The sequence below is a fragment of the Rhizobium altiplani genome, from assembly GCF_001542405.1.
GTDB lineage: Bacteria > Pseudomonadota > Alphaproteobacteria > Rhizobiales > Rhizobiaceae > Rhizobium > Rhizobium altiplani.
This window is the reverse complement of the sequence record NZ_LNCD01000082.1, coordinates 113980-168907: the sequence shown is the minus strand read 5'-3', so window position 1 is coordinate 168907 and position 54928 is coordinate 113980. Positions and strand designations below refer to the sequence as shown.

Below are 54928 nucleotides of genomic sequence, written 5' to 3'. Positions count from 1 at the left end.
GCGAAGGCATCGTGCTCGGCGTCGCTTATTGGATCGCCGGTGTCCCCTCGCCCGTCACGCTCGGCGTCCTGACCGGTATCATGGCCCTGATACCCGGTGGTGCCCCGCTGTCCTTTACCCTGGTGTCTGTCTACCTGCTCGCCAGTGGCTCACATATCGCAGGCATCGGCCTTTTCGTTTGGGGAACGGTCGAGCTGTTCATTGTCGACAAGACACTTCGTCCGAAGCTTGTTGGCGGTCCCATCAAGCTTCCATTCCTGCCGACCTTCTTCGGCCTTGTCGGCGGCGTGAAAACCATGGGCTTTCTCGGCCTCTTCATCGGGCCGGTGCTGATGGCCCTCATTGTGGCGATCTGGCGCGAATGGATGCACGAGGTCCGGAGTGCCGAAACCGGCCCGAACGTCATGACCGACGAGCAGGCCCCGCCGGCGTCTCGCGCGGCCGAATGATCAGGGCAGCCGCTTTTCCATGAACAGGCTAAGTGGGTCTGGCAGGTAGCTGCCAAACGCTTCGATTTCGCCATAGCCGTACTTGCGGTAGAGAGCGATCGCTTCTGGCTGGTAAATGCCGGTTTCAAGACGGACGGCTTGGAGCTTCTTTTCAGCGGCCGTCGTTTCGAGTGCGTCTATCAGCTTGCTTGCCACTTTCAAGCCGCGAGCGTCCGGGTCGACGAACATCCGCTTGATCTCCGCTGTTCCGTCGCCAGCCTCGACCAGTGCACAGCAGCCAACGATCGCACCCTCGTTGCGGGCGACGAAGAAGCTGACGGTCGGCTTCTCCAAGGTCGATACATCGACGAGGTGATTGCTCTCTGGCGGATACAGAGACTGGGCATATGCGTCGGACATGTCGAGCAAGCGGAGCACGCCGTCTTGGCGCGGTGTTTCCAAAGCAATCGTAACGGACACGGGACTTTTCCTATCTTGCGGCGCCCGCGTAAAAAATGTTGGGGCGCCTTCATTCTGTTGGAATTTCAGCATCTAAGAGGCGAAGGTTCAATATTCAAAAGGCGATATTATGCAAGCGGTGCTGGTTGCAATGACGATCCTAGGCTGCAACGACTCGGTCACACAATGCAACTATCTCGCCACGGTTGAGCAGAAATGGCAGACCGTCGCCATGTGCGACGCCGATTCGGAAAGGCAGCTGAAGCGCTATACGAATGTCAGCTACCCAACGGTAATTGCTGTCTGTGAGCCACCGAAGCCTGCTTCCCCGGAAGCGCCGAAGGCGGTCGTGGAAAACGCGCCGACGCCGCCCGTTCCAGCCGGAACGCAGGGTCGGTTGTCGGCCCTCGCTGACCGGGTGGCGAGTGAGGTGCGCGCGTACCTGCCGTCCGGTAGCGAAATGAAAACAGCGCTGGCTTCACCCGTCCACTTCGTCTCGGGCAGCTATTCCTGGGTCGCGAAGCGGCTGCACCGCTAGGCTGCGGCGAGCGACGTCAATTGAGCGTAAGCGCGTGCATGCTGCCGCTGTTCAGCGATGTGCAGCCTTTCGATCATCTCCAGGAGTTCCTGCACGGCCCCATGCGTTGCATGCCGGCGGAACTTCTCAAGCAGCTTGCCGCAGATGTCGCCGAGCATCGTCGCTGACAGATCTTTCGATGCGTCCCGCCACAACAGCGTCGCTTCGACGAAGATCGTGCTGATCTCGCGGGAAAGGCCGGCCGTCTCATAGAGGGCGCGCACCGCGTGCATGCGACCGGTTGCGAGGATGGAGCGAACGCGTCGCTCTTCGCAGCCAGTCAGGTTGACGATGGCGCCTGCGAAGAACTCGACCTTTCCGCAGCAAAGAGCGTGGATCAGGCACGACGGCGTTAGGTGGCCACTAACCCGTAAATGCTCGACAAGGTCTGAAATCTCGCGCGGCGGAATCTCGCCAGCAATCGACACGATGGCAGTTTCATTGGCCTCTCTGCTGATCCTGTGCAGTCGGCCGGGATCGATCGTCGCTAGCGCCAATGGCAGACCGACGAGGGCGGCGCTGACATGCTGCGACAACAACTGACGCGCGTCCGCCGCAAGATCCCCGCGCTCCAGCAGCAGATTGCGGATTTCGCAGTGATGGCCGAGCCGCTCGGCAATTCTTTTAAGAGAGTAAGGCGCGATGGCCGCCCCGCCGTTCTCGAGAAGGCAGAGGACGGCCTCTTCTTCACCGATTTCGGCGAGCGCAGCTGAAACCGGCCGTGAAATTGTGCCGCGCGCGGCAATCAGCATTCGCGTGATGTCGCTGCCGCTGGCGGCGAGATCCACCAGGTCTGCGTCCGACAGCAAGGGTGAGCATGTGACCGCATGGCAGGCGATCTCCGGCTGATCCGCAGCCAGCGAGAGTATAACCGCTCGCGGCGCCTCCGGTGACCAAGAGATTGCTTCGGCAAGCGCCAGCCTCACCTTGGGGGATGGGTCGTCGAGCAGGAAAGTCATGGCCATCTCGGCCGCGGCGCGTTCTTCTGCTGCCATTTCGGACTGCAGATAGGCTCTGCCGAGGGCACTGGCCGCACGGGCCCTGTCTCCGGCCTTGGCGGTTTCCGCCCAACGAAGAAATGCTTCTACGATCACCCGTGTGCCCCATGCCCGAATGCGATTCTCTCGCATTCCAATCAGTGGGATCACGGTATCTTGGAAAAGTTTATGATTGGTTCACCATGTTCCTTAGGCTCTGACGGCCAACGTCAAACCTGCGGCCGGAACATTTCGAATACGTCGCTGCCTTCGCTATAGTCCATGTAACCCATGCGGGCGACTGGCCTGGCGATCGCCATATCGAGGCGCCCATCGCGAATGATCGTCTCGTCGATGTGGATGCCGATGACCTGACCTAGGATCATGATGTTCTCGGAATTTTCACCGGTGAGTGACTTCGGCACAAGGGTTTCCGTTACCTTGCATTCGAGCACGGCAAAGGCCTCGGCGACGTAGGGCGCGTCGACAAGCTCACCCTTCCTGGCGGTGAGGCCGGAAAGAGCAAACTCGTCAACGCCATAGTCGACGGCTGCCGATGAGATATTCATCTTCTCGACCAGGTTTCGGCTGACAAAGTTGCAGGTGAACTCGCCGGTCTCGATCGCATTCCTCTGGCTATGCTTTAGACCGGCGGAGGAAAACATCACGAGTTTTGGGCGATCGGAAATCGCATTGAAGAAGGAGTACGGTGCAAGGTTGATCGAGCCGTCGCTTCCCTTGCTGCCAATCCAGCCAATCGGGCGCGGCGAGACAATCGCCTTGAAGGGATCGTGCGACAGGCCATGCCGGTTCGTATCGGCGGTATAGAACATCAGTCACCTCCGCCAACCCAGGTCACAGTCTCGATCAGTTCCGGGCGCGGGCGCTCGACGGGCGGAAACGTCGTCGAGCCCATGTGAATGAAACCAGCGATCTTTTCGCCCGACTTGACGCCGAGAAGTTCGTAGGCGCGCTCGTCATAGGCGAACCATTCGGTCAGCCAGTTGGCGACCCAGCCATGGGCGTTGGCGGCGAAGATGATGTTGAGGCAGACCGCGCCTGCCGACATCAACTGCTCCCACTCGGGAATCTTGATGTGCGGGCCGGACTTGCTGACGACGGCAACGACAACAGGAGCGCGGGTAAAGCGCGTACGCTCCACCTGGACCATTTCCTCAGACAGTTCTGGCTTGGCCTCGAGCGCGAGCTTGAGGAGCTCTTGGCCAATCCGGGCACGCTCTTCGCCGCGATAGACGATGAAGCGCCATGGCGCGAGCTTGCCGTGGTCGGGCACGCGGGAGGCCAGGCGCAAAATCTCTTCGATCTCGGCTTTGTCGGGGCCCGGCTCGCACATCTGGAAAGCGGGAATAGAGCGACGGACACCGAGATAGTCGATCAGCTTGATATCGGATTTCATGCGGGAGAGACTTCCATTTTCATGACAGCATTTGGGATGGGTCTTGAATTTGCCATCGCGTTGGTCTTGAAGTGGCCTCTGTGATTTCAGATGTCAATTGGTTCGCACGACAGATGGTTGGCATTTCGCCATATGCAAGCATAAGCCTGGCCTTGGTTTTGACCGCCCTACTGCCTTTAAGCAGCCAGGCGCAGGACGCCTTCCAGACCTTCAAGCAGTTGGATACGACTGCGAAAATGCCGAAGCTGAATGCCTTCATCGCGCCGGGCACCGCCCCGCAGGGCTCGAAGCTGCGCGAGATCGCGCTCGAGGCGAAACTGACCGCCAACGGTGATCCTGTTCAGGATGGTCTCTCCTGGTATGTGTTCAGCCCGATAGCGGGTACCGACGGAAAGCTTCCGCTGATCGCGTCTTCGCAAGGCGGCTCCGCGGATTTTCAGCTCGCGCCGGGAGACTATTTCGTCAACGTTTCTTTCGGTCGCGCCGGTGTCACGCGCAAGCTGACGGTTCCTGAAGAGGGTGAGGTCGACAAGCAGACGATGGTGCTGGAAGCCGGTGGCTTGCTGCTGAACGCGGTCTCGGGAACGGACGTTCGCATTCGCCCGGATCAGCTCAGCTTCTCGATTTACTCCGCCGAGGTGCGTGAGGACGGCGAGCGCGGTCTTGTCATGGCTGACGTGCCGCCAAACACCGTGGTTCGCTTGAATGCCGGAACCTACCACATCGTCTCCGAATACGGCGACACCAATGCCTCGATCCGCGCCGATATCCAGGTGGAGGCAGGCAAGCTCACGGAAGCAACCATCCAGCACAAGGCAGCACAGATCACGTTCAAGCTCGTGTCCGACGCCGGTGGGGAAGCGATCGCCGATACCGCCTGGTCGATCCTGACGGCCGCTGGCGACAGTGTCGGCGAGAGCGTCAGCGCTTTCCCGACCATGGTGCTCGCCGAAGGCGAATACTCCGCCGTAGCTCGAAACAAGGACAAGATCTACCAGCGGGATTTCAAGGTCGAAGCCGGCAAGAACACAGACGTCGAAGTTCTGATGAAGGACGTGCAACCCGAAGAACCGACAGAGGCCGCTAAAACCGTTCAGGTTCAGCCTGATCAGCAACCGCCAGCGACTGACGGCTCGCCGAGTACACAGGCACCGCTACCTACTTACGATCAGCTCCAGGGCGGCACCGGCGCCGGCGCGGACTGATCGACCTCCTAGGGGTACACAGACAAAGAAAAACCGCCCGGTTCTTTTAGAAACCGGGCGGTTTTGTATTCACGGGCTGGAGGCAGCTCAGGCTGCCTTTGCCTTCCTCGCTTCCGCCTTCCGGCGCACGTCCGGCGGCGTGGCTTCGAGCCCGAGGCTTGCGATTGCCTCGTCAAGCGACATCGAGGTTTGCTCCTGGCTGCCAAGACGGCGGATGTTGACTGTGCGCTCTTCCGCTTCCTTCTTCCCGCAGACAATGATGACGGGAACTTTCGTAACGGAATGCTCGCGGATCTTGTAGTTGATCTTCTCGTTACGGAAGTCGGTCTCAACAGTCAGGCCGGCGTCGCGCAATGCTGCCGCAACTTCGGCACCATAGCCGTCGGCCTCGGACGTGATCGTCGCGACGACGACCTGCTGCGGCGATACCCACAGCGGCAGGTGTCCTGCAAAGTTCTCGATCAGGATGCCGAGGAAGCGCTCCATCGAACCGCAGATCGCGCGGTGGATCATCACCGGCTGCGTCTTTTCCGAATTGCTGTCGATGTAGAAGGCACCGAAGCGTTCTGGCAGGTTGAAATCGACCTGCGTCGTGCCGCACTGCCATTCGCGGCCGATCGCGTCCTTCAGCGTATACTCGAACTTCGGACCATAGAACGCGCCCTCGCCCGGCAGAATGCCGGTCTTGATGTTGTTCGACTGGTGCTGGATCGTGTCCAGCACATCAGTCATCACACTTTCGGCGCGATCCCAAAGGTCATCCGAACCAACACGCTTTTCCGGGCGCGTTGAGAGCTTGATGGTGATCTCGTCGAAGCCGAAGTCCTTGTAGACAGAGAGGATCAGATCGTTGATCTTCAGGCACTCGGCTGCCATCTGCTCGTCGGTGCAGAAGATGTGCGCATCGTCCTGCGTGAAGCCGCGCACGCGCATCAAGCCATGCAGCGCACCGGACGGCTCGTAGCGGTGAACGGTGCCGAATTCCGCAAGACGGATCGGCAGTTCGCGATAAGACTTCAAGCCATGCTTGAAGATCTGCACATGGCCGGGGCAGTTCATCGGCTTCAGCGCGAACACGCGGTCGTCATCCGTGTCGTCGCCGGCGACGGTCACCTTGAACATGTTGTCGCGATACCAGCCCCAGTGACCGGAGGTTTCCCAGAGCGACTTGTCGAGCACCTGCGGCGCATTGACCTCCTGGTAGTCTTCGGCAAGACGGCGGCGCATATAGGCGACCAGCGTTTGGAACATGCGCCATCCTTTGCCGTGCCAGAAGACAACGCCCGGACCCTCTTCCTGGAAATGGAAGAGGTCCATTTCGCGGCCGAGGCGGCGGTGATCGCGCTTCTCGGCTTCCGCAAGCACGTGCAGGTAGTTGTCGAGATCGGCCTGTTCGGCAAATGCCGTGCCGTAGATGCGGGTCAGCATCGGATTGTTGCTGTCGCCACGCCAGTAGGCGCCGGCCACCTTCATCAGCTTGAACGCCGTCCCGATCTGGCCGGTCGACGCCATGTGCGGCCCGCGGCAGAGGTCGAACCAGTCGCCCTGATAGTAGATTTTCAGATCCTGGCCTGCCGGAATCGCGTCGACGAGTTCAACCTTGTAGCTCTCGCCCTTCGCGGCGAACACTTCCTTGGCCTTCTCGCGCGACCAGACTTCCTTGGCGAACGGCGCGTTGCGAGCGATGATCTCCTTCATCTTCTTTTCGATCTTCGGCAGATCGTCCGGTGTGAAGGGCTCGTTCTTGGCAAAGTCGTAGTAGAAGCCGTTCTCGATAACAGGGCCGATCGTGACCTGCGTGCCGGGCCAGAGTTCCTGCACGGCTTCCGCCATCACGTGGGCTGCGTCATGCCGGATCAATTCCAGCGCGCGGCCGTCGGTGCGGGTGATGATTTCAATTGCGCCCGCCGTCACCGGATCGGAAAGGTCACGGACCTGACCGTCGATAGCGATCGCGACTGCCTTCTTGGCAAGCGACTTGGAAATGGATTCTGCGACATCCTTGCCGGTTGCGCCAGCATCGTAGCTGCGCACGGAACCATCTGGAAATGTCAGGGAAACGGATTGGGACATCTAGAATTCTCCTTGTCCAGTCCCGCCAACGAATGCGGGTGGTTGCAATGAAGCGCTTCGTCCGCACGAATGCGCCGCCGCCTGATACCGAGATTTGCTGCTTGAGTAAAGAAAAAGCCAACTTAGCCGATCATTTCGGCAAGGCCACGCACCGTGTTCCAGTTCCGCAGTGTTCCGACGCCCATGCGCTTGGTCGTCAGTGCCGAGAGCAACTTCCACTCGCTCGGCTGGCCGGCAAAGTCGATCCAAAGATCGCCGCCGGTTATCGCGAGACGCTGTTTCGGATTGGCATAAGGGCGAAGCGCCTCCATGGCCGCAGGGGTAAGTGGCTTGCGCATGACGCGCACGATCACCTGACTGCCCTCGCCGTCTGCAAAAGGATTGGACTTCGCAAGGGTCAACCAGTCGATACCTTTGCGCACAATGATATCGACCGGTTTGCCGAAGCGAGCCTTGAAGGCCGCTTCCAACTTCGCCTCGATCTCCGCGAGCGGCGCAGCATCGGCCTCGAAAACGATGTTCCCGGTCGAGACCAGTGTCCTCGGATTCTCGTACCCGATGTCCTTTGCCATGTCGCGAAGGTCGGACATCACCACGCGGCGACCGGGCGCAAGCACGATGCTGTGCAGGAGCGCGACGTAGATCATGCTTTGCAGAACTCTGCCGCGCCCTCGCCAAAACCTTCGAGTCCGTGCTTGGACGCGACCGCATCGACATGTTTGCACGAGGCATCGGGGAGGTCGAGGCGACGGCGGGACACCCGAAATGCGCCTTGCGTCATCGTTCAGCCCGCCTTGCGACCAAGCGTGAGATAGCGCCAGGGTGTCCACCAGTGAAAGCGTTCGCCGAGCTGCTCGGGAACCGGGTCGAGCCCGCTCGTGCCTCCCGGGCCGCAGCGCGCGACGCGAAACAGCGTCATCCATCCGCCGCTCCACAGCCCGTGACGTGCGACTGCCTCGTAGCCATATTCCGAGCAGGTCGGGATGTGTCGGCAGGAATTGCCGATGAAACCTGAGAGCGTCAACTGGTAGCCGCGGATGAAACCCATACCGACCAGTCGGCCGGGTGTCTTCCGAAACGGGCCGGAGTAATTTCGGGAGTAGGAGCGTGCGGCCCGACGGGGTGCGGCGGCGCCACCGTCATCTTCGTCCTCATCGCGATTGATCGAACAGAATTCGCACATCGGCTATGCCGCTCAGGCCTCGATGGTTTCGCCGCGCTTGGCCTCGATCTGACCGACCGCATCGACGACGGCGTCGAAGGTCAGCATCGTCGAGGCATGTCGTGCCTTATAGTCCTTCACGGGGCGGAGATAACGCATGTCCTCGAAGCGGCCCTCCGGCCCCTCGCCGTCCGCCTTCAGCATCGCCAGCATGTCCTCGCGCGCCTTGCGCAACTCAACCGCGTTGGCGCCGATCACATGGCGGGCCATGATCGAAGACGATGCCTGTCCGAGCGCGCAGGCTTTTACGTCGTGCGCGAATGCGGTGACCGTATCGCCGTCCATCTTCAGCCAGATCTTGACCTTGGAGCCGCAAAGTTTGGAGTGCGCCTGGGCGCTGGCGTCCGCGTCCGGCAAGCTGCCGATCAGCGGAATATTGCCCGCGAATTCCAGGATTTTGCTGTTGTAGATATCGTCCATCGTGGATTCCGCTCCAGAATTCATGCGGATCGGCGCCTCAAAACTCATTGTAGCACAAAAGAAAAACACAGCGTGTCGTGCCGGGAGACTTACATAAGGATGCCGTTTTCCTATATGTATGTCGTTCGAAGGCCAGAAAAATGCAATGGCCTCGGCTAAGTTTGATTGGGAAACCGTGCCGGAAGGGCAGCAAACCAAGCCCTGAAAGCCCCGGAGCCTGCCAAAGGTGCATGAATTCCCTTGAGTGGAATTGCCAGTGGCTAGTCCGAAAGACGGTCCGCCAAAGCGGATCAGGAGACTGTTACATATGGACGCCATCATCAAGAATTTTCCGCAGACCCCCGCCGATCTCGATGCGGATCGGCCCAGCCAGAAAGAAGCAGAGGACGCCGTCCGCACGCTGTTGCGTTGGGCAGGTGACGATCCGACGCGCGAAGGCCTGCTCGATACGCCAGCACGCGTGGCCAAAGCCTATCGTGAACTCTTTGCCGGCTATGATATGGACCCGGAAGATGTGCTGGGCCGTACCTTTGAAGAGGTTGCCGGCTACGACGACATGGTCCTGGTGAGGGATATTCCGTTCTTCTCTCATTGCGAACACCACATGGTTCCAATCATCGGCAAGGCCCATGTTGCCTACATGCCGGATGGCAAGGTGCTGGGCCTTTCGAAGATCGCACGCGTCGTTGAGATCTACGGTCGTCGCCTGCAAACGCAGGAAACCATGACCGCCCAGATCGCTAAGGCCATTGACGACACGCTCACTCCGCGCGGTGTAGCCGTCATGATTGAGGCCGAACACATGTGCATGGCGATGCGCGGTGTGCAAAAGCAGGGCTCGACCACATTGACGACAACATTTACCGGAACGTTCAAAACTGAGCCGGCTGATCAAGCCCGATTCATGTCCATGGTCCGGAGCCGCTGAATACGGCTTCAGTTAAGAAAGCCGCGATGATGCCCTTTGCGTTCAATGCGCCGTCCGATGATAAATCAGAACTTGAGGACGCGGGCGACTTCACGCCACGCTTTGACGATCGCGGCCTGATCACCGCGATTGTCACCGATTCCGCCGATGGCGAGTTGCTGATGGTGGCGCATATGAACGCCCAGGCCCTCGCACTGACCATTCAGACCGGGAAGGCTCATTACTTCAGCCGCTCGCGGGGCAAGCTCTGGATCAAGGGCGAAACCTCGGGCAACACCCAGATGGTCAAGGAAATCCGGACGGACTGCGACCAGGATGCCATCTGGCTGAAGGTCGAGGTCGCAGGCCATGATGCCACCTGTCACACCGGTCGCCGATCCTGCTTCTATAGGACCGTGAACCTCGAAGACGGCAAGCCGATGCTCGAAATCGTCGATGACGAACTCCAGTTCGATCCGGACGAAGTCTACGGTAAAGAGTCGTAAAAGCAGGCAATTGCCTCTTATTGGGCCAAAATCTACGCCTATATACGAATTGGAAAGGGACGCGGGACACTAATATAGTTCGTTTTTAATTGTTTGCCGGGAGGGAGACGAGCCATGCTGAATTGGGGATTGTACCGCCAAAGCTCCGAGGCGGGCGCGTCCAATGCCAGCACCCCGACCGCGCCAGACATGAACGCTCCCGCATCTCCTCCGCCTGCCCCCAAGAGAACCAAGCTTGCCCTTGCGCTCGGCGGCGGCGCCGCACGCGGCTGGGCGCATATAGGGGTTCTGCGCGCCTTGGACGAAGAAGGTATCGAGATCGGCATGGTTGCCGGAACCTCGATCGGTGCGCTGGTCGGCGGCTGCTATCTGGCGGGCAAGCTCGACGAACTGGAAGGATTCGCTCGTTCGCTGACGATGCGGCGTATAGCGAGCCTGCTTGATCTGACTATCGGCGGCAGTGGCCTGTTCGGCGGCATGCGGTTGACGAAGCGCATGCAGGAGCATCTTGAGGGGCTCAACGTCGAAGATCTGGACCGGCCATTCGTGGCTGTCGCCGCCGAAGTAAACACCGGGCACGAAGTCTGGATCGCAAACGGATCGCTAATTACGGCTCTTCGCGCCTCCTATGCCCTCCCCGGCATTTTCGAACCCATCCGCAGCAATCAACGGACACTCGTCGATGGCGCGCTGGTCAATCCGGTTCCCGTTTCCGTATGTCGCGCCTACGAGCAACCGCTCGTGGTTGCCGTCAATCTGAACTACGATCTTTACGGTCGATCGGCTGTCGTCCGGCACAATGCAACCCTCTCGCGCTCCGAAGTCCAGCGACGCGAGGAGGTGCCCTATACCAAGCTCGGCATGACCGGTGTGATGGTGCAGGCTTTCAACATCATCCAGGACAGGATTGCGCGTGCGCGCTTGGCGGGCGATCCGCCGGACATATCGCTTCAGCCGCGTCTCGGCGATATCGGCCTCTCGGAATTCCATCGCGCTGGAGAAGCGATCGAGCGCGGCTATGAAGAAGCCAAGCTGAGGCTTCCCGAGTTGAAACGGATGCAGGAACTATTCGCCGGCTCTTTCTAGGCGCCGGCGAAGCATTCAGCCGGCGATGTAGGCCTTGATCTGTTCGGCTTCCAGTTCGACTTCAGCAATACGCGTCTTCACGACGTCACCAATCGAAATGATACCGGCAAGTTTGCCGTTCGTTTCGACAGGAACGTGACGGAAGCGTCGGCTCGTCATCAGCCCCATCAGGTCATACACTGTCGAATCTTCATGGCACCGATAGACCTTTGCGGTCATAAGCGAGCCAACCGGCTGATCGAGGCAGGCCGCCCCCGCCTTGGCGATCGCGTGCACGACGTCGCGCTCCGTGAAAATCCCGGAAATCTTGTTTTCCATCCCGACGATAACGATAGCGCCGATCTTCTTCTTGCTGAGAATCACAGCCGCCTCGGCAACGGTCGTGTTTGGCCCGGCGGTTACGACATCCCTGCCCTTCGCATCGAGTATGGCCTTGACTGAGTTGGACATTCTTGAACCTCCTATGTCGAAAGTGAAACACTTCAACTGATCACAGGCATCCGTGGCGGCTCTCCTCCCATCACGGATCAGGAGGAATGGTGCACTCCAATGCTCAAGATTGCAATATATCCGATGTCTCTGAAATGAGCGGCTGCTCGGGTGGCTCCCGGTCGAAAAAGCCGAAGAGAACGAAGCCGAAAACGAAGCCTCCGATATGGGCGTCCCAGGCGATTGCCTGGGATCCGTCGCCAATCAACGGGACGCCGACGGCGATCAGGAGATTGCCCACGAACCAGAAGAGAATGAAGGCGACGACCGTGCGGCTGCGAAACGCTCCCAGCATCGAGAGTCGCGGATTAAGATGCGCCGGCCCGCTCATCCGCTGTTCAGGCGGGAACGCAAAGCGGCAGGCAGCGCCCATCAGGCCGGACACCACGCCCGACGCGCCGATCAGCAGCGTGGCCCCTCCCCAATTCAGGGCCGCATGGAAGGCGGCGGACGCAGTTGCCGAGAGCACCCAGAAAACGATGAAGCGAAACGTTCCAATCCGGCGCGCCACCGGTGTGCCGAAGGCCATGAGCCACAGCCCGTTGAAAACGATATGCTCTATACTGCCGTGAAGCAGCGAATAGGTAATCGGCGTCCAGAAAAGTTGCGGGCCCTGCTCTGACAGCGGCGTGATGTAGCGCAACGGAATGAAGCCGAAATTGAAGAACAGCCAGTCGAGGCCGCTGCCGGATAGAAGCAGCGATTGAACCGCATATATCAGCCCCAGCAGCGCAAGTGCCGCGAGCACCGGGCCCGGAAGGTTGAAGATGGGCGACGGCGGCGGGGGCTCTATCGCCGTTTGCGGCTCCGACTGCTCGTTCATCTTCGTCCTCAATTGATTGCGGCACAGCCTTACAGGACGAAAGGTCAAAAAAAAAGCCGTCCGGCAAAGACCGGACGGCTTCGAGCGTCGAGGATATCCGCGCCCGACAGTCTGTGCTGAACTTCCCGAAGACAGGAAGCGATGGACAGACATTGTCACGGCGCGATGCGCGGCTCAATCGAAACCGTTCCTTAACCTTAACTGTTCCGAGCTGGCACGAGATACGCACAGCATCATAGCGCATGGCCATGACGGCCGTGTTTTGATCCAGAATGAAACAGCCGGTGCAGCAATGCGTCTCAAAACGACGATCGACCTATTCGAATATTGGACTCGGATCCGCGGCAAGGACGTTGCGCCGTTGAGATCGCAGGTCGAGCCAACGCATTTGCGGCAGATTCTGTCGAGCGTGTTTCTCCTCGAAACATGTGATTCGGGCCGCATCGCATTCCGCCTTGCCGGAACCCGTATTTGCGATCTCTTTGGTCGCGATCTCCGTGGGGTCCCGTTTTCCGAGCTTTGGGCGCATGGGAAGGACGACATCGAACAGATGGCCGCGGGCCTCATGAGCAACGCGATGCCGGAGCTGCTCAACGCCACGGGTTTCACCGCGGCCGGCCATTGTGCCTCCTTCGAAATTGTCCTCCTGCCGCTTCGCTCGGACGAGCGTGAATGCGACAAACTTCTGGGGGCTATCGCCCCCGCGGTCGCATCAAGCTGGCTGGAAGTCGTGCCGCTCCAGTTCCTCGCTCTCGATCGCATCCGATCACTGCACGAAGGGCTTGGCTCCGACAGGGAGCTCAAGGATGCCAAGTTCGGAGATGAACACCCGGTATACGAGCGTACCCCGTCGATCGCTGACACAATGCGACGCGTTATGTCCAATCTATTTGCTGAATTCGGCGTTCCAGGCTCAGTTCGGCACAACTGAATGCGTGCATAGTGGACGAATCTGAACAACCTTCTGTTAAGGGATTCCGGGTAATGATCGGATGGTTGTATTTCATGAAGAAGCCCTTTGATGCACGCGTTCCAGCAAGTTCAGACGCAACGAACTGCGCCTCGCCTCGAACAAGGTGCCTTTCAACGCGTCCCAATCAACATGCAGGGCCGGCTTATGCTGGCGAACTACGAGGAATTTGAGTGCCTGGTCATCGATATGTCGCCGGGCGACATGTACGTGACTTGCCTGGGCCGCCCTCGTGCCAACGAGCGTGTGGTGGCCTATATCGATCACCTCGGGCGCGTCGAAGGCTATGTGCAGACGATCGATGGTCGTGGCTTTGTCATGTCGATCCATGCGACCGAACGCAAGCGCGAAAAGCTCGCAGCACAGCTAACTTGGCTTGCAAACAAGCATGAGCTTGGCCTTCCGGAAGACCGCCGTCACGACCGCCTGACGCCGCGCGAGACGAAAACCGAAATCACGCTGGAAGACGGCGCCCGCTACAGCTGCCGCATCATGGACCTGTCGCTTTCCGGCGCCGCAGTCGATGTCGAGGTGCGTCCGCCCATTGGCACACCTCTCCGCCTCGGCAATATGCGCGGCCGCGTCGTACGCCATTTCGTGGAAGGCGTTGCGATCGAATTCCTGTCGATCCAGTCGCGGGAAACACTGCGCGAATTTCTCTAATCGCTGCCACAGGCGCGCCGCCCGGGTGCCTGCTGTTCGATGTTCGCTTATCGCGAATTTGATCCCTCGGCCTGTTGCACATCATTTTCTCGATCAACGCAACGGCGGCCGCACTCGCCCAGCCCTGCCGATTGGTCACTCGGCGCCTGCTCAAAGGCAGCTGGACCTTGAGAAGCCGCTTTCGGGCGCATGGCAATTTTCCCGAGCCTAGCCGCAAAGTAATTCTCATCGATCGTGGGTCGTGGATCCGACAGCTGCTCTTCCGCAAAATTTCTCGATAATAATTTTGCTGCCGAAACGTGCCAATCGGCGAATTTCACCGCCAGCACCGCGATTATGATCTAGGCGCGGACCATCGCGGCGGCAGCCCAGATGGTAAATGAAGTCCTCCCAAAGCCTCGGATCCGGACGCTGCGTTAATAACTTGTCCCAAAATGCTGCGATTAAACGCCGAACCTCTTTCCGAGGAAGGAGCAATTTTAATCAAGTTTAGCGCGAAAGCTCTTCGAATTTTAGGCGAATTCGATTTTGTTTTTAGTCGATTTCTCTGCGTGTTTGAATCAACTAAGCCTTTAATTTAACTGCGTAATTTTGCGTCGAATAAAAACGTCTGTGTCAGGTTCTCCTCACAACGGGGACACGACAAATGACAATAACGAGTTTCATCAAAGGCAGTCTGGCCGTCGGTGCAATGTTGATCGCGATGGCGGGTTCGGGACAAGCGAACCCCCTCAACATGACGGTCCTTGGAAATGCGAGCCCGCCGATCGGTGCCTATCAGTTCTGCAAGGAAATGCCTACCGAGTGCGCGAATGCGGACGGCGATCAAGGCGAGCTGCTTCTGACGGAGGAGCGCTGGAAGACGATCCTCAAAGTGAACTACCAGGTCAATTCGTCGATCACGCCGTTGACCGACAAGGAAATCTACGGTGTCGAAGAACGCTGGGCCTATCCGCGCACCGCCGGCGATTGCGAAGACTATGCGCTGCTGAAGCGCAAGATGCTGATCAATGCCGGCTTCTCGGCTTCGGACCTGCTGATCACCGTCGTCCTGCAGCCGAATGGCGAAGGCCATGCGGTGCTGACGGTCCGCACGGACCGCGGCGATTTCATCCTCGATAACATGCGCAACAAGGTCATGCTTTGGGCCGATACCGAATACACCTACCTCAAGCGTCAGTCCGCTAACGATCCGAGCCGCTGGGTCAAGCTGCAGGACGGTCGCGCGGTGGCGGTCGGCAGCGTCAAGTAAGCGCGTATCGCCGGGAATACCCGGCGTGACCATACGGCTCCGGTCGTCCCCCGCATCCCCGTGCCTGACCGGCGCCACAGAGCCGCTCCCGCTGTCCCGGGAGCGGTTCGTTTTTTCCTGCCTCAAGGCGGCAGTTAAACGTTCGTTAACCGTATCGGCCAGAGAATTACCGCATCAACCAACGGCACCGGCGACTCTTGTTCCTTTCGCGGCGGTCTGACATCCGAAGGCCGCCATGAACCATACCGGTACCGCACGCGAAATTGAGGAGTCGCCACTCTTTTCTACGCGTTTCGTCGTCCGCCTTACGATCGCTGTCGCCTGCCTCGCGGCTTTGACATTGGCCATCAGTTTCGGTGGTCGCTGGTTTGGCGCTCGCATTTCCCTCGCTGGCAATACTGATGCGATAACGCCGATAACCCTGACGATTGGCAGCGACACTCTCCGCCTTCCCGAAAACACGCTGCGCTTCCCCAGCCAGCGGAAGAACGGCCTGTCCGAAAGGGCGGACCTCTATCTCACTTGGCCGGAAATGCAGGGGTACAGCAAGGAACACCGCGAGCGCTTCGACGATGTTTCCCAGTCGTCGGGACTGATCTTCCTTCAGGTCACCCAAAGCACGATGTCCCGGGACATGTCGGGACGACTAGAACCGATCTACTCGCATCTCGTCGAGGGCGACGGAGTCCCCTTTGCCAATGGCATGACGCTGCATCACCTGCGCGCAGACGCGGGCTATGCCGATGAGGTTCTCTTGACCGCGCCGCGTGCCGACGCCCAGGACTATGTCGTACGTTGCGCCTTGCCGGCGACGCCTCAAATGGCCACCAGCGGGGATTGCCAGCGTGACATAAAACTCGGTCGCGACTTAACTGTGCTTTACCGGTTCTCCAGCACGCATCTGCCTGATTGGGACCATATTGATGCCGCTATTCGCCATTTTGTGGAAGCGCGACTTGTGAACGCTTCTGCGACAGGTCGCTAGAATGATCCGATGTGGCGAAAGAAACGATTAATCATAAACGGATTGGTAACCCCGGACGGATAATTTGCTGAGAGAACGATCGCGCCGAGAGGGCGGCCGATCTCTCCAGTGTCCGAAATGCAAGCGAAGAGTAGAATAGTGCCAAGGTCAGTCTCCTCCGTATCACCATCGCGATCCCGCAATTTTCTTATAAGAGCGATCACGGCGCTGTCTCTGGCGGCCGGTATCATTATGGCCGACTCGATCGATGCCGATGCGGAGGCTGCCAACTCAAAATACGCGGGAATCGTCGTCGATGCGAAAACCGGCAGCGTTCTCTATAGCGAGAACGCGGATCGCCTGCAGTATCCGGCTTCTCTCACAAAGATGATGACGCTCTACCTGACCTTCGAAGCACTGGAGCAGGGGCGCATCCGCCTGGACACGTCGGTTCCCTTCTCCGCACACGCTTCCGCCCAAGCGCCGACGAAGCTCGGTGTTCGCGCAGGTGGCACGATCTCCGTCGAACAGGCAATCCTTGGCCTCGTGACGCTGTCGGCCAATGACGCGTCCACGGCTCTCGGCGAGTTGCTTGGTGGCACAGAGGATCGTTTCGCCCAGCTGATGACCGCGAAAGCGCATGCGCTTGGTATGACGCGTACGACCTATCGTAATGCCAACGGCCTGCCGAATACCGCCCAGATGACGACGGCGCGCGACCAGGCCCGTCTGGGTATCGCACTTCGCCAGCATTTTCCGCAGTATTACGGTTATTTCTCCACGCAGAGCTTTAAGTTCGGCAATCGCATCATCCGTAGCCACAACCGTCTTGTCGGCTCCGTGCGCGGCGTCGATGGCATCAAAACGGGTTATACCCGGGCGGCTGGTTTTAATCTGGTAAGCTCCGTTCAGGTCGATGGAAAATCGATCGTTGGCGTTGTTCTCGGCGGGGCTTCGACCCCTGCCCGCGACAATCAGATGCGCAAGCTGATCGCCGCCTATCTGCCGAAGGCATCCAGCCGCGGTGGTTCGTCGGATCTGATCGCCCAGACCGCGCCGCAACCGGTAGCGCCCGTCACCGAAACACGCGTCGCTTCGGCTGCGCCTGAGGTCAGCCTGCCGCGCACCGCGCCGACGCCGGATGCCCGCGATCAAGCGGCCTCCGCGCAGGTTGCGTATGCCGACGTTGCCAAGTCAAAGTCCGACAATCCGCTCCTCCAGCAGGAAATGCCGACGCCGACGAAGGTCAAGACCCAGGCGATCAAGCAGGCTGCTGTTGCTACGCCCACATCTGCTCCTGCCTATGTCCCGCCGGAACAGGGCGATACGTCTGTCGACGAGCTGACGACCGCATCGACCAAGGAACCGCAGCTGGCCGGTTGGGCCGTTCAGATTGGCGTTTCTTCCAGCAAGGAAGGCGCCATGGACCTGCTCGACAGCGCCAAGAACAAGGGTGGCAAGTCCCTTCGTTCCGCAAAGCCGATCGCAGTCGCCAATGCCGGAAGCTACCGTGCTCGCTTCAGCGGTTTCGATGACCAGCGTTCTGCTGTGAACGCCTGCAACGCCCTCAAGCGCGCCGGCGTGAAGTGCTGGGCCACCGCCCAATGATCAGCGGACATGCCGCCCTAGACCGGGCGGCATGTCCCAAGCGTCGTGATCGTGTGTTTGATCCGACGGAGTTCTGAGACTCGGTTTGTAATGCGTACGGGGATGAGAATGGCGATCAACGAGAATGTTCCGGAATTTCCGCCACATGGCCGGGTGACCGGCAAAAATCCGCGAGCCAGTTTGCACCCGCTGCATGAAGCGGCTTTGCGACTGGCAGAGGTAGGGTTGCAGCGGCAGAAGCCGAAATCGGCAAAAACCAAGGACTTGATCAATCTGCTGTTGTGCCACGGCGCGCGGGCGTGGCGTTGCTCGCAGGCGGAAGCGAGTATCCACCTTCACGTCACCTGCCCGGAAGGTCGGGCACCAGTAACGTTGCGCCTGCGCTAATCTAATCAGAGCAGGCCGAGTTCGGAAAGCTCGCGGCGAAGGTCCGCGGGCATTTCCGCAATCCCTTCCCCGAGGCTGTTCAGATCGCGCGGGACGTCGTCCTGCGGATAATAGCGCCAGCCCTGGAATGCTCGTTTCGGCTGGACTGCCGTTTCGATGACCTCAGGCCCCAGTACAAGATGGCAACGTGAGATTCCCTCGCCATCGGTAAACGTCTGGATATCGAGCAGCTTCTGGCGCGCCTGTACCTGCCCCTTGATCACCCAGTAGAGCGAACCTCCGTCAAGCAACTCCTCGACCCGCTTCGGGACCATCCTCGTCGTATGCACGGAATGAGGCTCTAGCCCGGCCGCAATCGCTCTGAGAGACCGCTCGGCGACCCACTCACGCAGATCGTCGATCGAATCCGCGCCCACACACAGTTTAATGAGATGCAATGCCATGCCGCCGTTCAAATCCTTTTATCGGGCAGCGTCAAGCGGCAAGTCGCATGTTCACAAAGTCAGCATTCCACGACGTTGACGGCAAGGCCGCCGGTGGAAGTCTCCTTGTATTTCTCGCTCATGTCGTTGCCGGTCTGCCGCATGGTTTCGATGCAGGCGTCGAGCGGAACGAAGTGCTTGCCGTCTCCCTTGATGGCCAGTGAGGCAGCCGTAACTGCCTTGACCGCGCCGAGGGCATTTCGTTCGATGCAGGGAACCTGCACGAGACCCGCGACCGGATCACAGCTCATGCCGAGATGATGTTCCAGCGCGATTTCGGCAGCGTTCTCGATCTGCTCGGGGGTCCCGCCCATGACCGCCGCAAGACCGGCAGCCGCCATGGCGGCCGCGGAGCCCACCTCGCCCTGACAGCCGACCTCTGCGCCGGAAATCGAGGCGTTGTGCTTGATGATCCCACCGACCGCAGCAGCGGTCAGAAGATAATCGCGGATGCCGTTCTGGTCCCAATCGTCGTGGAAATGCTCGTAATAGCGGATCGTCGCCGGGATAACGCCCGCGGCACCGTTCGTCGGAGCGGTCACGACGCGACCACCAGCAGCATTCTCCTCGTTGACGGCCATGGCGTAGACGCTCAGCCAGTCGTTCGCGAGCAGCGGGTTGATGCGGTTGCTGCGCCATTCCTCCTGCAGTTTGTCATGAATCGCGCGGGCGCGACGGCGAACGTTCAGCCCGCCCGGCATGATGCCATCGACCTTGAGCCCGCGTTCGATACACGAGCGCATTGCTTCCCAGATGCGATCAAGACCGGCGTCCAGTTCCTCGCGGCTACGCTGCGTTTCCTCATTGGCGCGCTTCATCTGCGCGATCGAGAGGCCGGAGCGCGCGGCCATGTCGAGCATCTGCTTGGCCGAGGAGAAAGGATACGGAACCCTGAGCGAATCGGACGGCGTCTTCTTCTTTGCACGCATCTGCTCGAGTTCAGTGTCGGTCACGACGAAGCCGCCGCCGACTGAATAGTAGATGCGCTTGACCAGCATCCGCCCGTCCTTGTCGAAGGCGGAAAGCGACATGCCGTTGGCGTGGCCCGGCAACGGCTGCTTCTTGTCGAAGACCAGGTCGGTCTTCGGCTGGAAGCCGTAGCTCGGATGCCCGGGCGGCGAGATGCGACCGGAGCGCTCCACGTGGCTGATGATACCGTCCATCTTGTCCGGATCGACGCTGTCAGGCTGCTCGCCCATCAGGCCGAGGATGACGGCCCTGCCCGTCCCGTGCCCGATCCCTGTATGCGCCAGTGAGCCGTGCAGGCTGACCTTTATCGACGCGACCTGGGCGCCAGAAGTCGGGCGCGGCCAGTCGTTTGACAGGATCAGATCGAGGAATCGATTGGCTGCAGTCATCGGACCCATCGTGTGTGAACTGGAGGGCCCGACACCGATTTTGAAGACGTCGAAAACGGAAAGGAACATGACTGCGTCCTGTAAAGTTGCTGCGCAAACCTACGCTACCGGCTCCCGCGATCCCGGCGATGGACCGACATGGCATTTCACGCGTGCGACATCTGTAAAACGAAGCGCTGCGACTTGCCAGTCATTGCGGCGTGCCACCGCATCTGTAGAGTGACGCGGCGACGGGAGCCTGATTCAATATAATGATGACGACAGCGGATTACATTGCACTGGTGTTCTTTGCAGCGATCTGGTTCGGCTATGCGCGCCTGCTGCAAAGCTCGAGTTTCTTCGGCAGAACCAGCCTCACCCACGCCATGCGGGAACGCCGGCGCGAGTGGATCTACAATTCGCTGCGCCGCGATTTGAAGATGATCGACACCCAGATCATGGCCGGCCTGCAGAATGGCACCGCATTCTTCGCCTCGACGTCGATTTTCGCCATCGGCAGCTGCTTTGCTCTGCTGGGGGCAACGGAGAAAGTCGACGCCGTCTTCGCCGACCTGCCCTTCGTCTTTCATAGCGGGCATGCCGTCTTTGAAATGAAGGTCGGCGGCCTCGCGGCGCTTTTCGGATACGCCTTTTTCAAATTCGGCTGGTCGTATCGCCTCTTCAACTACTGCACCATCCTCTTCGGCTCAATCCCGATGATGCGCGACAGCGAACACGATGTGATTGCCGCCGAGCGCGCGGCGGAACGCGTCATCCGCATGAACATCATTGCCGCGGGTCATTTCAACGAGGGGCTGCGCGCCATCTTCCTCTCGATCGGCTACCTCGGTTGGTTCATCAACCCTTATGTTTTCATGCTGACGACGACGATCGTGATCGTGGTCCTGACAAGGCGGCAGTTCTTCTCTGAAGCGCGGCTGGCGATCATGGATGCCCAGCCGCCATCAAATCTCCACCTTTCTCCTATTCCCCGCGCCAAGCCGTCGAACGATGGCAACGACTCATCCGAGGGATTGTGAATGACCGCTCTGGCGACGGAAACACATGCGAGCGTTAAGCCGCCTCGCATTGGCTTGCTGGACACAGCGCGCGGTGTCGCCCTGCTGGCGATGGCGACCTATCATTTCACCTGGGACATGGAGTTCATGGGCTACCTCCCCCCAGGTACTGCTGAAACCGGCTGGCTGAAGCTCTATGCCCGCGCCATCGCATCGACCTTCCTGTTCATTGTCGGCGTCAGCCTGGTCCTCGCAAACACGCCTGAGATCCGCTGGCGCCCGTTCTGGAAGCGGTTTGGGATGATCGTTGCCGCAGCGTTTGCGATCTCGGTGGTGACGCGGTTTGTCTTCCCTGGCGAATGGATATTTTTCGGCATTCTCCATTGCATCGCAGTCCTCAGCCTGCTGGGGCTTGTCTTCCTGCGTTTGCCCTTGCCTGTTACCATCGCCGCGACCGCTGCTGTTACCGCGGCATGGGTCGTGGATACCTGGGTCGCGCCCAACCTGTTGCGCTCGGCGATCTTCAATCCGCGCTACCTCGCCTGGATCGGCCTGGCAGAGATGCCGCAACGGTCGAACGACTACGTCCCGATCTTTCCTTGGGCGGTGCCCTTCCTGCTTGGCATGACGACGGCTCTGCTCGCCCTGAGGACGGGGCTTCCCGCGAGGCTTGCAAAGCTTGGCACCGGCTCAAGCCTGCCGGCAAGGGCCGGGCGTCATAGCCTCGCCTTTTACCTCATTCATCAGCCGGTGCTGATCGCAGTTGCCTACGGACTTTCCGTGATCATTCCGCCCGCTAAGCCGGACCCGGTCGAAACCTACCTGAGGCAATGCAATGCCTCGTGCATGATGCAGGAAGGCGAAGCGCTATGCCGCAGCTTCTGCCAGTGCACCCTCGATGCGCTGAGGACGCAAAAGCTCTTCACGGAATTCCAGTCTGGCGCCGTCAAGCCGGATGACGGGCGGATCATGGCGTTGGCGAGCGAGTGCAGCGCCAACACGCAATAATCAGGTGCCGACGCCGATATCGGCCAGACGACCGAGGCATGCCTCTTCGATATTGTCGAGCTCGGCCAGGGTGTCGTCGATGTCCTTGCGCTTCTGGCGCAGGTCTTCGCGCTTCTCGTCGACGCGCTTCATCAGGAGCTTCAGCTGGCCCAACTCGCCCGGCGGCTCCTTGTAGACCTGAATGATCTCGCGGATCTCCGCAATGGTGAAACCGATGCGCCGGCCACGCAGGATTTCCTGGATCAGGCGGCGGTCTGCCGGACGGAACAACCGGGTGCGTCCGCGCCGCTCTGGATGGATCAATCCTTCGTCTTCGTAGAACCTCAGCGTACGCGTCGATACTCCAAACTCGCGCGTCAATTCGGTTATGCTATAGTACTTGCTGACCGGCATGGGCTCCCCACCATTAAGGGTGCCAATAATATTGACTTTTACGTAATAGTCAATTTCTGCGCGGAAATTCGAGCCGGCTAAATCCCGAACCACCATGTAGCGATACCGAGAAAGGCAAAAAAGCCCGTACAATCGGTTACTGTCGTGACAAAAACCGACGACGCAATGGCTGGGTCGGCTCCGACCTTATGCAGGAGCAACGGCAGCAGAATTCCGGCAAGGGCGGCAGCAAACAGGTTGATGATCATCGCTGCGCCGATCACGAAGCCCAGTTGGTAGTCGTGAAACCAGGTGGCGGCGATGGCCCCCATGATGACGGAGAACAGCGCGCCATTGGCGACGCCGACCCCCGCCTCTCTGCGTATGATGCGGCCGGCGTTGTAGATGTCGATGTCGCCGGTCGCCAACGCGCGGACGGTAACCGTCATCGTCTGCGTGCCCGCATTGCCGCCCATGGATGCCACGATTGGCATCAGCACCGCGAGCGCAATCATCTTCTCGATCGATTCGTCGAACAACCCGATGACGCTTGCAGACAGCAAGGCCGTTCCGAGGTTGATCACGAGCCAGAGAAAGCGAGAGCGGACGGTTGAGAAAACATTGTCCGACAGCTCTTCGTCGCCGACACCGCCCAGACGCTTGATGTCTTCGTCGGCTTCCTCGTGAATGACGTCGACCACATCATCGATCGTAAGCACTCCGACCAGCCTGTCGTTCTCGTCGACGACGGCGGCGGAGAGAAGGTCGTACTGTTCGAAAAGCTGGGCGGCCTCTTCCTGGTCCATCTCCGCGGGGATCGGATGATTCGTCTCCCGCATGATGGATTCGATCTTGGTCTGCCGCTTCGTACGCAGGATCTTGTCCAGATCGACGGCGCCCAACAGCTTGAATGTCGGGTCGATGACAAAGATCTGCGAGAATGAGTACGGCAGGTCTTCCTCGTCGCGCATGTAGTCGATCGTCTGCCCGACCGTCCAGAACGGCGGGACCGCGACGAACTCCGTCTGCATACGACGGCCGGCCGAGCTTTCCGGATAGTCGAGCGCGCGCCGCAGCCTTACACGTTCGGTAAACGGCAGCTGCGCGAGGATTTCTTCGCGATCCTCGGTGTCGAGGTCCTCGAGAATGTAAACGGCATCGTCCGAATCGAGTTCGCCGATCGCTGCGGCGATCTGCTCGTTCGGCATCTGGTCGACGATTTCGCGACGAATCGTTTCGTCGACCTCCGTCAACGCCGTCATGTCGAACTCGTCGCCAAGCAGGCGAACGAGCGCAAGTCGCTGGTCGGGCTGCAGCGATTCGAGAAGGTCGCCTATTTCAGATTCGTGCAGGCGGGCGACGTGCTGGCGCAGGAAGATCGTATCGCGATCGGCAATCGCGGCACCGACCAGCGCCAGGAAATCACCTCGGACGTTGCCATTTTCATCATAGATGTCGGCGTCGCCGCTGTCTGGACGCGGGCGGACGAGCTCTTCTGCGTCGTTCGTCATGGTTGCCGCCCTCGCATCCCGTTTGAAGTTCAATGACTAAGCGCCGAATTATATAGCTTCGTGCTAGCTCAAAGCTTGAAGTCCGTCCAGCCGCAAACGCCTCGCGTGGATGACAATGCGCGTGCGCAGCGATAGTTTCCGCGCATCTCAAAACAGGAACTTTGCCAGTGGCTGTCCGACCCATATTGCGCTTTCCCGACATTGGCCTGAAAACCGTTTGCGAACCCGTCGAACTCTTCGACCAGAGGCTGCGCGACCTCTCGGACGATTTGCTGGATACGATGCGGGCGGCGCCAGGTGTCGGTATCACTGCTGCCCACATCGGCGTCTTTCTGCGGGTAGCCGTCATTGAGCTTGGCCGAAACGAAGGCGTGCGACACTACGTCAATCCGGAGATTGTGTCAGTGTCAGACGACACGATTCGCCATGTCGAAGGGAGCGTCTCCATGCCCGGTATGACTGATGAGGTCATCAGGCCAAAGGCAATTCGTGTTCGATACCGTGATCTGACGGGCGTCGTTCACGAGGAGGAAACGGAGGGCTTCCTCGCCGTCTGCATCCAGCACGAAATTGACCAGCTCGACGGCATCTTTTGGATACAGCGCCTTTCCAGGCTCAAGCGCGAGCGGCTGGTCAAACGGTGGGAGAAGTTACGAAAGTAGCGGCGGCTGCGTGGACAATTAATCTGCTTATGGTTGTGTAAATCCGGAAGCGCGCGCTTTCCGAATGAGAGAGAATGTTCCATCACGAAACGGTCAATTTCGGTCGCGGATCTGTGATTTCATTTGATAAAACGGCACCGTTCGTGTGATTTTTTGCCCGCATTCTTGCCGCAATTTGAGCGCGAACTAAGTCCTGCCGAGGGTTTGGTGTCGTTGTCAATGCAACGATGAATTGAGGAGTTATCCCATGCGTTTCAGATTTGCGGCCGCCGCTTCCGTTCTTGTCCTCAGCCTCGGCCTAGGAAGTGCAGCCTTTGCCCAACAGTACTCGAACGACTACAGCAACGATAGCGACGGGTTTGCGCCCGTCCAGATGACGGCGAAAAAGCCAATTCACTACGCCAACCGCAAGGCACCGGAATACTCTTCCGACTACACGAATGACAGCGACGGATTTGCGCCAGCCCGGATGTCGGCTCCCGTCGACAGGATGACAACGGGAAGTGTCAGGCGACTGCCCGACTGCGACTACATGAGGACGAACTCCGGGGTGCATACGGCTGGCGGCGATAGCGGAGCGTCACATACCGATGCCTGCCGCGACATCGGCGACAAATAGCAATCGATTGCCGAGGGCCGGTCATCCGGCCCTTTCTTTATTGCGTCACCCCTCGGTGATTGTCTCACCAAAAACCGATTCGAATGCCTGGCGAAGCCGGATGTCGACTTCAGTCATCATGACCGGCAGGCCGAGGTCGACCAGACTCGTGACGCCATGGGCGGAAATCCCGCATGGAACGATTCCACTGAAGTGATCGAGATCGGGTTCGACGTTCAGCGACAATCCATGAAAGGTCACCCATTTCCGCAGCCGGATCCCCAGTGCCGCAATCTTGTCTTCTGCCATCGTGCCGTCGGGTAGAGCGGCCTTGTCAGGCCTGCGAACCCAGACACCGACGCGGTCCTCGCGCCGTTCGCCGCGGACGTTCATCGAATCAAGCGTGCGAATGACCACTTCCTCGAGCGCGGCAACAAAGGCACGCACGTCCTGACGCCTGCGCTTCAGGTCCAGCATCACGTATGCAACACGCTGGCCCGGCCCGTGATAGGTATATTCACCGCCGCGTCCTGTTGCGAAGACGGGGAACCGGTCGGGCTGGACCAGGTCTTTGGCATCAGCGCTCGTCCCCGCCGTGTAGAGAGGCGGATGCTCCACGAGCCAGACGAGCTCGTCACCGCCGTCTGCGATCGCCGCGACCTCGCGCTCCATGTTTTCCACAGCCTCCTCATAGGGCACGAGACCGTCGGCGATCCGCCATCGGACCGGCCGCGAGCCTTCTCGGGGCATCATGGAGAATTCAAGATCTGTGCGTAGCATGGCCATTCCTTGTGCTGCGACTGCGGAGGCAGCGCTGCGAAGGCCTATATGGTCCCGTTTCGAGCACGATTCAAATGCTGTGATTTCTTTTGAAAAAATCTGTCATATCGCCCTTGTGTACCCGAAATGCTTTTGCTACATGCTGCCCCGCCGGCACAAATCGGCACCTACCACGATGCGGTCGTGGCGGAATTGGTAGACGCGCAGCGTTGAGGTCGCTGTGGGGCAACCCGTGGAAGTTCGAGTCTTCTCGACCGCACCATTCAATCCCAATGGGATTGATAGCATTGAACCTGCTGAGGCGCATTTGTGGCCCAGCGTTTAGAGCTCCTCACAATCTTTGCATAGATTTGCGACGACGCCACCTGGCAGGCCATGAGGCTCTGTTTCCAACGGAGTCAGTCGATATCGGCTGCTACCTCCTGCTGTGGTAAGCACGGCTCTCATCTTTGCAGCGACTGTGGTGTTCTGGCATTCCCCTGCTTGATTCGGGCGAGCCGCCGCCCTGTTGACGACACGTCCTTAGCGATTCACGGGATCATCAAAAGATCGCGCAAAAGAGCGCACTCATGGCGCGATTAGCCGTCATGGCCGAACGCACCAGACCCTCAAGATATACTTGTGTTGGGGATGCGAGCGCCTACTTATCGGCGTAATCTAAATCCGGAAAAAGCACGTGCTTTCAAACAAGGTTGCCAAAAGGCTCTTTGCCTTCGCGCTGTCCGCATAACCTTTCGGGAGTTGTATCCTCAGGCTCATGATACGACCTAATCGAGAGCGTGAGAAGCTATGTCATCCACAACACAAGTGACCTCTGACCGAAACAACGATCCTGTTCAGCTGGACCTGGATAGCATCAGAGATTCAGCCTGCTCGCATTTAGGATCGATTGACGTCCTCGTTGACCTGCTGCGGGTAGATAGCCAACGCGTTTGCCGCCGGGCGAGCGCCGTGAATGGTGCCTTGGCCGTCTGGGTCGCACCAAACCCGGACGGGCGGCTACCTAGGGAGCACAAGTTCTTGAGCGGATCGGGTTGCGCCGCAGACCCGTTGAACGGGCGCACGGCATCGCATCTGAACCGGCGCACCACTTTCTCATTCATCCTTCGACAAAACGACATGGACAGCCGGAAGGAAGTCACGTCCGGCAAGCAACCACCAGGTTTGTGCTGATCAGAAAACGAAGAACATGCATCCGACGCTAATTGCGATCATAGATGACGACGAAGCAGTGAGGGAATCGCTGCTCGATCTGCTGGAGGTGTCTGGCTATTCCGTGGTGACATTCGCATCGGCTGCCGAATTCCTCGCATTCCCCCGAATCCGGGATACGAAGTGTCTTGTCCTCGATATTTCGATGCCTGGCATGAGTGGCATCGACCTCTGCAATGAGCTACGACGGCGGAACGTCACCATACCTGTTGTGTTCATGACCGGTCATGCTCAGGATGCGCTTATCAAAGAAGCAAAACGCACGGGTACCTGTCTTTTCAAACCATTTGCCGGTGGCGAACTCCGCTCAGCCATTGAAGCGGCAGTCACGGTCTGAGCGATCGGAACCTTTAGGAAGGCTATGACGCCCGGGCCGCCTCGGCTTTCACCGGTAGCGAGAAGACGAATTTTGCGCCATTCGGATCATTTTTCTCAACCCAGATTCTCCCGCCATGGGATTCGAGAATCGACCTGCAGATCGCCAGCCCCATTCCCATCCCCTGCCCCTTTGTCGTAAAAAACGGCTCGAAAATGCGGTCAGGATTGTCGACGCCCGGACCATTGTCGGTGATCTCCGTGTGAACCCAGTCTTCATCACGGCGCACGCGCAGCTGCAGGAGGCGGCGATCTGGAGCCGCATCCATCGCTTCCATCGCATTCCGGATAAGATTGACGAGGACCTGCTGGATTTGAATGTGATCGAAGAACAGCGGCGGAAGATCGCTGTCGATACGCGAGTTTATCCGGACGCCTCGTCTCAGTGCCTCTTCTGCCATCAGGTCGCGCGCTTCGGTAACCACGTTACCAAATGCGTTGACACGACGTGAGTCGTCGGAATGCTTGAAAAGCGCCCGAATGCGGTTCACGACATCCGTCGCGGTATTCGCACTTCTCACAACACGATCCAGCGCCTTCTGGGCTCGCTTCATATTCGGTGGTTCTGCGTTCAGCCACTGCTGGCACGCGTCGGAACTGGAGATCATCGCCGCGAGCGGTTGACCTATCTCGTGCGCGATCGATGCGGTGAGCTCAGCCAGGCTTGCCGCCTGGCTGGCCCTGGCAAGGTTCCTCTGGGCTAGTCGCAGTTCCTCCTGCGCACGAAGCCAATCGTCGATGTCGAGGCACACGCCGTTCCATTGAACGATTTCACCTTCCGCATTGTACATCGCCAGTGCCCGGGTCTCCATCCAGCGATATTCTCCGTCGAACCGCCGCATTCGGTGCCTCATCGCGTACGGCTTTCCTGTCGGCAGCGACTGGCTGTATTTTCTCTTAACGGCGGGGAGGTCCTCGGGATGGATGATCGCTTCCAAGGTGGCGTGGAGGCTCTTGCCGGTTTCTGCATCTTCCTCAATCCTGAAGCCCAGATATTCGCTCAGCTTCTGGCTGCGATAGATCGGCCTGCCATCAGGGGCCAGGCAGTAGATGAGTGCCGGCAGTGTCTCCACCAGCTGATGAAGAGAGTGCTCGCTCTCCCGCAGCGACTGTTGAATCCGCATCTCCTCATCGACATCAACTGAAAGGCCATACCATTCAACAATAGTGCCGTTAGTACCGCGCAGGGGCTCGAACCTGTCGGCCGTCCAACGAAAAGTTCCGTCTTTCCGTCGTCGGCGATATCTCATTGAGAATGCGTCGCCCTTCTGAATGCATTGGAGAGCCTGACCTCGAACCTGCGCGACGTCGTCCGGATGGATCAAGTCCAGCGCGGCCTTCGCGAACTCCGAAAAGCTCGCCTTCGACAATCCGGCTTCTTCGAGAAAGCGCTTGCTTACGTAAGAAAGCTCTCCCGCGGCTGTCCAACTGCAGATGTGGACCGGCAAGGCATCGATCAAGCGTTGCAGGTGCCATTCGCTTCGCCTGAGCGCCTCCTCAGTGGCGACCTGATCGTTGACGTCGTGACAGAGGCCGTACCATTGGACGATGCGGCCATCGTGGTCTCGCACCGATTCCGCACGGCTGGACATCCACCTGTAAACGCCGTCATGGCGACGCAGGCGATATCTCATGAAGAAGCTCTCGCCTGTAACCAGGCTCTGATTGAGTGCGCCGCCGAACTCTTCCGCATCTTCCGGATGAATTGCCATCTCGATCATGGCGTCCAGCCGGCTGAGGCCAGGAATCTGGATATCGCTGACGTCCCGGCCGAGATAGTCGATCATTCTCTTGTTGAAGAAGCTCGGTTCTCCCTCGGGTGTCAGCCGCCAAAGATGGCTCGGTACGGAATCCACCAACAGCGAGAGTTCGAGCTCCCGGTCATGCAAGGCGTCGACAGTTTTTCGGTCGCTATCGATATCGAGCGAGGTTCCGTACCAGCCAACAATGTCGCCAGAGTCGTCCAGGATGGATCGACCGGAGCTTCGTACCCAACCAAAGCCGGTCCTGCGTCTGATGCGGAATTCACTATCAAACGGATACCCTGACCGAAGGCAATGCCGCCACTCCCCGGCAACACGTTCGAAGTCGTCGGGGTGAACCAGCTGCTTCCAGGCCCCCTCTCCTTCACTCCACCACGCATTCAGGTCTTCCGGGGTCTTCGCGAGCGCGAGCTGCAGATCATGGGACAGATAGGTCCACCTCCCGCTGGCATCCATAGCCCAGCCATTGCCTGACAGTTTCTCGACGGTCTTGGCGGCTCCTATGGGCGAATTAGCAGCTGTAGCAAGGCCCGGCGCCATCGTTTGCTCTCCCCTGAGCGGCACTGTAGTTGCTCGCACTGCTTTTTACGCCCGCTTTAGGGTTCAGTCCAACCGAGTGGCGTTCCGATCACGAGTGTTTGAAGAAAAGAGTAATCTCCTGTTGCCGCTGGTCGCGCGCAGCCGCCCAACGTGTGAGTTACGCCGGCAAGCGGGACATCTCATGCCACCGCAGCAAACGGGAACCTTCAAGTCTTTTTGGAATTTACGGACTACCACGAAGGAGGCTGTCATGATCCGTAGGCTGAAATACGGCGAGTATCGGCTCTATTCACGCAAGGTCGATCCAAAGACCCATAAGCGCAAAAATCTCGGCACGTTCAAATCACGCGAAGCGGCTGAGAAGCACGAGCGCGAGGTGCAATATTTCAAGCATCATGTTTGAGGTGAAGCGTCCGCGATCAGATGCACGCAGACACGACGCACGCGAAATGGGTGCGTTAGCACAGCATTTGTCGTGAGCGGATGAACGCTTTTTGATGTCGCCAGAGGCGAGTATTTTTACCTGCAGACCGTCAGAATCTGGTGATTGGAGGGGATGGTGCCCGTAGACCGCAGTAGCAAATTCTTGCTCGTTTTGGCGGTCGCAACGTGTCAGATGATCTTTGCACCAAGAACTGATGCTGCAGACGATACCGTTCAAATCGACAGCGGAATGCTGCGAGGTGAGACGACAGGCACGGTCATTAGCTTCAAAGGCATACCCTACGCCGCTCCGCCTGTTGGTAATCTGCGATGGCGCAATCCAACACCGGTGTCGAAATGGAATGGCGTCAGGGAATCGCGGAACTTCGGTCCCTCATGCGTGCAGGCCGATGATTTGCCAAAGTCCGAGGACTGTTTGACTCTCAACATCTGGACACCAGTCAAACGTTCCAGGACACCGCTTCCGGTTATGGTTTGGATACACGGCGGCGCTCTTGTACACGGGAATACCCTTCAGTACCCCGGCGACCAGCTCGCCGCGCAGAGAGTTGTGTTCGTCAGCTTGAACTACCGCCTGGGACGGTTGGGTTTCTTCGCTCATCCTGGGCTCATAGAGGAATCTCCTGATGAACCGGTCGGTAACTATGGTTACATGGACCAGCTTGCAGCCTTGAAATGGGTGCAACAGAACATCAAGGCCTTCGGCGGCGATCCGAAGAGGGTGACCATATTCGGAGAGTCAGCAGGCGGCGGCTCGGTGATGGCTCACATGGTGTCGCCTTTGTCGCGAGGGCTCTTCCAGGCAGCCATTTTGCAGTCGCCGGGCGCTCCCACGGCGCGTGCCCAAAGCTTGCCGCTGTCATCGCTGAAGCAAGCGGAGAAAGCCGCGTTGGACTTTGCCGACTCTCTCGGAATCACTGGCACCGATTCCGGCGCTCTCGCAGCGCTCCGGGCGCTACCTGCTGAAAAGCTGACCGAGGGTGCATCGGCACCAGAGGCGCTGGCGGGAATGTCGACAAGCAAGCCGGTCATTGGCATTTCAGGACCTATCCTTGATGGACGGTTTTTGCTCGAAACGCCCGAGGCGGCCTTCGCAGCAGGACGTCAAGCGCCAGTGCCCGTCATTGTCGGAGCGAATAGTCGTGATCTTGGTATCGGCCAGGCCGCGACGAAAGACGACCTGTTCCAGATATTCGGGAAGGCTGCGGCAGAGGCTCGCGCGCTTTATGATCCCGGGAACCGAGAGACGCTCGAAGAGCTCAGACAGCAGCTTTTCGCAGACAAGACGCTCGTTGAGCCGTCTCGCCATCTCGCTGACGAGATGATCCGAGCAGGTCAGCCGACCTGGTGGTATCGCTTCTCCTATGTCGCCGAGGCGCTGCGCGATGATCCGAAATGGAAAGGCACTCCGCACGGCTTTGAGATTCCGTATATGTTCGACATCCCAGCCGCATTGGTGAAAGACAGGGTTACGCCTGCCGACTGGGCCATGGCCGCACTTGCGAGTGGCTATTGGGTCGATTTTGCAAGAAAGGGCGATCCCAATGGTGGCTCACGGCCATATTGGCCCATCTACGACCCCAATACCGATAAACTCATCAACTTCACCAACGACGGCGCGATCGTAGGGCCCGATCCGCTGAAGCCCAGGCTCGACCTCTGGCAAAGATATTGGAACGAGCAGAACTGAGGCTGCGGCGCCTAAATGCGCGAAACACCTACTCAAAATGCTATTCTGGGAGGCCGGCGCAGCGCAGTCCGTCAAGGAAACGTTGCCGATCGGCGTCGTATTTGTAGGCCAGCCTCTTGCCCCATTCCGCTCCATATCCCGCACTCGAAACTGTCCATCGTCCCACTATAACAGAAGGTTCAGGCCTGTTGCTATTTCCGGTTCCTCCCGTTTCCAAGAGGATAGCCACCAGCAAGGCCCGCGGTGCAGAAAGCGCTCGGAGCTTCCTCATGCGACATTCGCTTACTTGCCTGCGAAAATTGCGATGGCTAATATACCATGAGCAAATGAGCTGTCCGGGGGACGTTCATGGCCAATCCTACTATGCAGACAGGCGAACCTCTGGTTCAGCAGACCGTCCATGTGGTGGAAGACGACGAGCAATTTCGCATTTCACTCATTGATCAGCTCGAGTCACTTGGAATTCACGCCTTGGGCTTCGATGCGGCCCTCGATTTCTTCAGCCAAGCTTCGCAGGATGCGGGTGGCTGCATTCTTCTCGACGTGCGACTGCCCGATCTGAACGGCATCGAATTCCAGAAGGAACTGAAGACACGTGGATATGACCTTCCCGTGGTTTTCATGACTGCACACGGGGACGTGACGACAAGCGTCAATGCCATGAAGGCGGGCGCTGTGGACTTTCTGCCAAAACCGTTGCAGCGACACGAGGTTGTCGAGGCGATCAAAACGGCGTTCACCATCGATCGGGAGCGGCAGACCCAGCGAGCGTATCGCAAAGAAATACTGGAGCGAGCTGCCACCCTCACCCCACGCGAAGTCCAGATCATCGGACTCGTCGTGAGCGGGTTGATGAACAAGCAGATCGCCTTTGAACTCGGCATCAGCGAGATCATGGTGAAGCTCCATCGTGGGCGTGCCATGAAAAAGATGCGGGCGGCGTCCCTGGCGGAGTTGGTTCGGCAGTTCGAATATCTCAGCCATTAGTATTCTGCGCTGGAGGCTGACGGGTGTTCCGGCGTCGTCGTTTCGTACCCGCCGGATCAACGGGTCTGGAGCTTCTCGACTCTGCGAACAAGGTCGGCAAGAGAGCGAGCCTGCATCTTTCGCATCACGCTCATCCGATGGAGCTTCACAGTCATCTCGCTGATCCCGAGTTCAAAGGCGATCTGTTTGTTCATAAGCCCACTGACAACGGCAAGCGTGACCTCATGCTCTCGCGGGGTCAGCGTGTCGACCAGTGACCGGACATGAGCCTGTTCGGCTTCAATCTTTCGTCTTTCGCCATCCAGTTGAATTGCGTGATCCACGGCATCGAGTAGATCCCGGTTGACGAATGGCTTCATGATGAAATCGGTGGCTCCCGCCTTCATGGCTCTGACGCTCGCCCGAACGTCCGCGTGGCCGGTCAGAAATATCACGGGCATCCTGCTTCCCATGCTGATGAGTTCGCTTTGGACATCCAAGCCGCTGCCTTCGGGCATTCGAAGGTCGACCACGACACAACCGGGCGCGGTCGTGTCAACAGTCTTAAGGAAATCAGGACCGGTGGAGTAGGCAGAGGCGCGCCTGTTCGTGATCATGAAGAGATCGAGCAAAGACTCCCGGATCTCCTTGTCGTCGTCGATGACGTGAACGATAGGTTCGGCGGATAAATCCGCCTTCGTTGCCAGGCTTTCCATGATCTCACCTCGACTAAAAGGCGAACGCTCACCAATCGCACTCCCGATGTTGAAGGGCCGGTTCCCGCTCGCCCCTCCCGTGATGGGTTCGCCGCTCGCGGAATTGTGCTCACCGCCAACTTATCACGAGTTAGAGATCCTGGGATGGTAAACCTTGGTTTACGTCTCGGGGGCGACCTAGGGAGCCGCAACGACCGGCGACAGTGCCGGCCCGATCACCCCAAACCTTGGTTTGCATTGACCTTCTTCGACCAACAACCGAACCTAACAGCACCCCAAAAATCGAGACGGATCGAATGAGACAGCAAACTACGAGGGGCATGAGATGAAGATCGCGGTTATCGGCGCAACCGGCATGATGGGATCCAAGATCGCTCGCATCCTTGAACGCGATGGATTCGACATCACAAGAGCCTCTACGAGCACAGGCGTCAACGCCTACACGGGTGAAGGCGTGGAACGTGCACTGTCCGGAGCAGATGTCGTCATTGACGTGACGAATACCGGATCATTCGGAGAGACAGATACACTCGACTTCTTCAGGAAAACAAGCGGCAACCTTCTGTCCGCCGCGAAAGCTTCCGGAGTGACACACTACCTTGCGCTGTCGGTTGTTGCTGTCGATCGACTGGTGGAGAACGACTATTTTCGCGCAAAGCTGGTGCAGGAAAACCTGATACGAGCCTCCGGGTTGCCGTTCACGATTGCACGCTCGACGCAGATGTTCGAGTTCTTCAATGGGATTGTCGATGCAAGCGCCGTGGACGAAACGCTGAGAGTGCCTTCTGTTCGTGTCCAACCGATAGCTGCCGACGAAGCGGCTGGCGCGATTACCAACTTGGCGACCGCGAAGCCGTCGAACTCAATTGTTGAGATCGGCGGCCCTGAAGCTTTTGAACTGGTGGAAATCGCGCAGGAGCTTCTTACCGCCGCGGAAGACCCCCGTCCGGTCGTCCTCGACCCTACTGCCCGCTATTTCGGCGTTGCCCTCTCGAAGGACGGCCTTCTACCCTCTTGCATCATCGCAACAGGGACGCTTTCCTTCCACGAGTGGCTGTTCACGAGCATGTCCGTGCAAGATGTCGCGTGAGAGATCACGGGAAATTCGCGGTCTCGATGGACGCTACCCCTGCCTCGTGCGGAGACGCTCGGCGTAGTTCGCATCCAGATGTCCGACACTGACCGGTAGGAGGTTCTCGTAACCTTCGCGCAACTCGCTTTCGTCGAGCCATCCTTTGCCGGTGGGATCGAGCTTGTTCCAATACTGCTCGGCGGTTGCAGGATCGAACACACGATTGTCGATCTTCGCAAGGCGTGCCTGTGAATCCATGTATTCGCTCTTGGTGACAGTGCTGTCCTTGTTGCTGTCGGCCCAATCGAGCTGCTGTTTGGTCAGGCGCGCGTAAAAATCATCGATGAGCTGATCGTCCGAACGAACGGCCGGGGCCTTGGGCGCCGACACAACTTGCAGCTTCTCGTCGGAAACAGACGGCGCTTTACGCGACGTTGGCATCATGAGGCTGTAGACCGAACTATCAGAATTTACTCGCACGTTTTTCATTCCTCCATATCGACGTGATGTGGAAGATAAGTTGCAACTTCAGCTTGCTCCAAGCTTACACAGTCGGCTGTAGCAGTCAGTGCGCCCCACCCTCGGAGAGCTGGCCGGGCTTCTTCAGCAGGAGCGAGGCAAGCAAGGCCACGACGAGTGCCACCCCCAACAGGAAGAAAGTATCGCTAAAGGCCATGATGTTGGCCTGTTTCCTGATTCTGAGCGCGATCGCGACAACGGCCTTGTGTGTTGCCGTTGCTTGGTCGCTGACGCCGTGGCTCATGAAATAGGCCGTCAACTGCGCGACACGATTACGAGTCGCCTCCTCAAAGGCGCTGACCGCATTGGTCAGAATGTTGGAGTGAAATTGCTCCCTCTTCGTCAGGAAAGTCTGCAGGGAAGCAATTCCGACAGCGCCGCCGAGATTGCGCATCATGTTGAACAGAGCAGACGCCGATCCGGCGTTCTGCTCTTCGATACCCGCTGTTGCAATCGCCGAAAGCGGCGTGAAGACGAGCGCCTGTCCGACCGCACGCACGACATTCGGCCAGAAAAGCTGGTCGCTTCCATAGTCAGCGGTCATATAGACATTCATGAAGTTCGAAGCCGCAAATAGACTGAATCCGACGACGATCAGCAAACGGACGTCGAAGACCTTCATCATCCGCGGTACAAGCGGGATGAGCAGAAGCTGCGGTATGCCCGTCCAGGCAAGAACGGCCCCGATCTGCTCCGAATTGTATCCTTGAACCCGTGAGAGATAGATCGGCAGGATGAAGGCCGAACCGTAGAGTGCCATTCCCAGCAGAAAATTGGCAACGACACCGAAACCGAAATTGCGGCGCAGGAGCAGCCGCAGGTTCAGAAGTGGGTGAGCCGACTTTATCTCGATGATGAGAAACAGCGTAAGCGACACCACGGCAATGACCGATAGCCGAACGATGAAGTCGGATCCGAACCAGTCTTCCTTGTTCCCTTCCTCGAGCACCGTTTGCAAGGCTGCCAATCCAACGGCCATCATCACGATGCCCGGCCAGTCGCCCTTGGCAAGCAGACCCAAATTCATCGGGGCGGGCTCCAGAGATACGAAGAGCATTGCAATCATGAGCAATCCCGGAACCAGATTGACGTAGAAGATGAACTCCCAACCGTAGTTTTCCGTCAGGTAGCCCCCGATCGTCGGTCCTATGGCGGGAGCAAAGGTTGCCGACAGCGCAAACAGCGCGAGGCCGATCGGTTGCTTGGGTTTCGGCAACAACGTGATGATGATGGTGAATGCCATGGGGATGAGGACGCCGCCGGTAAAGCCCTGGATCGCGCGCAGCACGATCATCTGTTGCAGGTTAGCTGCAAAGGCACAGGTAATCGAGAAGACCAGAAACAGGGCGGCGTTGACTAGGAGATAGGTGCGGACAGAAAAGACGCGCGCCAGCCAGCCCGTGAGGGGAATAACGACAATCTCGGCGATCAGATAGGAGGTCGATATCCACCCTCCATCGTCCTTCCCGGCTCCTATGGCTCCCTGGATGTCTGCCAGTGATGCGTTGACAATCTGAATGTTCAGGACGGCCATGAACGCGCCGAGCGTTGAGCCGACCACCGCGCACCACATCCGAAAAGCACTCAGCGCGGGCTCGGCCGATTTCGCAAACTGCTGATTGCTGTTGGCAGGGACCAGAAGAGTAGCCATGAGACCTCACTCCTTCGGGCTTCCAATGACTGCCGATCACGACCATGGAAGCACCGATCCTCATATTCCTTCCGACATCCGGGTGGCCTTGGTATCCACTTCAGGCTCCACCGACATTCCGGACCGGAGCTTGCCGGCGACACCCTCGTCATCAATGAGGATCTTGACCGGAATGCGCTGCACGATCTTGGTGAAGTTTCCGGTCGCGTTGTCGGGTGGAAGCAACGAAAATTCCAGGCCGCTGGCGGGCGAGATGCTGTCGACGTGACCCTTCACCGTAAGATCCGGAAAGCTGTCGACCCTGATCTCGACGGTTTGGCCGGGGCGAACGTAAGTGAGTTGGGTTTCCTTGAAGTTCGCGACAACATACACGGCATGGAGCGGAACCACCGCCATGAGCTGGGTGCCGGACGAGACGAACTGGCCAACACGGATCGACCGCGCACCAACGGTTCCGTCGACTGCTGCAACAATGCTCGTGTAGGAAAGGTTGAGTTTGGCCTGCTGGACGGCCGCCTCGGCTCGATCTCGCTGGGCTACGATCTGGTCGCGTTGTGTCCTAAGGACTCGCACTTTGTTCTGTGCGGCAACAAACGCGGCCTGATCGCGCTCTACCGCTGCAGACGCCTGATCCAGTATGGACTGGCTCTGTTCGGCGCGCGACAGAGTACCGGACCCATTTGATGTCAGCCGCGCATTTCGCGCCGCATCGGATTTTGCAAAGTTGTAGGATGCTTTCGAGACATCGACTGAGGCCCTCGCCTGCTCGATCACGGATGCCTGAAGTTCAATCTGCGCATCCAGGTTGGCAATGGCGGCCTCCGCACCTTGCAAGTCTGCGCGTGCCGAGTTGAGAGCGATCTGGAAATCGCGATCATCGATTGTTGCGAGAACCTGACCGGCTGTGACTGGGTCATTGTCGCTGACCCGCACGTCCTTGATATAGCCGGCCACTTTGGGGGCGACGGTCGTGTAGTCGGCCTTCACGTAGGAGTTGTCGGTAGACTCGATGAAGCGCCCGACTGTCCAATAGTAATGGCCGTATCGAACACCAAACGCCGCGCCTGCTAGCAGGACCAAGGCGAGAGATAGTCTCTTCCAGAGGCTCCTGTTCGACTTCGCTGGCACTGTCGGCTTCAACGTATCGACAGGGGTCCCATCGGTGGTTCCTCTGTCAGTCTCGGCGGTTTTCTCGAAGGTATCCTGGCGAGGCAGTTCGACCATCTTCCTTCTCCCGGCAATCTCCCGCGTTCAAAAACGCAGGCCCGGCGGCGGGGTGCCGCCAGGCCGCATCTGGTCAGGCAGCAGCCTGGGGACGTTGTGCAAACCACGTTTTGACGTCCAGCTTGCCAAGCTTGGCTGGTCCGAGAGGAACCAAGGACTGGGCATCGACTAGCGAACCGAAGTACCTGGCCTGGGGATCGACGACGACCGTTCGCTTGTCGCCGATTGCGGTGAGATAGCCCTTAACGAAATCACTCAGGGGCTTCTTCTCAGGCCCTGCGATTTCGATGGTTCGGTTCTCGGCAGCACCAGAAGCGGCCTCAGCGACGAAGCCTGCAACCTCGTCCGCAGCAATTGGCTGGAACGCGCCGTGTGAAACGTGGACCGTCCCATCGACTGTGGCGCTATCGGCGATCCCGCCCAGGAATTCGAGGAACTGGGTGGAGCGGACGATGGTGTATGGGATGCCACCCTTCTTGATGAGATCTTCCTGAGCAACCTTGGCCCGGAAGTAACCGTTCTCGGGCGATCTCTCGATGCCAACGATGGAAAGCGCGACGTGGTGGCCGACGCCTGCCGCGCGCTCTGCTTTGAGCAGGTTTGTTGTGGAACTTTGGAAGAACGAGAGAACGGCACTCGGCTCAAATGACGGCGAGTTGGTGACGTCGAGTACGACGTTCGCGCCGGCAAGTACGTCGCCGAGTCCCTCGCCTGTGAGTGTGTTGACCCCGGTCGACGGGGACGACTGCACTACATCGTGTCCCTGCTTGCGCAGGCGCTCTGCAACTTTCGTTCCAACGAGGCCCGTGCCTCCGATGATGACGATTTTCATGGTTCTATTCCTTGAGGGTTGGATATCCACCGAGGACATCTCAGGTTTTGAGATTGAGGCAGTAGCAGGCGGCACTGCCGTCGCCTCCTGCCACCCCACCGCAACGGCTACTTGTCGGGGGTCGTCAGCTCCGTCTCGGTCGTGTCGACGACGAAGACGGCAAGAATCTTCGCAGGCTTCGTGTTGCTCGCATTCGCGCTGACCTTATGGTGATCGCCGGAGACCTCGATCCAGTTTTCACCGGTCTTGTAGACCTTGACCGGGCCATCGTTGACCTGGCTCTTGATGCTGCCTTCGATCACGGTGGCGTAAATGAAGGCGCTTTTGGCGTGTGTATGCGAGGGATTGGAGCCGCCTGGACCGTATTCGACGAGCACGCCGCGCACGCTTTTTCCGGGTACGTTCGGGAGCACATGGTCGAATACGATTGAGACCTTGGCATTGTGGGGTTTATCCGCGGCTACGGCAGGCACAGCCATCAGCGCTGCCCAAAGCAAGCCACTTGCGAGCCTTCGCATGGCATTTCTCCTTCGTTGACGTCATTGATTGTGACCGAAGCCGATCCTATGCGACGGGCATGGGGCGCAATAGATATACGAAGGTTTGCCAAATCTATACGAAGGTTTGCCGAACCGACCGCGCCGGTTTGGGCCGATCCGATGGGCCGCCTGACTCTTGCCGCAGAGCGAACATGACCGGGCACGCCAGCGCGGATACCCGACCGCGGTGTCAAAAACACACTAGGCTTCGATTGGGATGGGGGCGCCTCGATCGAGCCTCAAGGGTTCAGGTGTTCCCGGTGCACGCGAAAAATCGACCGAATTCCTTTGAGCAAATCCAGTCTGCGCCGCTCATTGTGGATTGTCGGTACGCCGGAATGCACCCCGAACCCTTCGCGATGAGCAAGATGGGCAGCCAGGTCTTCGGCGAGTTCCGGTCGTTCACGCAGCAGCGGCGCAAAAGCAGTCTGGTCGATCTCATAGACGGTTACGCGCGTTACGGCATAGAGCCCATGTTGCTCTGCCAAGCCGGCGAGCGATCCCTGTTCCCCGAAAAAGTCTCCAGGGGCCAACCGCGCCACTTCCTCGTCACCCTTCCTCATTGCGATGATGCCCGCGCGTACGATCATGAGGCTGGCGAGACGACCCCCTTCCTGCGCGATTTCGGCCCCCGGGGAAAAGGTTCGTCGGCTGGCGGACGCGGCGAGGACATCGCGCTCTTCCTGGCTCAGCAATGAGAAGATCGAAATGGCGTCGATGAGGCTCTGCGCCGGGGGCATCGCGGGACGCAGCGCGCTTCTTAGGTAGTCTCCTGCAAGTGGGCTTTCCGGGGGGAACGCCAACTGCAGGCCGTTCGCCTTGCAATGACGATATACGAGGTCGATGACTTCGGTTCGCGCTGCACCGCGTTGTGCCGGGCTGGTGACGCGAAATTGCAGTTCGACAGTCACTGCGCTGCCGTCAATGCCGGCAAGCACGACGTTTGGGGGCGGCTGCTTCACGATGAGGTTGCAGCTGTCGAGCACGGTGCGCATCACTTCGACAATAGTTCGGGGCATGTGTGTCGGGGCAACCCGTATCGACAGGTCGATTTGATGGTTCTCGTCCGGCCGGCTAACATTCGTCAGCCCCAGCTTGGCCAGGACGCTATTGGGCAGCACCACGATGTTATGAGCGCCTGTCAAAAGGTAAGTCGAGCGCCAGTTGGTGGCGACAACACGTCCCTCGGTGCCATCGCTCAAGTAAATGAAGTCTCCGATGACATAGGGGCGCCCCAGTGTGAGAGCGATGCCGGAAAATACGTCGCTCAAGGTGCTCTGTAGGGCAAGACCGAGAATGATGGCGATGACGCCAGAGGTTGCCAGCAGCGTTCCGATCGGCACGCCGAAAACAAACGCCATGATGGACAACAGCACCCCGAGATAGACGAGTGCGACGACGAGATCCTGGATCAGTCTTGCCTCTCGTGGTCGCCCGTCCAGGACGATGTAGATACGAACGAAACCGATCACGGCCCAAGACAAATGGACCCACCAGAGGATCTTGGCCGATACCATCAACGCGTTGGCGCCGTTTAGGTCCGCGGGGTCGAAGCGGAACGGCACAATGCGAGCGTAGGCGAGCACGGCCGTCATTGAGAGGAAGACTGCGATCTGAACGATCAGGCGCTGGGTCGGGTGTCCCTGTCCCTGCATATGCCAAATGACAATCCCAGCGAGCCCCATCACACTGATAAGCAGCGGCAGCAGGTGAACTTCCTGACCCATCACGATCCCACAACGAAAAATTCTGACCCCATGCGCCGATCTAGCGGCGCACATGTCACGCGGCGGCTCAGCGCGACAGTCGAACATAGGCCGACGATGCGAGCGCGACTACTACACCAAGGTTTACCCTTACGACGATAACGGCGCATCGTTCGCGACCTGCTGAGTGCTCATTGGGTTGCAACGCGCCCTCCGCCCCCTTCACCCGCACCGTGACTTTCTATATAGCCGCTTGGACCAAATATAGAATCTCACGGATGCGCAATCCTCCCGAACACCAGAATCCCCTCCAGGGAATGGCCCTGATGGCAGGCGCGATGCTCGTGCTGCCGACGATGGATGCAATCGCCAAATACATGGCGACCGTCGAGGCGATGTCGCCCGGCCAGGTGACATTCTACCGCTTCTTCTTCCAGCTCGTGTGCACGCTGCCGTTCCTTTTCGCGGTATTCGGCCGCAAGGCGCTTCACGCCAAGCGCCCGTGGATGAATCTGTTGCGCGGTGCCCTCCATGGGGCGGCGAGCCTGCTCTTCTTCGTTGCCGTGAAATATATGCCGCTCGCGGACGTATTCGCGATCTATTTTGTCGAGCCCCTCATGCTCACGGCGCTGTCGGCTATCTTCCTCGGTGACAGGGTTGGCTGGCGTCGGTGGATGGCGATTGTCGTTGGGTTCGGTGGCGCGATGATCGTCATTCAGCCGAGCTATGAGATCTTCGGCCTGAAGGCGCTGTTGCCCGTCTTCTGCGCCTTCCTGTACTCGCTTTATCTCTTCATGAACCGGGCGATCGGCATTGCTGACTCCCCGCTGACCATGCAGACGATGGCTGGTATCGGCGGCACCGTGTTCATGGCTGTCGCGTTGATCGTGGGTAATGGACTCGGCGTCGGCGATTTCCATCCCTCCTTGCCCTCCTCGGCATTGGGACTTGTTCTGCTGCTGATCCTCGGGACGATTTCGGGCTATGCCCATATGGTTGTCGTCCGAGCCTTCCGGCTCGCACCGCTGTCGCTGCTCGCACCCTTCCAGTATTTCGAGATCATTTCAGCAACAGTACTCGGCTACGCGCTCTTCGGCGATTTTCCCAACGTTTCGAAGTGGATCGGCATCCTGATCATCGTCGCGTCCGGTCTCTTCATCATCTGGCGGGAGCGTGTGCAGGCGCGATCGTTAAAAACGTCATGACTATTTGAGCGCGCCATTAACACTGCTTCTTGAGGGATCATCAATTCGCTCGCAGTAGAAGGGCCCTTCGGCCTCATGATGAGGCTTGGAGACAAAAGATGAGCGAATTCCGTCTCGCTTTTCCGGCATGTGTGATTGCCGGGAAGCATCAGCTGACCACCGAAGACATCGGTCTGCTGCGCAAGCATACCTTCCCGGAAGGCATCCGGACCGCCGACGACGTTGTCGCCATGTTGGCGCTGAACAATTCCTGCCCCGCAAAATGCCCGGAGTGGAACTCCTTCTTTGTGGAGCAACTTGCTGGCTTCATCGTCAACTATAGCTACCCTCAGGGGTCTCTCGACGAGATCAATGTGGCCTGGCTCATACGCATGGTCGCGACCGACGGCGTGGTCAATTCGGAGCTCGAGCTCGAACTGGTTCTGCACGTGATGGAGATCGCGGTAAACGTGCCGGATGAGTTGCGCGCCTTTGCCCTCGATCAGTTACGTCTTGCGCTGGCGGAAAACGTCGGCGGCTATCGGCTATCGCGCGCAGTGGATCGAAAGGGCATCACGCGACAGGATATCGATTACATGATGCGGGTTCTCCGCGGCATAAGCGATGCCGGCGTTATCAGTGCGCCGCCCCTCACTTGGGGTGTTATGATGCGGATCGCGGAGGCAACGCTGCCGGCGGGAAATCATCCGCGTTGGGCCGACATTCTCTCGGCGCTCCAACTCGCGGATTATGCCGAGGCCCCACGCCGCAGCCGATGGCTGAGGATCGTCGATGACAGTTTCTGCAACGAAACCGCCGTGGCCTGAGACCCGCCGATATTCTTTCGGCTGATTGTGCGTTCCGGGGTTTTATGCGTAAAACTTCGGAACGCATGTTTTGGGTGGAGTCTCCATGTTCAAGAAAATCCTGATCGCGAACCGCGGCGAGATCGCTTGCCGCGTCATCAAGACTGCGCGCCGCATGGGAATTGCGACGGTAGCCGTCTACTCGGATGCGGATCGGGATGCACTCCACGTGGAGATGGCTGATGAGGCCGTTCTTATCGGTCCCGCTGCGGCGGCCGAAAGCTACCTCGTGGCGAACAAGATCATCGCTGCCTGCAAACAGACGGGCGCCGAAGCGGTTCATCCCGGCTACGGCTTCCTCTCCGAGCGAGCGTCGTTTTGTGAAGCTCTGGAGAAGGAAGGCATTGTCTTCATCGGCCCGAAGCCGAAAGCCATCATGGCGATGGGCGACAAGATCGAGTCGAAGAAGTTCGCCAATGCCGCCAAGGTCTCCACCGTGCCCGGCTATCTCGGCGTCATCGAGGATGCATCTCACGCGGAAAAGATCGCAGCCGAGATCGGTTACCCAGTCATGATCAAGGCCTCTGCCGGCGGCGGCGGCAAGGGCATGCGCATTGCCTGGAGCGAAGCGGAAGTCCGCGACGGCTTCGACCGGGCTCGTTCCGAGGCGAAGAGTTCCTTTGGCGACGATCGCGTCTTCATCGAAAAATATGTTGTCGAGCCCCGCCACATTGAAATCCAGGTGCTCGCGGACGGACACGGCAACGTCGTCTATCTCGGCGAACGAGAATGCTCGATCCAGCGCCGCAACCAGAAAGTCGTCGAAGAGGCTCCCTCGCCTTTCCTTGATGCCGAAACTCGCGCGGCAATGGGCGAGCAGTCGGTCGCGCTCGCCCGCGCCGTGGACTACCAAAGCGCCGGCACTGTGGAATTCATCGTAGATCGTGATCGCAGTTTCTATTTTCTCGAAATGAACACGCGCCTGCAGGTCGAACATCCAGTTACCGAACTGGTGACGGGTATCGACCTGGTCGAACAGATGATCCGCGTTGCAGCCGGTGAAAAGCTCCCCTTTACGCAGAGCGACATAAAGCTGAACGGCTGGGCGATCGAGAGCCGGTTATATGCCGAGGATCCCTACCGAACCTTTCTTCCATCGATCGGCCGCCTAACGCGATATCGGCCACCCGCCGAAGGCAAGTCCGGCAACACCATCGTGCGCAACGACACGGGCGTTTTCGAAGGTGCCGAGATTTCGATGTACTACGATCCGATGATCGCGAAGCTCTGCACCTGGGCCCCGACACGTCTTGAAGCGATCGAGGCGATGGGCGAGGCACTCGACGGTTTCGTCGTCGACGGAATTGAACACAACGTCCCCTTCCTGGCCGCGCTGATGAAGCACCCCCGCTGGCGCGAAGGGCGTCTGTCGACCGGTTTCATCGCGGAGGAATACCCTGATGGGTTTGCGCCGATGGTACCGGACGCACATCAGCAAGCCACCCTCGCGGCCGTCGCTCTTTCTGCGTCTCTCGTTGAAGCCAACCGTCGGGAGCGCTTCGCCGATCGCTTGCGCGGCCCCTCCGGCGCGACCCGTGAGGACTGGACCGTCAGGCTGGGTGACAGTTACGTCGATGCACGTCTGGTCGATGGGCTCGTGACGATCCCGTTCGACATGGACATCGAGATTGGCGGCAAGATTTCCAATGTCGTCACCGACTGGAGACCTGGCGATTCCGTTTGGCGCGGCAAGGTCGCGGGCCAAAGCGTGATTGCGCAGATCCGCCCGGTTCTCAATGGCCTCCGGCTGGACTGGCAGGGAATATCGCTGAAAGCCAAGGTATTGACGCCGCGACATGCCGCACTCGATAAGCTGATGCCAGTGAAGCTTCCGCCGGATACGTCGAAGCTGCTGCTCTGCCCGATGCCTGGTCTCGTCGTTTCGATTGCCGTGGTCGAGGGCCAGGAAGTCAAAGCGGGCGAAACGCTTGCCGTGGTCGAAGCCATGAAAATGGAAAACGTGCTGCGCGCCGAGCGCGATTTGGTCGTCAGCAAGATCAACGCCAAGCCCGGAGAGAGCCTTGCCGTTGATGCCGTCATTCTCGAGTTTGCCTGACGGACGCTAACGCCTCTTGCTGCCTCGCTGGTTAGGTTTTGTTAACGGCTGGCCGCCTATCGTGGCCCCACCGGCGGGATGCCCGGTGGAGGTAGCAAATGACGGCGCTGCAATCGGCGACCCTCTTGCTGGTCATAAATCTCGGTTTTCTCTGGCTTCTGATGCGAATCCCGCTGGGACGCAGAACCATTTGCCTCAGCCGGACCTACGGATGCTCCCCCGATAGACTCTGGAACGCGATGAACCCCGCCGGTCCGGATGCATCCTGGCACCACTCGGTCATCAGCAGTCACGCCCTTGCCGATCGGCGCGGCGTGGTGGAACAGACCTACCGGCATCTCGACAAGAACGGCGCGCCGTCCCGACGGCTACTTGCATTGGAACCGTTGCCATGGATGGCGAGCAATGCCCACGGCTTCCAGGCTCACATCATCGATGACAGCACGCTGGATCCCACATTCTGGGACCACTACCGGGAGCGCCGTATGATTCGACCGACACCCGATGGTGCGCTGCTGGAAATCGAACAGACCGACCGCTACCGTGGCTTGGCGTTCCTCTTGTTCCGCTATTTCGTCCTGCGCCGGGAAATGAAGGCGCTCGATGGATGGTTGAAAACAGGCGAGTCGCTGCCACAGGGCTACTTTGAGCGACCTCTGGTCCAAGGCGGTCTTGCGGTGTTGTCGACACTGCTGCTCTGGCCCTTCCTTGGGTTCGATGCAGGTGGCCTGATGCTCTCGACATTCCTGACTCTTGTCATTGTCTTCCATGAACTCGGGCATATGGCGGCCTACCGGATGTTCGGTCACGCATCCGTCAGGATGATCTTCGTACCATTGCTGGGTGGCATCGCGGTCGGCGGGAGGCCCTACCTGTCGCTATTCGAGGTGGCGACCTGCGCCCTTATGGGTGCAGGAATGTCGGCTTTCCTTGTCCCGATCCTCGCGGTCGCCACGCAGCTCGCCGATGCCGGTCTGCTGCCCTTGGCGTCACGTGGACCTCTGCTCATCTTCCTGTTGATCCTCGGCGCTTTCAACCTGCTGAACCTGCTGCCGATGCACCGTTTCGACGGCGGCCAGGTGCTCCGGCAAATTTTCCGCACGCGAAGGTCGCAGATTGCGGCCAGTTTTGCTGTCACCCTGTGCATTCTCGGCATCGGATTCGAGATCGGTTTGCCGGCGAACGTGCTAACCGCGGGCCTGCTCGTTTTCACGCTTGTTAGCCTCGTCAGCGGCGCTTCCGTGAAGCCGCGCCAGATGCTCGAAGAGATGAAGGACGGCGAGCGCATGCTGGTTGCCTTCGGCCTCTACGCGGCCATCGCGGTGCATGGCTATGCCATTATTTTCGCAACTGAAAAACTCTTTTGACGCAGGCCGTATAGGGATTGGCGCAATCAGCCTATTCGAGGCGGAAACTCGCGCCCACGGACAGTTTTCCCTTGAGCGGGCCGCGTCGTGCGTGCAAAGCTCCGCCCAATCAAATCAGTAGGAGCATCTGACATGGACGTTCGCGCCGCCGTTGCCGTACAGGCTGGAAAACCGCTTGAAGTGATGACCGTTCAGTTGGAGGGCCCGCGAGCCGGCGAAGTGCTGGTCGAGGTGAAAGCGACCGGCATCTGCCACACGGATGATTTCACCCTCTCGGGCGCCGATCCGGAAGGTCTGTTTCCGGCGATCCTCGGCCATGAGGGCGCCGGCATCGTCGTCGATGTCGGTCCAGGTGTGACCTCGGTGAAGAAGGGTGACCATGTCATTCCGCTCTACACGCCGGAATGCCGCGAATGCCCGTCCTGCCTGTCGCGCAAGACCAATCTGTGCACCGCCATCCGCTCGACACAGGGCCAGGGGCTGATGCCGGATGGCACTTCGCGCTTCTCGATCGGCAAGGACAAGATCCACCACTATATGGGCTGCTCAACCTTCGCCAACTACACGGTGCTGCCGGAGATCGCCGTCGCCAAGGTCAATCCCGACGCACCCTTCGACAAGATCTGCTATATCGGCTGCGGCGTAACCACGGGCATCGGCGCCGTCATCAACACCGCCAAGGTGGAGATGGGCGCGACCGCGATCGTCTTCGGTCTCGGCGGCATCGGCCTTAACGTCATCCAGGGCCTGCGCCTCGCCGGCGCCGACATGATCATCGGCGTTGATCTCAACAACGACAAGAAGGCCTGGGGCGAGCGCTTCGGCATGACGCATTTCGTCAACCCGAAGGAGGTCGGCGACGACATCGTGCCTTACCTCGTCAACATGACGAAGCGCGGCGCCGACCAGATCGGTGGCGCCGACTATACCTTCGACTGCACCGGCAACACCAAGGTCATGCGTCAGGCGCTGGAATCATCGCATCGCGGCTGGGGCAAGTCCGTGGTCATCGGTGTTGCGGGTGCCGGCCAGGAGATCTCTACCCGGCCGTTCCAGCTGGTCACCGGTCGCTCCTGGATGGGCACGGCCTTTGGCGGCGCACGGGGCCGCACCGATGTGCCGAAGATCGTCGATTGGTACATGCAGGGCAAGATCGAGATCGATCCGATGATCACCCACACCATGCCGCTCGAAGACATCAACAAGGGCTTCGAACTCATGCATTCCGGCGAAAGCATCCGAAGCGTGGTACTGTATTGAGGCGAGGACGACGGAATGCGGCGCGACTTTAAAATGGCCTGCGGCTTTTTCGCAAATTGATCCTGATTTGGGAGCCGTGGGCAGCTAAGGAGGAGGAGCTGAACATGCCAAGTCAAGTATCGCTGCACCCCGCCCTCGACGGCGGTGTGAAAAAGGGCCAGGCAAATTTCAACGGCGGCACGCTGGTCTGCGCCTGCGTCGACCGTCCTGTGAAGGTCGCTATCAAGGGTACTATCGCGCACAATCACGCCTGCGGCTGCACGAAATGCTGGAAGCCGAAGGGAGCGGCTTTTTCAGTGGTCGCCGTGACCCCGCATGAGAACGTCACGGTGCTGGAAAATGGCGACAAGCTGCAGGTCGTCGATCCGGATGCGCTGATCCAGCGCCATGCCTGCAAGGCCTGCGGCGTTCATATGTACGGACCGGTGGAGCGCGAACATGCCTTCAAAGGGCTCGATTTCATTCATCCGGAACGCTTTCAGGAGAGTGGCTGGCCGGAGCCGACATTCGCGGCCTTCGTGTCGTCGATCATCGAATCCGGCACGCCGCCTTCGGCGATGGCAGGTGTCCGCGGTCGCCTGAACGAGCTAGGCCTCACGCCCTATGATTGCCTGAACCCAACGCTGATGGATGTCATCGCAACCTGGGTGGCGAAAAAGGCAGGCACACTGAAGGAAGCCTGACGTCTTGAACGAATGGCAGCCGTCGGATTATGAGACCCCGAACGAACCGCCGCTACGCGCCCGTCGGGGCCTCCTAGCGTTTCCATCAAAGCAGATTGAAATTCATGATTTATGTCGATGCAGACGCCTGCCCGGTGAAGCCGGAAATCCTCAAGGTCGCCGAGCGCCACGACATGGAAGTGACCTTCGTGGCGAATTCCGGTCTGCGTCCTTCCCGCGATCCGATGGTGCACAATGTCATCGTCTCGGCCTCGTTCGATGCCGCCGACAACTGGATTGCCGAGCATGCCAGTGTCGGTGACGTGGTCGTCACTGCCGATGTCCCGCTCGCGGTCCGTTGCGTGGCAACTGGCGCGCTCGTCAGCGGTCCGACGGGTCGGGTCTTCGACCATACCAATATCGGCATGGCGAGCGCTATGCGCGATCTCGGCGCTCACCTGAGAGAGACCGGCGAAAGCAAGGGTTACAATGCGGCCTTCGGCCCGAAGGATCGCTCCCGCTTCCTCGAAACTTTCGATCGCCTGTGCCGCCGGGCCAAGGCTCTTACCCCAAAAACGGACGATAAAGAATGAACATAATTTCACAGACGACTGCCTTTGGTGGCATGCAGGGTGTTTTCACGCACGAATCCGACGCCTGCAAGTGCGACATGACTTTTGCAGTTTTCGTCCCACCAAAGGCCATCAAGGAGCCCTGCCCGGTTGTCTGGTATCTCTCAGGCCTAACCTGCACGCATGCAAACGTTATGGAAAAGGGCGAATATCGGCGCATGGCTGCAGAGCTCGGCCTGATCGTCATTTGCCCGGACACGAGCCCGCGCGGCAATGACGTCCCGGATGAGCTTACCAATTGGCAGATGGGCCAAGGCGCCGGTTTCTATCTCGATGCGACGGAAAGGCCTTGGTCGGAAAACTATCAGACGTACACCTACATCACCGAAGAACTTCCGGCCTATGTTAGCCAACACTTCCGCATGGACATGAGCCGCCAGGGCATCTTCGGTCACTCGATGGGCGGTCACGGTGCCATGACCATCGCGCTCCGGAACCCAGATCGGTTCAAGAGCTGCTCGGCTTTTGCGCCCATCGTGGAGCCTTCGACCGCGGATTGGTCGGCCCCAGCGTTTGAGAAATATCTGGGCTCCGACCGTGCCACCTGGCGGAAATATGATGCCTGCGCCTTGGTAAGCGACGGCGCACGTTTTCCCGAGTTCCTGATTGACCAAGGCAAGGCCGATGGCTTCCTGGAGAGCGGGCTGCGTCCATGGCTGTTCGAAGAGGCTGTGAAGGATACTGACATCAAGCTTACCCTGCGCCTGCACGAGCGCTACGATCACTCCTACTACTTCATTTCGACCTTCATGGACGATCATCTGAAGTGGCACGCGGAGCGTCTTGCCTGAGGCGGCAAAAAAACGGGTAGCGAGCCGCAGCCGCAGCCGCGGCCGGTAAAGCCGGCCACGGCATTTTATTGCATCAGGCGGAGGCCTTGCGCCCCTCGACCGACAGAGCACCGGGGCCAGCGAAGAAGATGAACAGGAAGATGAAGCTGAACAGAATTGCCGCCTCGCCACCGTTCAGAGCCGGCCAGAACGCTTTCGATCCGTGCGCCATGAAGTAGGCAACAGCCATCTGGCCCGAAAGGATGAAGGCGACCGGCCGCGTAAACAGCCCGATCAGCACCAGCAGGCCACCGACCACTTCGAGCAAAGCGGCGACCAGCAGCAAGGGCGGCAGCGGGCCGTCCATCTGCGCGGCCGGGAACGCGAAAAGCTTCATCGTTCCATGCTCGATAAACAGCAGCGCAGTGATGATGCGCAGAGCGGCAAGCGCGTAGGACTGGTAGGCGCTCAGTCGTTCCATGTAGACTCTCCTTTTGAATAAAGACAGCGGAGGGTTAGCTGCTTCGCCAAGAGGAAAGAAGACACGGATCGTTGACGGGCGATCACTTCCTGTTGATTTTCCTTGGCTTTCCCCACTTTATTCTCCTTAAAGCGGAATATTGTCGTGCTTCTTCCAAGGATTGCTCAGGTCTTTATTGCGAAGCATCTTTAGGCCCCGCGCCAGCCGTCGGCGTGTGGAATGCGGCATGATGACCTCGTCCACGTAACCGCGCTCGGCAGCGACGAACGGAGAAAGGAACCGATCTTCGTACATCTTCGTATGCGCGCTGATCTTTTCGGGATCGGCGATATCCTTGCGGAAGATGATTTCGACGGCCCCCTTCGCGCCCATCACGGCGATCTGAGCCGTCGGCCAAGCGTAGTTCAAGTCCCCCCTCAAATGCTTGGATGCCATGACGTCATAGGCCCCGCCGAACGCCTTGCGCGTGATGACGGTGAGCTTCGGCACCGTCGCCTCCGCATAGGCGAACAGCAGTTTCGCACCATGCTTGATCAGCCCGCCATATTCCTGGGCGGTTCCAGGCAGGAAGCCGGGCACGTCTACAAAGGTTACGATCGGAATGTTGAAGCAGTCGCAGAAGCGGACGAACCGGGCTGCCTTTCGCGACGCATCGCTGTCGAGCACGCCGGCGAGCACCATCGGCTGGTTTGCCACGAAACCGACGGTCGAGCCTTCGATCCGACCGAAGCCGCAGACGATATTCTTGGCGAAGCTCGCCTGGATCTCGAAGAAATCACCCTCATCCACCGTCTTTAGGATCAATTCCTTGATGTCGTAGGGCTTGCTCGCGTTCGCTGGCACCAGTGTGTCGAGCGATGCATCGGCATCTGTCACCGACTGGTAACATTCGATTTCAGGCACCGGTGATGTGTTCGACTGCGGTAGCACGTCGATGAGTCGCCGAACCTGCAGCAACGCCTCGACGTCATTGTCGTAGGCGCCGTCGGCAATCGAGGATTTGGTCGTATGCACCGAGGCGCCACCGAGCTCTTCCGCGGTGACGGTCTCATTCGTCACCGTCTTCACCACGTCGGGGCCGGTCACGAACATGTAGGAGGTATCACGGACCATGAAGATGAAATCGGTCATGGCGGGCGAGTAGACGTCACCGCCGGCACATGGACCCATGATGACCGAGATTTGCGGAATGACGCCGGAGGCGAGCACATTGCGCTGAAAGACCTCCGCATACCCGCCCAGCGCCGCCACGCCTTCCTGGATACGCGCGCCGCCGGCATCATAGATGCCGATGATCGGCGCTCTGTTCTTGAGCGCCATATCCTGAACCTTCATGATCTTCTCGGCATGCGCTTCCGAGAGAGAACCGCCGAACACCGTGAAGTCCTTTGCGAAGACGAATACCGTTCGCCCGTTCACCGTTCCCCAACCGGTGACCACGCCGTCACCGGCGATCCGCGTCTTGTCCATGCCAAAATCGTTGGATCGATGCTCGACAAACATGTCGAACTCCTCAAAGGAGTCTTCGTCCAGGAAAAGATCGATCCGCTCACGTGCCGTCAGCTTGCCGCGCTGATGCTGCGCGTCGATACGCACCTTGCCTCCACCGAGCCGTGCAATGCCGCGCCGGCGTTCGAGTTCCTCAAGAATTTCCTTCATGGATACTCCTCGCCGCGGATCACGCGGCTGGTTCAAGCGCGTCCGGCGCTCAGTGAGAAAGCGGAACGAATGCGAGCGGCGATATCCTCGGCGAGGATCTCGTCGGCTGCCGTTGGACTACTGGAGAAGCTTGTCACTTCAAACGCACTGACGGCGATGACCGAACCATCGTCGACGGAGGCGGCATCGACGCTGACCTTTGCGACATTCCGGCTCTTGTCGAAGCCCTGGCCCTTTTCGACAAAAAGGATCCGGATTGTCAGCACAACGCGCGGATAGACGTCTGTTCGCACCGTAGCGTTTATCGCGGCATTTACCCGATCGCCGACACCGGCAAGGATTGCTGGCGGGATCTTCTGCGCGCTGACAACGACAGCGCTTCGCACGTCATAGACCGGGGTGGGTTGCTCCTTTGCGAAAATCGAGCACGAGGCAAGCGCGATGCAAACCAGCGCCACCGGTAAAAAGCACGACTTGACCCAGCTCATTAAGAAAATCCGCATCCGCCCCCAATAGACTCGCAGATTTTCGCGATAACCCGGCTCAACGCAATATGTTTCAGCCCTTCAAGGCCAAAAAAACGTCCGCAGCGGCTTTGAAGTCCTCAAAGCGCTTCGCGCGCCGCTCTTCGGCTTCTTCGTCACTGCCCCAATGCTCGATCGTCCAATCCTCATCGAGATGCGCGAGCGACCAAACCTTGTCCGCCGGCAGAGTGCCATCGGCGAAGGCAAGCGCCAGCAGCGCGGAGCCGGTCAGTGTCGTGATGGTGTGCAAGGCCGCCAGGGTCGTCGCATCGTCGTGCCGCCTCAATGCTGCGGAATACGCAGAAATTGCTTCCGGCGGCTGGTCATGGTGCATGACGCCTTCGATCAGGATGAAGCGCGCGCCGAGCGAGTTGCCGGCCCAATCGAGCACCGGGTCCCAAAGATCTCTCTGGCGCTCGACGAGGGCTTGCGGGGCTTCGGCACGATAGCAAAGCAGATCGCTCGAGGAGAAGCGCACGATATCGTCGAAGACGGCTTGCGTGTCGGCTGCAACTCCGTCGATGGCGGTGTTGACGAGCCGAGTCACAGGCATGGTCGAGGGGTCGATCACCTCAACCTGCGCCTCCCATTCGTGTACCAAAAGCTCCGCAAGTGGCTTCGTCGCGACAACAAGCAGTTTGCGCGCTGGCGTACGAATGGCCTTGCCGTCCAGCTCGATGGAATGGCCTTCGTCGACTTCCGCGATCGTGACAGCCTTGTAGAAGCGCTTCGGCAACGGCTTCTTCATCTGGATCTGGGCACGGCGAATAGGGTCCGGATGGCTCAATCCTTCCGCCAGGTCGTTCAACAGATCACGCATGCTTCACCTCAGGAAAAATGCTTCAAAACGTCACTCGGGTGACGAACAATGCCGTCGGCCCCTGCAGACACCAGATCGTCCACGCTCGCATAGCCCCACGACACGCCAACCGCTTTCGCGCCCGCGGCCTTCGCCATCTGCATATCGTAGATGGCATCGCCGATAACAATCGCATCGGCGGGATTCATGCCGATCTCGCTGCAGCACTCCATTACCATAGCTGGATGGGGCTTCGATGGGCAGTCGTCAGCCGTGCGCGAAACGATAAAATGGGGTGCGAAACCGTGTGTTTCGAGAATGTGGACAAGACCGCGACGCGACTTGCCCGTTACCGCTCCGATCAGGATGTCATCGTTCTGCGCCAATTCATCGATCAACGGCCTGATGCCATTGAACAGCGGCACGTCCATTCCAGGTTCGTCACGAACACCGGCATAGATCGTCTTGTAGTGTGCCGTCATCGCGATCGCTTCGTCGTCCACGTGCGGCTTTCCCTGCATCCGCGCAATGGCGATATCCAGCGTCAGTCCGATGATCGACTTCGTCAACGAGACATCCGGCCTATCGTATCCGAAGTGCACGAAGGTCCGCGCCATCACCTCATGGATCAGTGCTGCGCTGTCGACCAGCGTGCCGTCACAATCGAAGAGCGCCAGTCTCATTCGTCATCGGCTCCGTCGGCAGAGTTCTCATCAAATCCCAGCAGGTTCCAGGTCTGGACCATATGCGGAGGCAGCGGCGCGGTGATGCGAAGGCGCCCTCCGGACGGATGCGGGATGTCGATGTGGCGTGCGTGCAGGTGCAGTCGCTTTTGAACGCCGCCGGGAAAATCCCAGTTCGGATCATCGTCGAAATATTTGGGATCCCCAATGATCGGGTGACCGATATGGAGCGCATGGACGCGAAGCTGATGCGTACGGCCGGTATAGGGCTCCATTTCAAGCCAGGCGAGCCTCTGCGCCGCCGTCTCGACCACGCGGTAGTAGGAAACGGCGTGGTCGGCGCCTTCCTCACCATGCTTGGCAATCCGCATGCGGTCGCCATCCGGCGTTGCTTCCTTCACAAGCCAAGTCGAGATCTTGTCCTCGCGCTTGCGCGGTACCCCCTTCACGAGCGACCAGTAGGTCTTCTTCGTGTCGCGTTCCCGAAAGGCGGCTGTCAGCTTCTGGGCGGCGCCGCGGGTGCGTGCGATGACC

58 protein-coding genes and 1 tRNA gene (2 of these 59 running past the window's edge) are annotated in these 54928 nt (G+C 59.0%); 30 read left to right on the top strand and 29 right to left on the bottom strand.

The window, feature by feature from the left end:
* A protein-coding gene (locus tag AS026_RS18420) for an AI-2E family transporter (RefSeq protein ID WP_025660948.1) crosses the window boundary here: on the top strand, nt 1-449 show its 3' end. The gene continues 730 nt to the left of window position 1, outside the view; only the last 449 of its 1179 coding nucleotides appear in the window; the start codon falls outside the window, past its left edge; it ends in the stop codon at nt 447-449.
* Here AS026_RS18420 and AS026_RS18415 read toward each other — a convergent pair whose 3' ends face one another.
* Nucleotides 450-908 (bottom strand): GNAT family N-acetyltransferase, encoded by a 459-nt coding sequence (locus tag AS026_RS18415; RefSeq protein ID WP_025660947.1) that lies wholly within the window; start codon nt 906-908, stop codon nt 450-452.
* 109 nt (nt 909-1017) lie between these two features.
* Between AS026_RS18415 and AS026_RS18410 the strand changes: the two genes are divergently transcribed.
* Nucleotides 1018-1425: a hypothetical protein gene (locus AS026_RS18410; protein WP_025660946.1), complete on the top strand. Its 408-nt coding sequence runs from the start codon at nt 1018-1020 to the stop codon at nt 1423-1425.
* Here the strand turns inward: AS026_RS18410 and AS026_RS18405 are convergent.
* From AS026_RS18405 to AS026_RS18395, 3 genes are all read right to left on the bottom strand, one after another.
* A complete protein-coding gene (locus tag AS026_RS18405) occupies nt 1422-2594 on the bottom strand; it encodes a DUF2336 domain-containing protein (protein ID WP_205634477.1) in 1173 nt (390 codons plus the stop codon). The two genes, AS026_RS18410 and AS026_RS18405, sit on opposite strands and share 4 nt — an antisense overlap.
* Before the next feature lie 77 nt (nt 2595-2671).
* A complete protein-coding gene (locus AS026_RS18400) occupies nt 2672-3274 on the bottom strand; it encodes a flavin reductase family protein (RefSeq protein WP_025660944.1) in 603 nt (200 codons plus the stop codon).
* Nucleotides 3274-3858 (bottom strand): nitroreductase family protein, encoded by a 585-nt coding sequence (locus AS026_RS18395; protein ID WP_025660943.1) that lies wholly within the window; start codon nt 3856-3858, stop codon nt 3274-3276. The genes AS026_RS18400 and AS026_RS18395 overlap by 1 nt, the downstream gene beginning before the upstream one ends.
* 113 nt (nt 3859-3971) lie before the next feature.
* On the opposite strand from AS026_RS18395, the gene AS026_RS18390 reads away from it, so the two are divergent.
* On the top strand, nt 3972-5063 hold the full coding sequence (locus AS026_RS18390; RefSeq protein ID WP_025660942.1) for a hypothetical protein: 1092 nt from the start codon (nt 3972-3974) through the stop codon (nt 5061-5063).
* Between the two features lie 87 nt (nt 5064-5150).
* On the opposite strand, the gene thrS is transcribed toward AS026_RS18390, so the two are convergent.
* The 4 genes from thrS to AS026_RS18370 all read right to left on the bottom strand — a co-directional run bounded on the left by thrS (nt 5151) and on the right by AS026_RS18370 (nt 8778).
* The gene (gene thrS / locus AS026_RS18385; RefSeq protein ID WP_025660941.1) at nt 5151-7136 is read right to left on the bottom strand and encodes a threonine--tRNA ligase; all 1986 of its coding nucleotides are present in this window, start codon (nt 7134-7136) and stop codon (nt 5151-5153) included.
* 122 nt (nt 7137-7258) lie between these two features.
* Entirely contained in the window at nt 7259-7783 is a 525-nt protein-coding gene (locus AS026_RS18380) for a DUF1697 domain-containing protein (RefSeq protein ID WP_025660940.1), read from the bottom strand.
* 137 nt (nt 7784-7920) lie between these two features.
* On the bottom strand, nt 7921-8319 hold the full coding sequence (yidD, locus tag AS026_RS18375; protein ID WP_062370895.1) for a membrane protein insertion efficiency factor YidD: 399 nt from the start codon (nt 8317-8319) through the stop codon (nt 7921-7923).
* 12 nt (nt 8320-8331) lie between these two features.
* Nucleotides 8332-8778 (bottom strand): iron-sulfur cluster assembly scaffold protein, encoded by a 447-nt coding sequence (locus AS026_RS18370; protein WP_025660938.1) that lies wholly within the window; start codon nt 8776-8778, stop codon nt 8332-8334.
* A gap of 307 nt (nt 8779-9085) precedes the next feature.
* Here AS026_RS18370 and folE point away from each other — a divergent pair, with 307 nt between their 5' ends.
* From folE to AS026_RS18355, 3 genes are all read left to right on the top strand, one after another.
* Nucleotides 9086-9706 (top strand): GTP cyclohydrolase I FolE, encoded by a 621-nt coding sequence (gene folE / locus AS026_RS18365; RefSeq protein ID WP_018854970.1) that lies wholly within the window; start codon nt 9086-9088, stop codon nt 9704-9706.
* A 26-nt stretch (nt 9707-9732) separates the two neighbouring features.
* Nucleotides 9733-10191, top strand: a complete 459-nt coding sequence (gene hisI / locus AS026_RS18360) for a phosphoribosyl-AMP cyclohydrolase (RefSeq protein WP_018854969.1) — start codon at nt 9733-9735, stop codon at nt 10189-10191.
* A 114-nt stretch (nt 10192-10305) separates the two neighbouring features.
* Nucleotides 10306-11277, top strand: coding sequence for a patatin-like phospholipase family protein (locus AS026_RS18355; RefSeq protein ID WP_025660937.1), 972 nt, complete (start codon nt 10306-10308; stop codon nt 11275-11277).
* Between the two features lie 15 nt (nt 11278-11292).
* On the opposite strand, the gene AS026_RS18350 is transcribed toward AS026_RS18355, so the two are convergent.
* Nucleotides 11293-11727, bottom strand: coding sequence for a CBS domain-containing protein (locus AS026_RS18350; RefSeq protein ID WP_018854967.1), 435 nt, complete (start codon nt 11725-11727; stop codon nt 11293-11295).
* A gap of 103 nt (nt 11728-11830) precedes the next feature.
* Nucleotides 11831-12589 (bottom strand): rhomboid family intramembrane serine protease, encoded by a 759-nt coding sequence (locus AS026_RS18345; protein WP_062370894.1) that lies wholly within the window; start codon nt 12587-12589, stop codon nt 11831-11833.
* Nucleotides 12590-12881: 292 nt separating this feature from the next.
* Between AS026_RS18345 and AS026_RS18340 the strand changes: the two genes are divergently transcribed.
* From AS026_RS18340 to AS026_RS18310, 6 genes are all read left to right on the top strand, one after another.
* A complete protein-coding gene (locus AS026_RS18340) occupies nt 12882-13520 on the top strand; it encodes a PAS domain-containing protein (protein ID WP_062370892.1) in 639 nt (212 codons plus the stop codon).
* A gap of 90 nt (nt 13521-13610) precedes the next feature.
* Nucleotides 13611-14222, top strand: coding sequence for a PilZ domain-containing protein (locus AS026_RS18335; RefSeq protein ID WP_018854964.1), 612 nt, complete (start codon nt 13611-13613; stop codon nt 14220-14222).
* A 646-nt stretch (nt 14223-14868) separates the two neighbouring features.
* A complete protein-coding gene (locus AS026_RS18330) occupies nt 14869-15474 on the top strand; it encodes a transglutaminase-like cysteine peptidase (protein ID WP_025660934.1) in 606 nt (201 codons plus the stop codon).
* Nucleotides 15475-15709: 235 nt separating this feature from the next.
* Nucleotides 15710-16459 (top strand): hypothetical protein, encoded by a 750-nt coding sequence (locus AS026_RS18325; RefSeq protein WP_062370890.1) that lies wholly within the window; start codon nt 15710-15712, stop codon nt 16457-16459.
* 117 nt (nt 16460-16576) lie between these two features.
* A complete protein-coding gene (locus AS026_RS18315; protein WP_205634476.1) occupies nt 16577-18046 on the top strand; it encodes a D-alanyl-D-alanine carboxypeptidase in 1470 nt (489 codons plus the stop codon).
* Between the two features lie 108 nt (nt 18047-18154).
* A complete protein-coding gene (locus AS026_RS18310; RefSeq protein ID WP_062370884.1) occupies nt 18155-18433 on the top strand; it encodes a hypothetical protein in 279 nt (92 codons plus the stop codon).
* A 5-nt stretch (nt 18434-18438) separates the two neighbouring features.
* On the opposite strand, the gene AS026_RS18305 is transcribed toward AS026_RS18310, so the two are convergent.
* Both AS026_RS18305 and AS026_RS18300 read right to left on the bottom strand, forming a co-directional pair.
* Nucleotides 18439-18876 carry a DUF1489 family protein gene (locus AS026_RS18305; protein WP_016554039.1) on the bottom strand — a complete coding sequence of 146 codons (438 nt, stop codon included), beginning with the start codon at nt 18874-18876 and terminating at the stop codon, nt 18439-18441.
* A 59-nt stretch (nt 18877-18935) separates the two neighbouring features.
* Nucleotides 18936-20342: an L-serine ammonia-lyase gene (locus AS026_RS18300; RefSeq protein WP_062370882.1), complete on the bottom strand. Its 1407-nt coding sequence runs from the start codon at nt 20340-20342 to the stop codon at nt 18936-18938.
* A 185-nt stretch (nt 20343-20527) separates the two neighbouring features.
* Here AS026_RS18300 and AS026_RS18295 point away from each other — a divergent pair, with 185 nt between their 5' ends.
* Nucleotides 20528-21292 carry a DUF599 domain-containing protein gene (locus AS026_RS18295; protein ID WP_062371019.1) on the top strand — a complete coding sequence of 255 codons (765 nt, stop codon included), beginning with the start codon at nt 20528-20530 and terminating at the stop codon, nt 21290-21292.
* A complete protein-coding gene (locus tag AS026_RS18290; protein WP_062370880.1) occupies nt 21293-22279 on the top strand; it encodes a heparan-alpha-glucosaminide N-acetyltransferase in 987 nt (328 codons plus the stop codon). It abuts the gene before it with no gap.
* On the opposite strand, the gene AS026_RS18285 is transcribed toward AS026_RS18290, so the two are convergent.
* Nucleotides 22280-22672, bottom strand: a complete 393-nt coding sequence (locus AS026_RS18285) for a MerR family transcriptional regulator (protein ID WP_016554043.1) — start codon at nt 22670-22672, stop codon at nt 22280-22282.
* Between the two features lie 77 nt (nt 22673-22749).
* Nucleotides 22750-24162 (bottom strand): magnesium transporter, encoded by a 1413-nt coding sequence (mgtE, locus tag AS026_RS18280; RefSeq protein ID WP_018854955.1) that lies wholly within the window; start codon nt 24160-24162, stop codon nt 22750-22752.
* 167 nt (nt 24163-24329) lie between these two features.
* Here mgtE and AS026_RS18275 point away from each other — a divergent pair, with 167 nt between their 5' ends.
* Both AS026_RS18275 and AS026_RS18270 read left to right on the top strand, forming a co-directional pair.
* Nucleotides 24330-24824, top strand: a complete 495-nt coding sequence (locus AS026_RS18275; RefSeq protein WP_062370879.1) for a peptide deformylase — start codon at nt 24330-24332, stop codon at nt 24822-24824.
* 247 nt (nt 24825-25071) lie between these two features.
* A complete protein-coding gene (locus AS026_RS18270; RefSeq protein WP_025661140.1) occupies nt 25072-25443 on the top strand; it encodes a hypothetical protein in 372 nt (123 codons plus the stop codon).
* A gap of 45 nt (nt 25444-25488) precedes the next feature.
* Here AS026_RS18270 and lipB read toward each other — a convergent pair whose 3' ends face one another.
* Nucleotides 25489-26208: a lipoyl(octanoyl) transferase LipB gene (gene lipB / locus AS026_RS18265; RefSeq protein ID WP_062370878.1), complete on the bottom strand. Its 720-nt coding sequence runs from the start codon at nt 26206-26208 to the stop codon at nt 25489-25491.
* Nucleotides 26209-26379: 171 nt separating this feature from the next.
* Between lipB and AS026_RS18260 the strand changes: the two genes are divergently transcribed.
* Both AS026_RS18260 and AS026_RS18255 read left to right on the top strand, forming a co-directional pair.
* A tRNA-Leu gene (locus AS026_RS18260) sits at nt 26380-26464 on the top strand.
* 927 nt (nt 26465-27391) lie between these two features.
* Nucleotides 27392-27751, top strand: a complete 360-nt coding sequence (locus AS026_RS18255) for a response regulator transcription factor (protein ID WP_062370877.1) — start codon at nt 27392-27394, stop codon at nt 27749-27751.
* A gap of 22 nt (nt 27752-27773) precedes the next feature.
* On the opposite strand, the gene AS026_RS18250 is transcribed toward AS026_RS18255, so the two are convergent.
* Nucleotides 27774-30092 (bottom strand): PAS domain-containing sensor histidine kinase, encoded by a 2319-nt coding sequence (locus tag AS026_RS18250; RefSeq protein ID WP_062370876.1) that lies wholly within the window; start codon nt 30090-30092, stop codon nt 27774-27776.
* A gap of 250 nt (nt 30093-30342) precedes the next feature.
* Between AS026_RS18250 and AS026_RS41280 the strand changes: the two genes are divergently transcribed.
* The 3 genes from AS026_RS41280 to AS026_RS18240 all read left to right on the top strand — a co-directional run bounded on the left by AS026_RS41280 (nt 30343) and on the right by AS026_RS18240 (nt 33213).
* Nucleotides 30343-30495, top strand: a complete 153-nt coding sequence (locus AS026_RS41280; protein ID WP_100248179.1) for a hypothetical protein — start codon at nt 30343-30345, stop codon at nt 30493-30495.
* Nucleotides 30496-30648: 153 nt separating this feature from the next.
* On the top strand, nt 30649-32226 hold the full coding sequence (locus tag AS026_RS18245) for a carboxylesterase/lipase family protein (RefSeq protein WP_082728553.1): 1578 nt from the start codon (nt 30649-30651) through the stop codon (nt 32224-32226).
* 348 nt (nt 32227-32574) lie between these two features.
* Entirely contained in the window at nt 32575-33213 is a 639-nt protein-coding gene (locus AS026_RS18240; protein WP_025661145.1) for a response regulator transcription factor, read from the top strand.
* A gap of 56 nt (nt 33214-33269) precedes the next feature.
* On the opposite strand, the gene AS026_RS18235 is transcribed toward AS026_RS18240, so the two are convergent.
* Entirely contained in the window at nt 33270-33908 is a 639-nt protein-coding gene (locus AS026_RS18235; RefSeq protein WP_062370874.1) for a response regulator transcription factor, read from the bottom strand.
* Nucleotides 33909-34233: 325 nt separating this feature from the next.
* On the opposite strand from AS026_RS18235, the gene AS026_RS18230 reads away from it, so the two are divergent.
* The gene (locus tag AS026_RS18230; RefSeq protein ID WP_025661147.1) at nt 34234-34998 is read left to right on the top strand and encodes an SDR family oxidoreductase; all 765 of its coding nucleotides are present in this window, start codon (nt 34234-34236) and stop codon (nt 34996-34998) included.
* Between the two features lie 33 nt (nt 34999-35031).
* On the opposite strand, the gene AS026_RS18225 is transcribed toward AS026_RS18230, so the two are convergent.
* The 6 genes from AS026_RS18225 to AS026_RS18200 all read right to left on the bottom strand — a co-directional run bounded on the left by AS026_RS18225 (nt 35032) and on the right by AS026_RS18200 (nt 41472).
* Nucleotides 35032-35469 carry a hypothetical protein gene (locus tag AS026_RS18225; protein ID WP_025661148.1) on the bottom strand — a complete coding sequence of 146 codons (438 nt, stop codon included), beginning with the start codon at nt 35467-35469 and terminating at the stop codon, nt 35032-35034.
* 76 nt (nt 35470-35545) lie between these two features.
* Nucleotides 35546-37150 (bottom strand): MDR family MFS transporter, encoded by a 1605-nt coding sequence (locus tag AS026_RS18220; protein WP_062370873.1) that lies wholly within the window; start codon nt 37148-37150, stop codon nt 35546-35548.
* Between the two features lie 60 nt (nt 37151-37210).
* A complete protein-coding gene (locus AS026_RS18215) occupies nt 37211-38374 on the bottom strand; it encodes an HlyD family secretion protein (protein ID WP_062370870.1) in 1164 nt (387 codons plus the stop codon).
* 73 nt (nt 38375-38447) lie between these two features.
* Complete coding sequence (locus AS026_RS18210; protein ID WP_062370868.1) at nt 38448-39206, bottom strand: SDR family oxidoreductase; 759 nt, start codon at nt 39204-39206, stop codon at nt 38448-38450.
* A gap of 107 nt (nt 39207-39313) precedes the next feature.
* Nucleotides 39314-39724 (bottom strand): cupin domain-containing protein, encoded by a 411-nt coding sequence (locus tag AS026_RS18205; protein WP_062370866.1) that lies wholly within the window; start codon nt 39722-39724, stop codon nt 39314-39316.
* Between the two features lie 260 nt (nt 39725-39984).
* Nucleotides 39985-41472, bottom strand: coding sequence for a mechanosensitive ion channel domain-containing protein (locus AS026_RS18200; RefSeq protein WP_062370863.1), 1488 nt, complete (start codon nt 41470-41472; stop codon nt 39985-39987).
* Between the two features lie 305 nt (nt 41473-41777).
* Here AS026_RS18200 and AS026_RS18195 point away from each other — a divergent pair, with 305 nt between their 5' ends.
* The 8 genes from AS026_RS18195 to fghA all read left to right on the top strand — a co-directional run bounded on the left by AS026_RS18195 (nt 41778) and on the right by fghA (nt 50269).
* On the top strand, nt 41778-42656 hold the full coding sequence (locus AS026_RS18195) for a DMT family transporter (protein ID WP_062371015.1): 879 nt from the start codon (nt 41778-41780) through the stop codon (nt 42654-42656).
* A 98-nt stretch (nt 42657-42754) separates the two neighbouring features.
* Nucleotides 42755-43462: a hypothetical protein gene (locus AS026_RS18190; RefSeq protein WP_025661155.1), complete on the top strand. Its 708-nt coding sequence runs from the start codon at nt 42755-42757 to the stop codon at nt 43460-43462.
* A gap of 85 nt (nt 43463-43547) precedes the next feature.
* Nucleotides 43548-45557 carry an acetyl-CoA carboxylase biotin carboxylase subunit gene (locus tag AS026_RS18185; RefSeq protein WP_062370861.1) on the top strand — a complete coding sequence of 670 codons (2010 nt, stop codon included), beginning with the start codon at nt 43548-43550 and terminating at the stop codon, nt 45555-45557.
* Between the two features lie 98 nt (nt 45558-45655).
* The gene (locus tag AS026_RS18180) at nt 45656-46924 is read left to right on the top strand and encodes a zinc metalloprotease (protein WP_062370858.1); all 1269 of its coding nucleotides are present in this window, start codon (nt 45656-45658) and stop codon (nt 46922-46924) included.
* 132 nt (nt 46925-47056) lie between these two features.
* Nucleotides 47057-48184, top strand: coding sequence for an S-(hydroxymethyl)glutathione dehydrogenase/class III alcohol dehydrogenase (locus AS026_RS18175; RefSeq protein ID WP_018854932.1), 1128 nt, complete (start codon nt 47057-47059; stop codon nt 48182-48184).
* A gap of 104 nt (nt 48185-48288) precedes the next feature.
* Entirely contained in the window at nt 48289-48867 is a 579-nt protein-coding gene (gene gfa, locus AS026_RS18170) for an S-(hydroxymethyl)glutathione synthase (protein ID WP_018854931.1), read from the top strand.
* Nucleotides 48868-48971: 104 nt separating this feature from the next.
* On the top strand, nt 48972-49439 hold the full coding sequence (locus AS026_RS18165; protein ID WP_025661158.1) for a YaiI/YqxD family protein: 468 nt from the start codon (nt 48972-48974) through the stop codon (nt 49437-49439).
* Entirely contained in the window at nt 49436-50269 is an 834-nt protein-coding gene (gene fghA, locus AS026_RS18160) for an S-formylglutathione hydrolase (protein WP_025661159.1), read from the top strand. Before AS026_RS18165 ends, fghA begins: the two co-directional genes overlap by 4 nt.
* A 73-nt stretch (nt 50270-50342) precedes the next feature.
* Here the strand turns inward: fghA and AS026_RS18155 are convergent, their stop codons facing one another.
* The 6 genes from AS026_RS18155 to AS026_RS18130 form a co-directional block, all read right to left on the bottom strand.
* Complete coding sequence (locus AS026_RS18155) at nt 50343-50729, bottom strand: DoxX family protein (protein WP_018854928.1); 387 nt, start codon at nt 50727-50729, stop codon at nt 50343-50345.
* A gap of 126 nt (nt 50730-50855) precedes the next feature.
* Nucleotides 50856-52388 carry an acyl-CoA carboxylase subunit beta gene (locus AS026_RS18150; RefSeq protein ID WP_062370856.1) on the bottom strand — a complete coding sequence of 511 codons (1533 nt, stop codon included), beginning with the start codon at nt 52386-52388 and terminating at the stop codon, nt 50856-50858.
* A 32-nt stretch (nt 52389-52420) separates the two neighbouring features.
* A complete protein-coding gene (locus tag AS026_RS18145) occupies nt 52421-52876 on the bottom strand; it encodes a hypothetical protein (RefSeq protein WP_062370854.1) in 456 nt (151 codons plus the stop codon).
* A 70-nt stretch (nt 52877-52946) separates the two neighbouring features.
* Entirely contained in the window at nt 52947-53732 is a 786-nt protein-coding gene (locus AS026_RS18140; RefSeq protein ID WP_025661162.1) for an ATP12 family chaperone protein, read from the bottom strand.
* A gap of 8 nt (nt 53733-53740) precedes the next feature.
* A complete protein-coding gene (locus AS026_RS18135; RefSeq protein WP_018854924.1) occupies nt 53741-54394 on the bottom strand; it encodes an HAD-IA family hydrolase in 654 nt (217 codons plus the stop codon).
* Nucleotides 54391-54928, bottom strand: partial view of an RluA family pseudouridine synthase gene (locus tag AS026_RS18130; RefSeq protein ID WP_018854923.1) — the 3' portion only. Its footprint extends 458 nt past the window's final position; only the last 538 of its 996 coding nucleotides appear in the window; the start codon falls outside the window, past its right edge; it ends in the stop codon at nt 54391-54393. Before AS026_RS18130 ends, AS026_RS18135 begins: the two co-directional genes overlap by 4 nt.

What these genes read in the sequence shown, in the direction of transcription:
- AS026_RS18155 (WP_018854928.1), bottom strand. Translation starts at nt 50,729, where the DNA reads ATGGAACGACTGAGCGCCTACCAGTCCTACGCGCTTGCCGCTCTGCGC.
- gfa (WP_018854931.1), top strand. Translation starts at nt 48,289, where the DNA reads ATGCCAAGTCAAGTATCGCTGCACCCCGCCCTCGACGGCGGTGTGAAA.
- AS026_RS18345 (WP_062370894.1), bottom strand. Translation starts at nt 12,589, where the DNA reads ATGAACGAGCAGTCGGAGCCGCAAACGGCGATAGAGCCCCCGCCGCCG.
- AS026_RS18200 (WP_062370863.1), bottom strand. Translation starts at nt 41,472, where the DNA reads ATGGGTCAGGAAGTTCACCTGCTGCCGCTGCTTATCAGTGTGATGGGG.
- AS026_RS18255 (WP_062370877.1), top strand. Translation starts at nt 27,392, where the DNA reads ATGCATCCGACGCTAATTGCGATCATAGATGACGACGAAGCAGTGAGG.
- AS026_RS18135 (WP_018854924.1), bottom strand. Translation starts at nt 54,394, where the DNA reads ATGAGACTGGCGCTCTTCGATTGTGACGGCACGCTGGTCGACAGCGCA.
- folE (WP_018854970.1), top strand. Translation starts at nt 9,086, where the DNA reads ATGGACGCCATCATCAAGAATTTTCCGCAGACCCCCGCCGATCTCGAT.
- AS026_RS18350 (WP_018854967.1), bottom strand. Translation starts at nt 11,727, where the DNA reads ATGTCCAACTCAGTCAAGGCCATACTCGATGCGAAGGGCAGGGATGTC.
- AS026_RS18380 (WP_025660940.1), bottom strand. Translation starts at nt 7,783, where the DNA reads ATGATCTACGTCGCGCTCCTGCACAGCATCGTGCTTGCGCCCGGTCGC.
- AS026_RS18405 (WP_205634477.1), bottom strand. Translation starts at nt 2,594, where the DNA reads ATGCGAGAGAATCGCATTCGGGCATGGGGCACACGGGTGATCGTAGAA.
- AS026_RS18270 (WP_025661140.1), top strand. Translation starts at nt 25,072, where the DNA reads ATGCGTTTCAGATTTGCGGCCGCCGCTTCCGTTCTTGTCCTCAGCCTC.
- AS026_RS18330 (WP_025660934.1), top strand. Translation starts at nt 14,869, where the DNA reads ATGACAATAACGAGTTTCATCAAAGGCAGTCTGGCCGTCGGTGCAATG.
- AS026_RS18175 (WP_018854932.1), top strand. Translation starts at nt 47,057, where the DNA reads ATGGACGTTCGCGCCGCCGTTGCCGTACAGGCTGGAAAACCGCTTGAA.
- AS026_RS18315 (WP_205634476.1), top strand. Translation starts at nt 16,577, where the DNA reads ATGCAAGCGAAGAGTAGAATAGTGCCAAGGTCAGTCTCCTCCGTATCA.
- AS026_RS18210 (WP_062370868.1), bottom strand. Translation starts at nt 39,206, where the DNA reads ATGAAAATCGTCATCATCGGAGGCACGGGCCTCGTTGGAACGAAAGTT.
- AS026_RS18395 (WP_025660943.1), bottom strand. Translation starts at nt 3,858, where the DNA reads ATGAAATCCGATATCAAGCTGATCGACTATCTCGGTGTCCGTCGCTCT.
- AS026_RS18140 (WP_025661162.1), bottom strand. Translation starts at nt 53,732, where the DNA reads ATGCGTGATCTGTTGAACGACCTGGCGGAAGGATTGAGCCATCCGGAC.
- AS026_RS18220 (WP_062370873.1), bottom strand. Translation starts at nt 37,150, where the DNA reads ATGGCTACTCTTCTGGTCCCTGCCAACAGCAATCAGCAGTTTGCGAAA.
- AS026_RS18215 (WP_062370870.1), bottom strand. Translation starts at nt 38,374, where the DNA reads ATGGTCGAACTGCCTCGCCAGGATACCTTCGAGAAAACCGCCGAGACT.
- AS026_RS18150 (WP_062370856.1), bottom strand. Translation starts at nt 52,388, where the DNA reads ATGAAGGAAATTCTTGAGGAACTCGAACGCCGGCGCGGCATTGCACGG.
- AS026_RS18145 (WP_062370854.1), bottom strand. Translation starts at nt 52,876, where the DNA reads ATGAGCTGGGTCAAGTCGTGCTTTTTACCGGTGGCGCTGGTTTGCATC.
- AS026_RS18205 (WP_062370866.1), bottom strand. Translation starts at nt 39,724, where the DNA reads ATGCGAAGGCTCGCAAGTGGCTTGCTTTGGGCAGCGCTGATGGCTGTG.
- AS026_RS18235 (WP_062370874.1), bottom strand. Translation starts at nt 33,908, where the DNA reads ATGGAAAGCCTGGCAACGAAGGCGGATTTATCCGCCGAACCTATCGTT.
- AS026_RS18230 (WP_025661147.1), top strand. Translation starts at nt 34,234, where the DNA reads ATGAAGATCGCGGTTATCGGCGCAACCGGCATGATGGGATCCAAGATC.
- AS026_RS18285 (WP_016554043.1), bottom strand. Translation starts at nt 22,672, where the DNA reads ATGCCGGTCAGCAAGTACTATAGCATAACCGAATTGACGCGCGAGTTT.
- AS026_RS18180 (WP_062370858.1), top strand. Translation starts at nt 45,656, where the DNA reads ATGACGGCGCTGCAATCGGCGACCCTCTTGCTGGTCATAAATCTCGGT.
- AS026_RS18310 (WP_062370884.1), top strand. Translation starts at nt 18,155, where the DNA reads ATGGCGATCAACGAGAATGTTCCGGAATTTCCGCCACATGGCCGGGTG.
- lipB (WP_062370878.1), bottom strand. Translation starts at nt 26,208, where the DNA reads ATGGCCATGCTACGCACAGATCTTGAATTCTCCATGATGCCCCGAGAA.
- AS026_RS18165 (WP_025661158.1), top strand. Translation starts at nt 48,972, where the DNA reads ATGATTTATGTCGATGCAGACGCCTGCCCGGTGAAGCCGGAAATCCTC.
- AS026_RS41280 (WP_100248179.1), top strand. Translation starts at nt 30,343, where the DNA reads ATGATCCGTAGGCTGAAATACGGCGAGTATCGGCTCTATTCACGCAAG.
- AS026_RS18250 (WP_062370876.1), bottom strand. Translation starts at nt 30,092, where the DNA reads ATGGCGCCGGGCCTTGCTACAGCTGCTAATTCGCCCATAGGAGCCGCC.
- AS026_RS18410 (WP_025660946.1), top strand. Translation starts at nt 1,018, where the DNA reads ATGCAAGCGGTGCTGGTTGCAATGACGATCCTAGGCTGCAACGACTCG.
- hisI (WP_018854969.1), top strand. Translation starts at nt 9,733, where the DNA reads ATGATGCCCTTTGCGTTCAATGCGCCGTCCGATGATAAATCAGAACTT.
- fghA (WP_025661159.1), top strand. Translation starts at nt 49,436, where the DNA reads ATGAACATAATTTCACAGACGACTGCCTTTGGTGGCATGCAGGGTGTT.
- AS026_RS18245 (WP_082728553.1), top strand. Translation starts at nt 30,649, where the DNA reads ATGGTGCCCGTAGACCGCAGTAGCAAATTCTTGCTCGTTTTGGCGGTC.
- AS026_RS18295 (WP_062371019.1), top strand. Translation starts at nt 20,528, where the DNA reads ATGACGACAGCGGATTACATTGCACTGGTGTTCTTTGCAGCGATCTGG.
- AS026_RS18305 (WP_016554039.1), bottom strand. Translation starts at nt 18,876, where the DNA reads ATGGCATTGCATCTCATTAAACTGTGTGTGGGCGCGGATTCGATCGAC.
- AS026_RS18300 (WP_062370882.1), bottom strand. Translation starts at nt 20,342, where the DNA reads ATGTTCCTTTCCGTTTTCGACGTCTTCAAAATCGGTGTCGGGCCCTCC.
- AS026_RS18325 (WP_062370890.1), top strand. Translation starts at nt 15,710, where the DNA reads ATGAACCATACCGGTACCGCACGCGAAATTGAGGAGTCGCCACTCTTT.
- AS026_RS18195 (WP_062371015.1), top strand. Translation starts at nt 41,778, where the DNA reads ATGGCAGGCGCGATGCTCGTGCTGCCGACGATGGATGCAATCGCCAAA.
- AS026_RS18190 (WP_025661155.1), top strand. Translation starts at nt 42,755, where the DNA reads ATGAGCGAATTCCGTCTCGCTTTTCCGGCATGTGTGATTGCCGGGAAG.
- AS026_RS18355 (WP_025660937.1), top strand. Translation starts at nt 10,306, where the DNA reads ATGCTGAATTGGGGATTGTACCGCCAAAGCTCCGAGGCGGGCGCGTCC.
- yidD (WP_062370895.1), bottom strand. Translation starts at nt 8,319, where the DNA reads ATGTGCGAATTCTGTTCGATCAATCGCGATGAGGACGAAGATGACGGT.
- AS026_RS18335 (WP_018854964.1), top strand. Translation starts at nt 13,611, where the DNA reads ATGCACGCGTTCCAGCAAGTTCAGACGCAACGAACTGCGCCTCGCCTC.
- AS026_RS18185 (WP_062370861.1), top strand. Translation starts at nt 43,548, where the DNA reads ATGTTCAAGAAAATCCTGATCGCGAACCGCGGCGAGATCGCTTGCCGC.
- mgtE (WP_018854955.1), bottom strand. Translation starts at nt 24,162, where the DNA reads ATGACGAACGACGCAGAAGAGCTCGTCCGCCCGCGTCCAGACAGCGGC.
- AS026_RS18225 (WP_025661148.1), bottom strand. Translation starts at nt 35,469, where the DNA reads ATGAAAAACGTGCGAGTAAATTCTGATAGTTCGGTCTACAGCCTCATG.
- AS026_RS18240 (WP_025661145.1), top strand. Translation starts at nt 32,575, where the DNA reads ATGGCCAATCCTACTATGCAGACAGGCGAACCTCTGGTTCAGCAGACC.
- thrS (WP_025660941.1), bottom strand. Translation starts at nt 7,136, where the DNA reads ATGTCCCAATCCGTTTCCCTGACATTTCCAGATGGTTCCGTGCGCAGC.
- AS026_RS18400 (WP_025660944.1), bottom strand. Translation starts at nt 3,274, where the DNA reads ATGTTCTATACCGCCGATACGAACCGGCATGGCCTGTCGCACGATCCC.
- AS026_RS18390 (WP_025660942.1), top strand. Translation starts at nt 3,972, where the DNA reads ATGGTTGGCATTTCGCCATATGCAAGCATAAGCCTGGCCTTGGTTTTG.
- AS026_RS18340 (WP_062370892.1), top strand. Translation starts at nt 12,882, where the DNA reads ATGCGTCTCAAAACGACGATCGACCTATTCGAATATTGGACTCGGATC.
- AS026_RS18370 (WP_025660938.1), bottom strand. Translation starts at nt 8,778, where the DNA reads ATGGACGATATCTACAACAGCAAAATCCTGGAATTCGCGGGCAATATT.
- AS026_RS18290 (WP_062370880.1), top strand. Translation starts at nt 21,293, where the DNA reads ATGACCGCTCTGGCGACGGAAACACATGCGAGCGTTAAGCCGCCTCGC.